We start from the raw sequence: 55,991 nt of genomic DNA on the forward strand, positions 1-55,991 counted from the left end.
TATCCTTCCCATCGGATTCCGCTGTTCGCGCGCAACGTGGTGTCGACCTCGCACCCGCTGGCGGCGCAGGCGGGCCTGCGCATCCTGCTCAAGGGCGGCAACGCGGTCGACGCCGCGATCGCGGCCGCGGCCACGATCGTGCTGACCGAGCCGGTGTCGTGCGGGCTGGGCGGCGACTGCTTCGCGCTGGTCTGGGATGGCAACAAGCTGCACGGCCTGAATTCCTCCGGCGTGGCCCCGGCCGCCTGGAACGTCGACTACTTCAAGCAGAAGTACGGCACGGGCCCCGATGGCTTTGCCAAGCAGCCCAAGCGCGGCTGGGATTCGGCGACGGTGCCGGGCGTGGTGGCCGGCTGGGCCGCCCTGCACGAGAAGCTCGGCAAGCTGCCGTTCGACCAACTGTTCGACCCGGCGATCGAAATCGCCGAGCGCGGCTACACCGTGCCGCCGGTGGTGGCGCACAAGTGGGCCGCCGCCGCGTCCGAGCTCAAGGACCAGCCCGGCTACGCCGCCGCCTTCATGCCCGAGGGCCGCGCACCGGCCGTGGGCGAGCATTTCCGCTTCCCCGACGCGGCCAACACGCTGCGCCGCATCGCCGCCAGCAAGGGCCGCGACTTCTACGAAGGCGAGCTGGCCGAGCGCATTGCCGCCTTCAGCAAGGAGTGCGGCGGTGCCATGACGCTCGACGACCTGCGCAACTACAAGCCGGAATGGGTCGAGCCGATCAGCAAGTCCTATCGCGGCTACGAGCTCAACGAGATCCCGCCGAACGGCCAGGGCATCGCCGCCCTGATCGCGCTGGGCATCTGCGAGCGTTTCGATCTGGCCAACATGCCGGTGGACTCGGTGCAATCGCAGCACGTGCAGATCGAGGCGATGAAGCTCGCCTTCTCCGACCTGTATCGCTACGTGGCCGATCCGCGCAGCATGGAAGTCACGCCCGAGCAGATGCTGTCCGACGCCTACCTCGACAGCCGCGCCAAGCTGATCCGTCTGGATGGCGCGACGCATTTCGAGGCTGGCCGTCCGCATGCCGGTGGCACGGTCTACCTGACCGCCGCCGACGAAAACGGCATGATGATCTCGTTCATCCAGTCCAACTACATGGGCTTCGGCTCCGGCGTGGTCGTGCCGGGCACCGGTATCAGCATGCAGAACCGCGGCGTGGGCTTCTCCATGAACCCCGCGTCGGCCAATGTGGTGGAACCCGGCAAGCGCCCCTTCCACACCATCATTCCGGGCTTCCTCACCCGTGGCGGCAAGCCCGTGATGAGCTTCGGCGTGATGGGCGGCGACATGCAGCCCCAGGGTCACCTGCAGACGGTTATCCGCATGCTCGATTACCACCAGTCGCCCCAGGCCGCCTGCTGCGCGCCGCGCTGGAAGGTCAACCGCGATTTCACGCTTGACGTCGAGTCGTCCATGAATCAGTCTGTCGTCCAGGGTCTGAAGGACCTGGGCCATGCCCTGAAGTCGGTCGACGATCCCTATATGGATTTCGGCGCCGGCCAGTTCATCTGGCGCCTCGACGAAAGCGACAACGAACGTGGCTATGTGGCGGCCAGCGACAGCCGCCGCGACGGCCAGGCCGTCGGCTTCTGACGGCGCGCGGCGCGGCCCCGGCCGCGCCGCCACACTCTCTCCACGCAATCAGTCAACGACATCCAAGGGGAAACGGATAATGAAACTGAAGCAACGATTTGGTCTCGCGCTCGGCGGCGCGCTGCTGGCGATGATCGGCGGCACCGTGGCGGCGCAGGATCTGCGCATCGGCCTGCAAGAAGATCCCGACGTACTGGACCCGCACCGCGCGCGCACCTACGTGGGCCGCATCGTGTTCACCTCGTTGTGCGACAAGCTCGTCGACATCGACCAGAAGCTGCATTTCGTGCCGCAGCTGGCCACCTCGTGGAGCTGGTCCGAAGACAACAAGGTCCTGACCTTCAAGCTGCGCACCGACGCCGCCTTCCACGACGGCAGCAAGTTCGACGCCGCCTCGGCCAAGGCCAACCTCGAACGCGCCATGAACCTGCAGGACAGCATGCGCAAGGGCGAGCTGGCATCGGTCGAGAAGATCGACGCGCCGGCGGCCGACACGCTGGTCCTCACGCTCAAGCGGCCCGATGCCACGCTGCTCGCGCAGCTGTCCGACCGCGCTGGCATGATGCTCTCGCCCAAGACCTTCGAAGGCGACTCGGCCAACGTCGGCCGCAAGCCGGTCTGCTCGGGCCCGTACAAGTTCGTCGAGCGGGTGCAGAACGATCGCATCGTGCTCGAGAAGTTCGACCAGTACTACGACGCCAAGGATTACGCCTTCAAGCGGCTGGTCTTCCTGCCGATCCCCGACACCACCGTGCGCCTGCAGAACCTGCGCGCCGGCGGCCTCGACATCCTCGAGCGCCTGAATCCCTCCGACGCGCCGCAGGTCAAGGACGACAAGAGCGTGCAGTTCGCGCCCGTGGCCGGCCTGGGCTTCCAGGAAATGTTCTTCAATCTGAACAACGGCAAGCGCGCCGACAACGCCTTCAAGGATGTGCGCGTGCGCCGCGCCCTGGAGCTGTCGATCGACCGCGACGTGATCAATCAGGTCGTCGGCGGCGGCATCTTCGATGCGGCCAGCCAGCCGTTCCCGCCCGCCAGCCCCTACCACAGCGACAAGTTCCCGGTGCCCAAGCGTGACGTGGCCAAGGCGCGCGCGCTGCTCAAGGAAGCCGGCCTGAACGAAGTGCGCGGCGAGTTTGCCTTCGGCAACAACACCACCACGTCGGCCATCGCCGAGATGATCCAGGCCATGGCGGCCGAAGCGGGCTTCAAGCTCAACCTGCGTCCGACCGAGTACGCGGCGCTGCTGAACGAAGCCTCCGCCGGCAACTTCGAGATCATTCTGCGCGGCTGGTCCGGCCGCGTCGATCCCGATGGCAACATCTATCAGTTCGTCACGTGCAAGGGCGCGCTCAACGACGGCCGCTACTGCAACGCCGAGGTCGACAAGCTGCTCGCCGACGCGCGCACGGTGCCCGATGAAGCGAAGCGCAAGGCCATTTACGACCAGGCGCAGACCATCCTGCACAACGACGCGCACAACATCTACCTGTACTACCAACCCTGGCCCTTCGTGCTGGCCAAGAACGTGCGCGGCTTCGCGCCGTACCCCGACGGCATGATCCGCCTGAAGGGCGTCACGCTGGCCCAGAAGTAAGAGCCTGATCGCCCGGACGCGCCGCTGCCTGCGGGGCGCCCGGGCGTGTTTCGTTGTTTTATGGTTTTACGCCCATGTTGAAACTGATCCTGCGCCGCATGGTGGTCGCGATCCCGACACTGATCCTGGTGTCGATGATCGTGTTCATGCTGCAAAAAATTCTGCCCGGCGACCCGGTGCTGACACTGGCCGGCGAAGAGCGCGACCCGGCCGTGCTCGACTATCTGCGCGACAAATACCGGCTCAACGATCCCTTGCCCATGCAGTATGTGGCCTGGGTCTCGCAGGTGATGCAGGGCGACCTGGGCAAGTCGATCCGTACCGATGTGCCCGTGACCTCGCTGATCGCCCAGAAGCTGCCCGTGACGCTGCAACTGGCCGCCATGGCCATGTTCTTTGCGGTGCTGGTCGGGATTCCGCTGGGCATCATCGCCGCGGTGCGCAAGGGCACCTCGGTCGAGATGGGTGCCAACGTCGCGGCGCTCTCAGGCATGTCGATACCGAATTTCTGGCTGGGCATCATCCTCATCATGGTGGTGTCGGTGCAATGGAAGCTGCTGCCTGCCTCGGGCTATGTGCCGCCGTCCGAGGATCTCTGGCTCTCGTTCAAGACCATGCTGATGCCGTCGCTCGTGCTGTCGACGGCGATCGCGGCGTATCTGATGCGGCACACGCGCTCGGCCATGCTCGAGGCGCTGTCGGCCGACTATGTGCGCACCGCGCGCGCCAAGGGCGTGTCGGCGCGCAAGGTGGTGCTGCGCCACGCGCTGCGCAATGCGCTGATGCCCATCGTGACGCTGGTCACGCTGCTGTTCGGCGAGCTGCTCGCCGGCGCGGTGCTGACCGAGCAGGTGTTCACGATTCCGGGCTTCGGCAAGCTGATCGTCGATGCGGTGTTCAACCGTGACTACGCGGTGGTGCAGGGCGTGGTGCTCTGCGTGGCCGTGGGCTTCATCGTGATGAACCTGATCGCCGACGTTCTCTACATTCTCGTCAATCCCCGCCTGAGGCACCAATGAGCGCAACGACCGCAACGGCGCCCGCCGTGCCGCCCCGCGCCGGCAACCGCGCGTGGAACAAATTCAAACGCAACAAGGTGGCCCTCGTCGGCGCCTTCATCGTGCTGTTCTTCGTGATGCTGGCGATCTTCGCCCCGCTGCTCGCGAGCCACGATCCCTTCCAGACCAGCTTCATGACCATCCGCAAGGCGCCTTCGTCGGCGTTCTGGCTGGGCACCGACGAGCTGGGCCGAGACATCTATAGCCGCATGATCTACGGCGCCCGGGCGTCGCTGATGGCCGGCATGGTCTCGGTGCTGATCGCGCTGGTGGTCGGCGTGCCGTTCGGGCTGGCCGCCGGCTACTTCGGCGGCTGGACCGACAGCGTGATCTCGCGCGCCACCGAAGCGCTGCTCGCGATTCCGTTCCTGATCCTGGCGATCGCGCTGGCCGCCTTCCTGGGCCCCAGCCTGATCAACGCGATGATCGCGATCGGCGTGTCCGCCGCGCCGAAGTTCATCCGGATCACACGCGGCCAGGTGCTGGCGGTGCGCAACGAAGATTACGTGCAGAGCGCGCGGGCCCTCGGGGCCTCCGACCTGCGCATCATCGGCCGCCACATCTTCCCGAACGTGATGCCGCCGCTCATCGTGCAGGCCACCATCACGATCGCCACGGCCATCATCGCCGAGGCCAGCCTGTCGTTCCTGGGCCTGGGTCTGCAGCCGCCGAACCCGTCCTGGGGTTCGATGCTGAACACGGCGAAAAACTTCATGACGCAGGCGCCCTGGATGTCGATCTTCCCCGGATCGGCGATCTTCCTGGCGGTGCTGGGTTTCAACCTGCTCGGCGACGGGCTGCGCGACGCGCTCGATCCGCGCCAAGAGAAATGAATACGATGGCAAGCATGGATTCTCAACGCGTGGTGCAGGTCCAGGACCTCACCGTGCGGTTCAATACGCCCACGCGCACGGTCGAGGCCGTGCGCAATGTGTCGTTCCACGTCGATCGCGGCGAGACGCTCGCCATCGTCGGCGAGTCGGGTTCGGGCAAGTCGGTCACCTCGCTCGCGCTGATGCGCCTCGTCGAATACGGCGGCGGCCGCATCGCCTCCGGCGACATGCTGCTGCGCCGGCGCAGCGGCGAAGTGCTGGATCTGGCGCGCGCCGAAGAGCGCACGCTCGAACGCGTGCGCGGCGCCGATGTCGCCATGATCTTCCAGGAGCCGATGACCTCGCTCAACCCGAGCTTCACGGCCGGCAACCAGATCGCCGAGGCGCTGCAGCTGCACCAGGGCCTGGACGCCGCCGCGGCGCGCGCCGAGACGTTGCGCATGCTGGAGCGCGTGCGCATCCCCGAAGCGAAGGCCATCCTCGACCGCTACCCGCACCAGTTGTCGGGCGGCATGCGCCAGCGCGTGATGATCGCGATGGCGCTCTCGTGCAAGCCCCAGCTCCTGATCGCCGACGAGCCGACCACCGCGCTGGACGTCACGATCCAGGCTCAGATCCTGCAGCTGATCCGTCAGCTCCAGGAAGAGATGGACATGGGCGTGATCTTCATCACCCACGACATGGGGGTGGTGGCCGAGGTCGCCGACCGCGTGCTCGTGATGTATCGCGGCGACAAGGTCGAAGAGGGCACGTCCGACGACGTGTTCGCCGAGCCGCGTCATGCCTATACCCGCGCGCTGCTGTCGGCGGTGCCGCGCCTGGGCGCGATGCACGGTACCAATCAGCCCGCGCCGTTCCCGCTGCTGCGGGTGGACGGCGTGACCGAAGCGCAATCCGACGCCGAACCGCTCGATACCGTGCGCCGGGAGGCGGGCCCGGTGCTGAAGGTGCGCGACCTCATCACCCGCTTCGACATCCACGGCGGCATTTTTGGCGGCGTGCAGAAGCGCGTGCATGCGGTCGAGAAGGTCAGTTTCGATCTGTACCCCGGCGAGACGCTCTCGCTGGTGGGCGAGTCCGGCTGCGGCAAGACCACCACCGGGCGGTCGCTGCTGCAACTCGTGAAGAGCCAGGGCGGCAGCATCGAGTTCGATGGCCAGAACATCGGCGCGCTGCGCGGCGCGGCCATGCAATCGCTGCGTCGCCACATCCAGTTTATTTTCCAGGATCCCTTCGCCTCGCTCGATCCGCGCATGACGGTGGGCGATTCGATCATGGAGCCGCTCCTGATCCACAAGGCGGCGAGCGGCAAGGCGGCCCAGGAGCGCGTGCGCTGGCTCATGGACAAGTGCGGGCTGCTGCCGGAGATGATCGATCGCTATCCGCACGAATTCTCGGGCGGCCAGCGCCAGCGCATCTGCATCGCGCGAGCCCTGGCGCTCAACCCCAAGGTCGTGATCGCCGACGAGTCGGTCTCGGCACTGGACGTGTCGATCCAGGCGCAGATCGTGAATCTGCTGCTCGACCTGCAGCGCGAGTTGGGCGTGTCGTTCCTGTTCATCTCGCACGACATGGCGGTGGTCGAACGCGTCAGCCATCGCGTCGCGGTGATGTATCTGGGGCAGATCGTGGAGATCGGCCCGCGCCGCGCGATCTTCGAGAACCCCCAGCATCCTTACACCAAGAAGCTCATGGCCGCGGTGCCGATCGCCGACCCGCAGCGCCGCCATCGTCAGCGTTCGCTGCTGGTCGACGAGATTCCGAGCCCGGTGCGCAAGGTGGGCGACGAGCCGCGCGTGGAGCCGCTGGTGCAGGTGGGCGAGGGCCATTACGTGGCACGGCACTCGGTGGGGGTCTACTAGGGGACATATCACGCGGCTGCCCCGAGCGGGCGCCGCGCGCGCCCGGGCCAGCCCGGACGATGTTCTGATACGGCGGCGCCTCGGCACCGCCGTTTTGATTGGGCCTGAGCGCATGCCGAGGCGCGGCGGCCGGGGTGGGGCAGGGGCGCCACACATCCGCCGCGCGGGCTTGGTACACTACCGGGTTTCGCATGCGCGTTCCCGGCGGCTTTTCCGCGGGTCTGGCGCGCTGCCGCAGCCTCCTTCATACACCGTGATCTCCACAGCCAATCTCACTATCCAGTTCGGTCCCAAGCCCCTCTTCGAAAACGTCAGCGTCAAGTTCGGAGAAGGCAACCGGTACGGGCTGATCGGCGCCAACGGCTCCGGCAAGTCGACGTTCATGAAGATCATCGGCGGTGACCTGGAGTCGAGTGGGGGCAACGTGTCGCTGGAGCCCGGCGTGCGCCTGGGCAAGCTGCGCCAGGACCAGTTCGCGTTCGAAGACAAGCGCGTGCTCGACGTGGTGATGATGGGCCACACCGAAATGTGGAACGCGATGTCAGAGCGCGACGCAATCTACGCCAACCCCGAAGCCACCGACGACGACTACATGCGCGCGGCCGACCTCGAAGCGAAGTTCGCCGAGTTCGACGGCTACACGGCCGAAGCGCGCGCCGGCGAGCTGCTGCTGGGCCTGGAAATCGCGGTCGACCAGCACAACCTGCTGATGAACGAAATCGCGCCGGGCTGGAAGCTGCGCGTGCTGCTGGCGCAGGCGCTGTTCTCGAATCCCGATGTGCTGTTGCTCGACGAACCGACCAACAACCTCGACATCAACACGATCCGCTGGCTCGAAAACGTGCTCAACAGCTACCAGAGCACGATGATCATCATCAGCCACGATCGTCACTTCCTGAACCAGGTCTGCACCCACATGGCCGACCTGGATTACCGCGAGATCCGGATCTATCCGGGCAACTACGACGACTACATGCTGGCCTCCACCCAGGCCCGCACCCGCGTCTCGGCCGATAACGCCAAGGCCAAGGAACGCATCGCCGAACTCCAGGACTTCGTGCGCCGCTTCGCGGCCAACAAGTCCAAGTCGCGTCAGGCCACCTCGCGCCTGAAGCAGATCGACCGCATCAAGGCCGACCAGGTCGAGGTCAAGCCCTCGTCGCGCCAGAATCCCTACATCCGCTTCGAGCAGAACAAGGTCATGCACCGCCTGGCCGTCACGGTCGAGCGCCTGTCCAAGTCGTACGACCAGCCGGTTATCCGCGACTTCTCGGCCATGGTCGACGCCGGCGAGAAGATCGCCATCATCGGCGCCAACGGCGTCGGCAAGACCACGCTGCTGCGCCTGCTGGCCAATGATCTGGCGCCCGACTCGGGCAGTGTCAAGTGGTCGGAAAACGCCGATCTGGGTTACATGGCCCAGGACGTCTCCGATCAGTTCCAGCAGACCGACATCAACCTGTTCGACTGGATGGCCGAGCATCGCCAGCCGGGCGACGACGACCAGGCGATCCGTTCGGCGCTGGGCCGTCTGCTGTTCGGCAACGACGATCTGCCCAAGGCGCCCAAGGTGCTGTCCGGCGGCGAAAAGAACCGCATGACCTTCGGCCGCCTGATGCTGGGCCGCCACAACGTCCTGCTGCTCGACGAGCCCACCAACCACCTGGACATGGAATCGATCGAATCGCTGCAGTTTGCCCTCGAGAAGTACGAAGGCACGCTGATCTTCGTGTCGCACGACCGCGAATTCGTGTCGGGCCTGGCCACCCGCATCATCGAGATCCTGCCGTCCGGCGAGCTGATCGATTACCGCGGCAACTACGAAGACTACCTCTCCTCGCGCGGCATCGACGGCTGATCCGTCGCCGCGCCGGCCTGGCCCCAGCGCCCGGCCCGATGAAGCCCGCCCGGCCCCGCCGTGGCGGGCTTTATTACTTATGGGTCTTAAAAAAGAAGATATTTATAGTTTGGGTTCATATAACAGATTGTTAGATTAGGGTCTTCACAAACCCTGGCGCCCCGTGCGCCGGCCGCGCGCGACCCGCGCCCTTTGCCCTATGAACCTGACTTTCGACCACGTGCACAAACAGTTCGGCTCCCTCCAGGTCGTGGACGGCTTTTCCAGCGAGTTCAAGACCGGCGAGCTGGTCGCGCTGGTGGGCCCCTCGGGCTGCGGCAAGTCGACGCTGCTGCACCTGGCCGCCGGCCTCGAGAAGGCGACGGACGGCCGCGTGCTGGCCGATGGTCAGCCCGTCACCGGACCGCACCCCAGCCGCACGCTGGTGTTTCAGGAGCACGCGCTCTATCCCTGGCTCACGCTGCGCGACAACGTGGCCCTGGCGCTGGAATTCCAGAATGTGCCGAAGAAGGCGGCGCGCGAACGCGCCGACGGCTGGCTGGCCCGCGTCGGCCTGGATGGTTTCGAAGCCTATTACCCGCATCAGGTGTCCGGCGGCATGCGCCAGCGCGCCGCGCTGGCCCGCGCCTTCATCGCGCAGCCCAAGACCATGCTGATGGACGAGCCCTTCGGCGCGCTGGACGCGCTGACGCGCCTGTCGCTGCAGGACGTGCTGCGCCAGCTCATCGAGCAGGAAAAGCCCACCGTGCTGCTGGTGACGCACGATGTCGACGAGGCCCTGTTCCTGGCCGACCGCATCGTGGTGTTCAGCCCGCGGCCCGCGCGCGTGCTGAAGGAGTTCAACCTGCGCCATCGCGCCAAGACGCACGATCTGGCCGATCTGGCCGGCGAGAAGCGCGAGATCCTGCGCCTGCTCGGCATCACCGTCGATGCCCACGCCCAGGCCGCCCCGCAGGTCCTGGCCGCCTGAGCGTTCTCCCCACTTTCATCGCGCCGCCCTCGCGCGGCGTCATGCCCCTTATTGCCCGATCCTTACCGGAGTTCCGAAGATGAAACTGAAGCAATGGCTTTCCCTGCCGCTCGCCGCGGCCCTGCTGGCCGCCGCGCCCGTGATGGCCGCCGAGAAGTTCCGCGTGGGCTATCTGCGCGTGATGGACGACGCGCAGGCGATCGTGGCGCAGGAAGGCGGGTTCTACAAGAACGCCGGTCTGGATACGGAGCTGATCGAATTCAAGTCGGGCACCGACCTCATCAAGGCCATCGTGGGCGGCCAGCTCGACATCGGCGTGCTCGGCTTCACCAATGCCGTGGCCTGGGCCTCGAAGGGCGCCGACCTCAAAGTGGTGGGCGGCGCGCAGCAGGGCTATCACTCGCTGCTGGTGCGCGACGATGCCGGCATCAAGGACATCGCCGGCCTGAAGGGCAAGACGCTGGCCTCGCAGGCCGAGGGCAGCACGGCCGACGTGGTGCTCAAGGGCGTGGTGCTCAAAGAAGGCGGCCTGAAGGCGGACGACGTCAATGTGATGGGCGTGAGCCCGGCCGTGGCGGTGCAGTCGCTGGTGGGCAAGCGCGTCGACGCGGCGTTCCTGTTCGAGCCCTATGACCGCATCGCGCAGCTGATCGCGCCGGTCAAGCAGATCTACGAAGTGGGCGAGGCCTGGCCGTTCCCGTGCATGGTCGTGATCACCTCGGGCGAAACGCTGACCAAGCGCAAGGACGACGTCTGGAAGGCGCTCGACGCGCAGAAGTCGGCCATCGACCTGCTGCAGCAAAAGCCCGCCGAGGCCTCCAAGCTGATCGCCTCGTACTTCATCGCCGAGCCCACGCTCAAGACGCTCAAGCGTGGCGACCTGCCGCGCGAGACCGTGATCACCGAAGCCATCACGACGCAGGTGTTCACGCCCAAGCTCACCGACAAGGACACCAAGCGCATGCAGGAGATCGCCGACATCCTGCAAGCTCAGGGTTCGCTCAAAACGCGTGACGGCAAGCCGTACGACGTCAGCTCGATCGTCGACCTGTCCTGGCAAGAGGCGCGCAAGCTTTGAGTTCCGCTACCCGAGTCACCGGCACGCGCAAGTACCTCGCGGGGGTACTTGGCGTGCTTTTCATTCTTCTGCTGTGGCAGTCGGCCGCCTGGGTGCTGCCCGACTTCCTGATGCCGGGCGTGCCCAGCGTGCTCGCCCGCCTTGCCGAAGACATCGGCAACCCGGCCTTCCATCAGGCGCTGATGGGGACGCTCACGCGTCTGGGCGCGGGCTACGGGCTGGCGCTGCTCGCGGGGATCGGCTTCGGCCTGGTCGCCGCGTTGCTGTTCTTTTTCCGTGAAGTGCTGCGCAGCGCCATCGTCATTCTGCAGTCGATTCCGTCGATCGCCTGGGTGCCGTTGTTCCTCATCGTGATGGGCTTCGGCAATACCCCGATCATCGTGGTGGTGGCGCTGTCGGCCTTCTTCCCGGCCGCGCTGTCCGTGATGAACGCGACCGAATCCGTGCAGCGCGTGCACGTGTCGGCCGCGCGTGTGATGGGCGCCACGCCCTGGGGGCTGGTCAAGCGGGTCTACCTGCCGGCCGTGATGCCCGAGCTCATCACGGGTGCCCAGCTTGCCTTCGGCAATGCGTGGCGCGCGCTGATCTCGGCGGAAATGCTGATCGGTTTCGGCAAGGGCCTGGGCCGCTCGCTGGCCTATTCGGGCGAGATCGCCGACATGACCGGCGTGATGACCAACATCCTGGTCATCGCGGTGCTGGCCGCGCTGATCGATCAGTTCGTGCTCGAGAAGCTCAAGCACCGGCTCCTGCGCTACCAATACGTCTGAGGCTCATCATGCGGCGCGCCTCCCGATTCCTGCTGCCCGTGCTGGTGAGCGCCTGCGCGGCGGTCGCCACGCTCGCGCTCGCCGACGGGGCCACCGCCACCGCCGCCGACGGCGACCCGTGGCAGGCGGCGCGCGCGCGCGGCGAGCTGCGGGTGGGCGTGGCGTATGTCACGCCCGTGCCGGCCGCGGGCGCCAAGATCCGCACCGCCGAGCGCCTCGACGGCCCGGTCGCCACGCGCCTGGGCGAGCGGTTGGGGCTGCCCGTGCAATGGGTGCAGGTCGATCCGGCGGCGGCCGCGCAGGCGCTCGCGCAAGGCCGCGTCGACGTGGTGCTGGTCAGCCGGCCCGCGCAGGCGCAGGGCAAGGCCGCCGGGACCGACGCGGCGGCGTCGTGGGTGGCCACGGGCTATGCGCCGCGGCCCAAGGCCGTGATCCGCAGCGACACCCCGTTGCGGCAGTGGGAAGACGTGCGCGGCAAGATTGTGTGCATGACGAGCGCGGCCACCGCCGCGCAGCGCCTCGCCGGGCAGCACGGCGCGACCCTGCAGATCCACAAGGTGCCGTCCGATGCCCTGGTCGCCGTGCGCGAGGGCAGCTGCGACGTGGGCGTGCTCGACGACACGGTCTGGGCGCCGCTGATGGCGTATCCCGAATGGCGCAAATTTTCCGCGACGCTGACGGCCGCGGGGCCGCGCCAGGAGCTGGGCTGGTACGCCCCTCCCGCACAGGCCGCGTGGCTGAAGGGCGAGATGCAGCGCTGGACGCGCGACGGCGCCTGGAAAGCCATGACCGACAAATGGGCCCGCGACGTCGCGTTCGACGTCTATCTGGATCAGGAAGTGCCGGACTGCCACGGCTGATGCCCGTGGGCGTCGAGCGCGCGGCGGCCTGTGCCGTCGCGGTCTTGGCGCCGCACCCGTTCCGCGCACCGGCCCGAGCCTTGCCTCGCCCCGCCTGATCGGATCGCGCTGCGGCCCACCCGCTACAATCGCGGCGTATGACGCACACGCTCACCGCCGCCTGCACGCACCAGGAAGACATCAAAAAAAGCCGCTTCGTGGCGCATGCCGCGCCCGTGGCGGACGTCGACGCGGCGATAGCTTTCTTCGCCGCGCACAGCGTGCCCGATGCCACCCACAACTGCTGGGCCTATCGCATCGGCCAGAGCTACCGGTACAACGACGATGGCGAGCCCGGTGGCACCGCGGGCCGGCCGATCCTGCAGGCCATCGACGGTCAGGATCTGGACCGCGTGGCGGTGCTGGTGATCCGCTGGTTCGGCGGCATCAAGCTGGGGGCGGGCGGGCTGGTGCGCGCCTATGGCGGCTGCGCGGCCAATTGCCTGCGGGCAGGCGTGCGCACCGAGATCGTGGCCCTGGCGCGCGTGCATTGCCGCGCCAGTTTTGCCGAGCTGCCGATCCTGCAGGCCAGGCTGGCGGAGGGCGGCGCGCAGGTCGTGAGCGAAGACTACGACGGCGAAGGCGCGCAACTCGTGCTGGAGCTGCCACGCGCGGCCCTGGAGGGGCTGGCCCAGACGGTGGCCAACATCACGCGTGGACGCTCGGGCTGGCGCGTCGAGGACGAGCACGTCCCCGACTGACGCCTGCCGGATCAGGCCTGCTCGCCTTCCTGGTCGCGGGCCTGTTCGATGTCGCGATGGACCTGCGCCATATCGACTTCCTTGACCTTGGCAAGCAGCTCATCGAGCTGACCGGCCGACAGCGCGCCCGGTTGCGAGAACAGCAGGACCTTTTCGCGGAACACCATCAGCGTGGGGATCGAACGGATACCCAGCGCGCCGGCGAGCTCCTGCTCGACGTCGGTGTTGACCTTGGCGAAGGTGACGTCGGCATGCTTGGTGGCGGCCTGCTCGAACACGGGCGCGAAGCCACGGCAGGGGCCACACCACGGTGCCCAGAAGTCGACGATCAGGGTGCCGTCGGGCGTGATGGCATCCTGGAAGGAATCTTTGGTGAGTTCAACGATACTCATAGTGTCGTCCTTGCCGTGTCGTGCACGGCTTTTCGGGCTGAGCCCTGGTTGCGTGATGCCTCGCGGCCATCACGATACTGAAATCCGATGGTCACGCCGCTTGCGCGGCCACCGCATCCTGCTTGAGATTGGCCACGATCTCGTACGAACGCAGCCGATGGGCGTGCTCGTAGAAGTCGGAGACGATCATCACTTCGTCGGCCTCGGTCTGCGCGATCAGCGCTTCGAGCTTGCGCTTCACCGTCTCCGGGCCGCCCACGATCGAGGCGCCGAGGCGTTGGGCCACGGCCGCGCGTTCCATCTCGTTCCAGTGGTTGTCGATGTCCTGGACCGGCGGCTGCAGCTGCAGGCGATTGCCCCGGATCAGCGACAGGAACTTGAGCTGCTGCGTGGACGACAGGAACTGCGCCTCTTCGTCGGTGGGGGCGGCGATCACCGGCACGCCGATCATGGCGTAGGGTTTGGCCAGCGTGGCCGAAGGCTTGAACAGATGGCGGTACAGCCGCATCGCGGCCATGCCTTCGGGCGAGAAGTGCCCGGCAAACGAGAACGGCAGGCCCAGTTCGGCCGCCAGCCGCGCCGAGAAATCGCTCGAGCCCAGCAGCCAGATCGGAATGTCCAGGCCCGCGCCGGGGATCGCGCGCACCGGTTGGCCGGGACGCTCGGGCGCGAAAAATCCGCGCAGCTCGTCGAGCAGTTGCGGAAACTCGAGGCCGCTGCGCGGTCCGCGGCGCAGCGCGTGCTGCGTGGCGCCGTCGCTGCCGGGCGCACGGCCCAGGCCCAGATCGATGCGGCCGGGGTAGAGCGTTTCGAGCGTGCCGAACTGCTCGGCGATGATGAGCGGCGCGTGGTTGGGCAACATGATGCCGCCGGAGCCCACGCGCAGCGTCTGCGTGTGGCTCGCCACCAGGCCGATCAGGACGGCGGTCGCGCTGCTCGCGATGCCGTTGATGTTGTGATGCTCGGCGAGCCAGTAACGGCGATAGCCCAGACGCTCCACATGACAGGCCAGGTCGACCGTGCTGCGGAAGGCGTCGGCCGCGGTCTTGCCCGCCACGATGGGGGCGAGGTCGAGGACCGAGAAGGGCACGCTGGCCAATGCGCTCATGAGGGACTCCAGTGTTCTACGCCGCGCGCCTGAGCGTGCAACTATGGGATTCGTCGAATGTATATGGGGAGTGTATCGGCGAATTCAATGCAGCCACCGAGCAACCTTACCCTTGGCCGGGTCGATAGTCATCCTGTATGGCCGTCATTGAGCGGCCTGCATGCGCGAGCATGTGGCGTGCCCGCGCCCGGGTCGCGGGGGCGGGATTTTCGGGGGGCGCAAAAGCAAACGGCCCGCCGGAAGGGCGGGCCGCGGATCGCGAGGCGCGTGCGCCCTTACTCCGGGAAGAAGGCGTAGCGGATCACGAACAGCACGGCCACGAGCCACGTGGCCGGGTGGATCTGGCGCCAGCGGCCGGTGGCGGCCTTGAGCACTACATAGCTGATGAAGCCGAACGCCAGCCCGTTGGCGATCGAGTAGGTGAACGGCATGATCAGCGCGGTCAGGGCGGCCGGCGTCGCTTCGGTGACGTCGTTCCAGTCGATGTCGATCAGCTCGCGCATCATCAGGCCGGCCACATAGAGCAGGGCAGGCGCGGTGGCGTAGGCGGGCACCGAGCCCGCGAGCGGCGAGATGAAGAGGGCCGCCAGGAACAGCACGGCCACGACGAGCGCGGTCAGGCCGGTGCGGCCGCCCGCCTGCACGCCCGAGGCGCTTTCGACGAATGCGGTCGTGCTGCTGGTGCCGAGCATCGAGCCCGCCACGATGGCGCTGCTGTCGGCGAACAGGGCGCGGCCGAGGCGATTGGGCTTGCCTTCCGGAATCAGGTTGGCGCGCTTGGCGACCCCCATCAGCGTGCCGGTGGCGTCGAACACCTCGACCAGCACGAACACCAGGATCACGTGCACGAAGCCCGTGTGCAGCGCGCCCATGATGTCGAGCTGCATGAAGGTCGGCGCCAGGCTGGGCGGGGCGGCGAACACGCCCTTGAACTCGTTGTAGCCCAGCAGCATCGACAGCACCGTCACGACCAGGATGCCGATCAGGATGGCGCCGCGCACGCGCATGGCGTCGAGCGCCGCGATGATGAAAAAGCCCAGCACCGCGAACAGCGGGCCCGGCTGGCGCAGATCGCCCAGCGTGACCTTGGTGGCCGGGTGGTCGACCACGATGCCGGCCGTGGAGAGGGCGATGATCGCGAGGAACAGCCCGATACCGGCGGCGATGGCACTGCGCAGGGAATGCGGAATGCCCTTGATCAGCCACGCGCGCACGCCGGTCACGGTGAGCAGCAGGAAGATCACGCCGGAGATGAAAACGGCGCCCAGCGCCTGCTCCCACGTGTAGCCCATCGTCTTGACCACGGTGAATGCGAAGAAGGCATTCAGACCCATGCCCGGCGCCATGCCGATCGGCCAGTTGGCCAGCAGCGCCATGATGAGCGAGCCGAGCGCCGCGGCCAGGCAGGTGGCCACGAACACGGCGTCGCGGTCCATGCCGGTGGAGGACAGGATGTCCGGATTGACGAAAATGATGTACGACATCGTGAGGAAGGTAGTGATACCCGCCACGACTTCGGTGCGCACACTGGTGGCGTGCGCCTTGAGTTGAAAGAGCTTCTCCAGCATTGCTAGGTCCCCGGATGGATGAGTCGGGCACGGCGGGCTTGGCCCGGCCGCGGCATGTCCCCGTTGTTACGCGTCATTCCGCGTTGGCGCGTATTTTCGCACCAGTTGTAAAATACCGGCCCATGATTATTCTCGGTTTTGAAAGCTCGTGCGACGAGACCGGCGTTGCCGCCGTCTGCACCGAGCGCGGGCTCCTGGCCCACGCCCTGCACAGCCAGGTCGCCATGCACGAAGAGTATGGCGGCGTGGTGCCCGAGCTCGCCTCGCGTGACCACATCCGCCGTGTCGTGCCGCTCACACGCGAGGTGCTGGCGCGTGCCGGCATCGCGCGCGCCGACATCGGCGCCGTGGCGTACACCGCGGGCCCGGGCTTGTCGGGTGCGTTGCTGGTGGGTGCGAGCGTGGCGCAGGCCTATGCGTGGTCGCAGGGGCTGCCCGCGATTCCCATCCATCACCTCGAAGGCCATCTGCTGTCGCCGCTGCTTGCCGAGCCGCGGCCCGAGTTTCCGTTCGTGGCGCTGCTGGTGTCGGGCGGCCACACCCAGCTGATGCGGGTCGACGGTGTCGGGCGCTACGAGCTCCTGGGCGAAACGCTCGACGACGCCGCGGGCGAGGCCTTCGACAAGTCGGCTAAGCTGCTGGGCCTGGGCTATCCCGGCGGGCCCGCGCTCTCGCGCATGGCCGAGCAGGGCGACGCGAGCCGCTTCGAGCTGCCCCGGCCCATGTTGCACAGCGGTGACCTGGACTTCAGCTTCAGCGGCCTCAAGACGGCCGTGCTGACGCGCGTGAAGGCGGCTCAGGCCGACGGCGCCATCGACGACCAGACCCGCGCCGATCTGTCGGCGGCCACGCAGGCCGCCATCGTCGACGTGCTGGCCGCCAAGGCCGTGCGCGCGCTCAAGCAGACCGGCCTGCGCCGGCTGGTGGTGGCGGGCGGTGTGGGCGCCAATCGTCTGTTGCGTGCGCAACTCGACCGCTCGCTCACCGGCATGAAGGCCACGGCATATTTCCCGCCGCTCGAGCTCTGCACCGACAACGGCGCCATGATCGCCTTCGCCGCCGCCGAGCGCGTGAAGGCCGGTCTGGTGGATCTGCGCGACACGAGCCATGCCTTCACGGTGCGGCCGCGCTGGGATCTGGCCGACATCTGCACGGCCTGAGCCGCGCCGCCTCAGGCGGCGGGCGCGGCTTCTCCATAGAGCAGGGCATGGAGGTCGAGCTCGCGCAGCAGCGCGGCCGTCGCATCGGCGAGCCGGGTGGCCGGCCGCTGGCGCGGCGTGGCCAGCACCAGCCGATTGCGGATCACCGGGGTATCGATGCGGCATACCGCCAGCGCCGGCCAGGCCAGGGCCGCGGAGCGCGGCAGGATGGCGCAGGCCTGGCCCTGCGCGGCCAGCTCCAGAATCGTCTGCACGGCATCGACTTCGGTCACGACGTTGAGCCGCACCCCGGCACGGCGGCACACCCCTTCCACCAGCGTGCGGATGGCATTGGGCAGACTGGGCAGGATCAGCGGATAGGCGGAGAGTTGCGCCACGCCCAAGTGGGCAGGCAGCGCCGGATAGGCGTGGGTCGCCGCCACCAGCACCAGCTCCTCGCGCAGCAAGGATTCCATGCTGATCTGCGGCGTGGCGGGCGGATCGTAGAGCAAGGCCAGATCGACCCGGCCACCGAGCACCCATTCCCGTACCTGCGCGGACAAGCCTTCGGCGACGGCGATCGAGGCCTGCGGAAAGGCCTGGCGAAAGCGCGCCACGAGCGGGGGCGTCAGCACGCGCGCGATGCGCGGCGGTAGCCCCACCACCACCTTGCCGGCCGGGGTATCGCCCAGCGTGCGCAGGTCTTCGCGGGCGCGCTCGGCCAGGTGCAGCAGGCCGCGCGCGTGGCCGAGCAGGCGTGTGCCTGCCTCCGTGGGCTCCACGCCCCGGCCATTGCGATAGAGCAGATGCTGGCCCAGCTCGAGCTCCAGCAGGCGCACCTGCCGGCTGAGCGTGGGCTGCGCCACGTCCAGCGCCTCGGCCGCGCGCGAAAAGCTGCGGCGCTCCGCCACCTCGACGAAATAGGCGATCTGCTTCAGGTCCATGGATTGCGCCAACAAGCTATAGAGAAAACAAATATCTGAAATAAAAGATATAGCATTGTTGGCGGCATCGCAATCCTCCACCATGGCGCTTTGCACGGAGTTTCGATGCCCGATTGCCCGCCGCCCCTCTCTCACCCGAGCGTGCCCGTCTCGCGCCTGCCCGCCGGCGCCTGCGACACGCACTGCCACGTATTCGGACCGGCGGAGCGCTTTCCGTATGCCGCGGGCCGCAGCTATACGCCGCCCGATGCGCCCTTCGAGAAGCTGGCCGCGCTGCATGCGCACCTGGGCCTCGAGCGTGCCGTGATCGTGCAGGCGGCCTGCCACGGCGCGGATCACGCGGCGCTGCTCGACGCGATCGCGCGTGCCGAGGGCCGCTATCGAGGCGTGGCCGTGCTGCGCGCCGATGCCACCGACGACGAGTTGCGGCGCCTGCATGCCGGCGGCGTGCGGGGCGCGCGCTTCAACTACGTGCCGCATCTGGGCACGCCGCCCACCGACGACGCGGTGCTGGCGCTGGCCGCGCGACTGGCACCCCTGGGCTGGCACCTGTGCCTGCATGTCGACGGCGCGGCGCTCACGGGCCTGCTGCCCCTGCTGCGCCGGCTGCCCGTGCCCTTCGTGGTGGATCACATGGGCCGCATCAAGGCGGCGCGCGGCCTGACCGATCCGGCGTTCACCGCGCTGTTCGGCCTGGCCGCGCAGCCCAACGCGTGGGTCAAGATTTCGGGCATCGATCGCATCGGCGCAGGAAAGCGGCCGTTTCACGAGGGCATCCCCTTCATGCGCGCGCTGGCCGAGGCCATGCCCGAGCGCACCCTGTGGGGTACCGACTGGCCTCATCCCAACGTACGCGGCGACATGCCCGACGACGGCGAGGTCGTGGATGCCCTGTTCGAGGCCGTGCCCGACGCGGGTCTGCGCCAAAGCATCCTGGTCGACAACCCGGCACGGCTCTATGGCTTCGACGCGCGCTGACCGGTCGCGCAGCCAGACCTACACATACTCATATCAATACGCAGAGGAGACATCATGAAAATCAAACACCTGCTCTCATCGGGGCTGTTGGCGGCTTCCGTCCTGGGTGGCTTCGCGCCGGCGGCGCATGCGGAGGCGCCCGTGCGCCTGATCGTGGCCTTCCCGCCGGGCGGGCCGGTCGACATGGTGGGCCGCGTGCTGGCCGAGCGGCTCGGCAAGGCGCTCGACCGCCAGGTGATCGTCGAGAACAAGGCGGGCGCCAATGGCAACATCGGTGCGGCGTTCGTGGCCAAGGCCCCGGCGGACGGCTCGGTGCTGTTCCTGACGAGCGTGGGCGCCGTCGCGATCAGCCCCGCGCTCTATAAAGAGTTGCCCTACAAGCCCGACCAGGATTTCGCACCGGTGTCGCTGGTGGTCAACAACGCCACCGTGTTCGTCGTGAATCCCGACAATCCGGCCAAGGACGCGGCCGATTTCGTGAAGCGGTCCCAGGCCGCGTCGCAACCGGTGGCGATCGGTTCGTCCGGCGTGGGCAGCATCCCGCATCTGACGCTCGAGATGTTCACCGATGCCAGCAAGGCCAAGGTCATGCATGTGCCCTACAAGGGCGCGGCGCCGGTCATCAACGACGTGATGGGCAATCAGGTCGCCGGCTTCTTCGGCGATGTGCCTGGCCTGATCGGGCACATCCAGGGCGGCAAGCTCAAGGCCCTGGGGCTGGCCGCGCCGCGCCGTCATCCCTTGCTGCCCGACGTGCCCACGCTGGCCGAGCAGGGCATCGCCGGCGTCGAGTCCAACAACTGGTACGGCCTGCTGGCGCCGGCGGGTACCCCGCCCGCCACGGTCGATAAACTCAATCAGGCCGTGCGCGCCGCGCTGTCCGACGAGGCGACGCGCAAGCGCTTGCAGGCCTTCGGCGCCGAGCCGGCGCCGTCGACCGCCGCCGAGCTGGCCACGCTGATGCAGGCCGACCGCGCCAAGTGGTCGAGCCTGATCGAACGCAAGCAGATCCGTCCGGAGTAAACGATGTCCGATTCCTCGCAATCCCGCCTGACGCCGGTGGCGCCGGGCAGCCGCCCCGAACTCGCGCCGCTCGAAGCGCGCATCCAGGCAGCGCGCGGCCGCATCTCGCCGCTGTATCAGGTGTTGCTCAACAGTGCCCCGATCTGCGAAGGCTGGGAGGCCATGCTGAGCGCGGTGCGCAACCGCAACTCGCTGCCGGCGCGGCTGCGCGAACTGGTGATCCTGCGCGTGGCGGTGCTCAACGGCGCGCCGTACGAGTTCGACGCGCACGTACCGCACGCCGAGACCGCGGGCGTGGCCCCGGCCACGATCGCGGCCCTGCGCGATCATCCCGCGCCCGGCGCGGTGCCCGGCCTGGCGCCGGGCGAGGCCGAGGCGCTGGCCTACACCGATGCCATGACGCGCGCCATCGAGGTGCCGGATGCCGTGTTCGACCCGCTGCGCGCACACTTTTCGGACCAGGGCCTGCTCGATCTGACGGCCACCGTGGCCGCCTACAACATGGTGTCGCGCCTGCTGGTGGCGCTGCGCGTGGGCCACTGAACGAGGACACGTCATGCAAACCCTGTTGTTGCGAGTCCCCGGCGTGGTGTTCGACGTCGACGCCGCGCGCGCGCTGCGCACCCGGCTGCAGGCCGCCAGCCCCGGCATGCAGGTCGAGATCTACGCCGCCGCCGAGGCCGACGCGCCCGAAACCTACGTCTATTGCACGCCGGCCTCGGCCGATAACGCCGCGCATGAATTCGCCGCCGTGCGCGCCCAGGCCACCGCGGACGGGCTGGCGGGCGACGCGCGGGTGCTGGACGCGCTCGCCGATCTCGAAGGCGCGAGCGCGGGGCAGGCGAGCGCCTGGCATTACGTGGTCGAAACCGACGTGCTGCCCGAGGCCGAAGACGATTTCAATGCCTGGTACGGCGAGGAGCACATGCCGGGTCTGGCCGCGGTGCCGGGATCGGTGCGGGCACGCCGGTGGCGCGCGCCGGAGGGTGGGCCTCGCTATCACGCCTGCTACGACCTCGTCAGCCGCGAGACCTTCGGCAGCCCGCCGTGGCTGGCCGTGCGCGCCACCGACTGGAGCTCGCGCGTGCGCCCCGCGTTTCGGGCGACCAAGCGCACCATGTTCCGGCGCGTGCCGGCCTGAACGCCGCGTCCAAAGCAAAACGCCGATGGCGCGTGCCATCGGCGTTTCGTTATGCGCGCAAGCTCGTGCGGCGGTTATTTCTTCTTCGAGCCGATCCGGCTTTCGGTGCCCTTGATCAGGCGCGAGATGTTGGCGGCGTGGCGATAGAAGAGCAGCGCGGTGATGACCACGATGGCGAGCGTGATGTGGGTATGGGCATACCAGGCCATGCCGCTGCCCAGCACGTAGAAGAGGGGGGCGCAGAACGCGGCCACCAGCGCCGACAGCGACGAGTAGCGGGAGATCACCGCCATCAGCAGCCAGGTGACCACCACGGCCAGGGCCAGCCAGCCGCTGATCGCGGCCAGCACGCCCAGCGCCGTCGCCACGCCCTTGCCGCCCTTGAAGCCCAGGAAGACCGGATACAGGTGGCCCAGAAACACGGCGATCGCCACCAGGGCGAAGATGCCCGGGGTGATGCCGGGCACCAGCACGCCGGCCAGCCACAGCGCGAACCAGCCCTTGGCCGCGTCGCCCAGCAGCGTGAGCGCGGCCGCCTTCTTGTTGCCGGTACGCAGCACATTGGTGGCGCCGGGGTTCTTCGATCCATAGCTGCGCGGATCCTGCAGCCCCATGAGCTTGCTGACGACCACGGCGAACGGAATGGACCCGATCAGGTAGGCCATCAGGATCAAGCCGGCGGCGATCGCCATGGAAGGAGGGGTGGTCAGCATGGTGGAAGGGACGTCCTTGTTGTTGTGTGAGTCTCCCCCGTTCGGCCTGGGGCCGGGCGCCGGGGGCAGGCGATTCTACCGCGATGACAGGCGGGCAGGCATCGGGCGCAACCCGCCCCGCGTCGTCCGCCATGTGGATGACGCGCCGCGCGTCTCCGGCGCGGCAAGTCTGACGGTACAATCCGTGCCTGTCGGATCGCGGCTGAGCGGTCCGGGTGTTTCGGAGGGGTGATGCGTATATTGGTTTCCAACGACGACGGCTACAACGCGCCGGGTCTGGAGGCGCTGGTCGAGGCCTTGTCCGGGCTGGGTGACATCACCGTCGTTGCGCCCGAAACCAATCACAGCGGCGCCTCCAATTCGCTCACGCTCAATCGCCCGCTGTCGGTGCGCACCGCCGCCAATGGCTTTGTCTATGTCAACGGCACGCCCTCCGATTGCGTGCACGTGGCGCTCACCGGCCTGATGGATGCCCGGCCCGACCTGGTCGTCTCGGGCATCAACAACGGCGCCAACATGGGCGACGACACGCTCTATTCCGGTACGGTCGCCGCCGCCACCGAAGGGTATCTGTTCGGCATTCCCGCGATCGCGTTTTCGCTGGTCGACAAGGGCTGGGAGCATATCGAGTCCGCCGCGCGCGCCGCGCGGCAGATCGTCGAGCGCCAGATCGCCGATCCGCTCGGCGCGCCGGTGCTGCTCAATGTGAATATCCCCAACCGCCGCTTCGAAGACCTGCACGGCGTGCGGGTCACGCGGCTGGGCAAGCGTCATCCTTCAGAGCCGGTCGTGCGCAGCACCACGCCCTACGGCGAACCGATCTACTGGATCGGCCCCGTGGGCCTGGCGCTCGACGCCACGCCCGGCACCGATTTCCATGCCGTGACCGAGGGGGCGGTGTCCGTCACCCCGTTGCGGCTCGACCTGACCCACACCGGGCAGCTCGACGAAGTTCGCACCTGGGCGGGGCCGTTATGCGCAAGCGTCTAGGTCCGCAAGAGTCGCCCACGCCCACGCGCCTGAGTTCCTCGTCGCGCTACGACGGCCGGGGCCTGGCGCCCGGCATCACGGCCACCAACAGCAACACCCGGATTTCCGCCGCCACGCTGCAGCGCCCGGCGCCCAGCGCGCCGGCCGCCGCCAGTGGCAACAACATGGGCCTGAACTCGGATCGCCTGCGGCAGGCCATGGTCGAGCGCCTGCGGGCGCAGGGCGTGTTCGACGAGCGGGTGCTCAACGCCATGGCCGCCGTGCCGCGTCATATCTTCGTCGACGAAGCGCTCGCCAGCCGGGCATACGAAGACGCGGCGCTGCCGATCGGGCATTCGCAAACCATCTCTCAGCCCTGGGTCGTGGCGCGCATGATCGCGGCCGTGTGCGAGGGCCGCACGCCCACCCGCGTGCTCGAGGTCGGCGCCGGCTGCGGCTACCAGGCGGCCGTGCTGTCGCAGTTCATCCGCGAGGTGCATGCGATCGAGCGCATCCGCGGGCTGTACGAGCTGGCGCGCACCAATCTGCGCGCCTTGCGCCTCACCACCCGGGTCCGCTTGATTTACGGCGACGGCATGCTGGGCGTCCCCGGCGTCGCGCCGTTCGATGCTATCGTTGTGGCTGCGGCCGGACTGGCCATTCCGCAGGCGCTGCTCACGCAGCTGGCGCCCGGCGGACGCCTGATCGCCCCCGAGGGCACCACCAGCCAAAGGCTGGTCCTGATCGAACGAACCGGCACCGCAAGCTGGAAACGCACCGAGCTCGAGGCGGTGCGTTTCGTGCCTCTGAAGGCCGGAATACAATCTTGAGCAAACAGGAGAATCGTATGCTCAACGGGCAGTTGCAACTGACCGAACCCCATCTGCGCGGCGCGCTTGTCGCGCGTCTGCGTCGTCCTGCCCTGATTGCCGGCGTGCTGAGCCTGGCGATCCTGGCGGGATGCGCCTCCAAGGGCACGCGTGCGCCGGTCGTCGACATGACCGGCGGCCAATCCTCCGGCGGCAGCCAGGCGAGCGGCGGCTCTTACGTCGTGAAGCCGGGCGACACGCTCTACAAGATTGCACGGGCGAACAACGTCGACATCGAGACCGTCAAGCGCCTGAACAACATCGCCGATCCCAACCAGATCCACGTGGGTCAGGTACTGCGCCTGTCGGGTACGGCCTCCGCGAGTACCGGTCCGAGCACCGCGCCGGTCGGCACCACCAAGACCGAACCGCGTCCGCTCGATCCCGCGCCCGGCACCGACACCGCCGGCACCACGCCGCCGCCCACCGAAACCGATCCCAACGCGCAGGCCTCGGCCACGCCGCCGCCCGTCGACACGCCCAAGCAGCCGCCCCGCGCGGCCGATGCCAGCGTGATCAGCTGGGGCTGGCCGGCCACCGGCCAGGTCATCCAGACCTTCAACAGCAACAGCAAGGGCATCGATTTCGCCGGCAATCCGGGCGATCCGGTGATCGCGGCGGCCGACGGCAAGGTCATGTACAGCGGCAACGGCGTGCGCGGCCTGGGCAACCTGATCATCATCAATCACCAGAACGGCTTCATCACGGCCTATGCGCACAACCGCGCGCTGCTGGTCAAGACCGGTCAGAACGTCAAGCGCGGCGTGAAGATCGCCGAGATCGGCCAGACCGATGCCACCTCGCCCCGGCTGCACTTCGAGATCCGCCGCCAGGGCACGCCGGTCGACCCGCTGCAATACCTGCCCGCGCGATGACCCCCACGCTGGTTTTCGACCTCGAAACCCTGCCCGACGTGCCCGGCCTGCGCCGGCTGCACGGCTGGGGCAGCGAGGTGAGCGATCTCGAGGTGGCCGAGCGCGCCTTCGCCGCCCGGCGCGAGGCCGTCGGCCACGACTTCCTGCCGCTGCACCTGCAGCGCGTGGCGGTGGTGGGCTGCGTGTTTCGCGACGACCAGGGCTTTCGCGTCAAGACGCTCGGCCAGCCCGATGATCCCGAAGAAGTGCTGCTCAGCCAGTTTTTCAAGACCATCGAGCGCTACACGCCGCGTCTGGTCAGCTGGAACGGCTCCGGCTTCGATCTCCCCGTGCTCCATTACCGCAGCCTGATCCATAAGATCCAGGCGCCGCGCTACTGGGACCTGGGCGACGAAGACCGCGACTTCAAGTTCAACAACTACATCAGCCGCTATCACAATCGCCACACCGATCTGATGGATGTGCTGGCCAAGTACAACGGCCGCGCCAATGCGCCGCTCGACGAGCTCGCCAAGCTGTGCGGCTTTCCGGGCAAGCTCGGCATGGACGGCAGCAAGGTCTGGCAGGCCTGGAACGAAGGGCAGGCCGACGCGGTGCGCGCCTATTGCGAAACCGACGTGGTCAATACCTGGCTGGTGTATTGCCGCTTCCGCTTCATGCGGGGCGAGATCGACCATATCGCCTACGACCAGGAAATCGCGCTGGTGCGCGACACCCTGGCCGCCAGCGATGCGCCGCACTGGCGCGAGTACCTCGCCGCCTGGGACGCGCCCTGAGCGCGTGAGGCGAGCGGGCCCGGCCGAGTGCCGGGTTGCGCCGCGGCCGGTGGCCCCTCGCCGGGCGCCCGGCCAGGGGCGCCCCTCGCCGGGGGCCCCCGACGTGCTGCTTCAGACGATCCGCCGCCCGGCGAGCAATCGACTGAAACACAACGGGCGCAAACGAAACTTCACTGAAATCGGGCCTGGCCAACAATGGTCTCGCGTTCCAATCACTCAGGAGTTTCCAACATGTCCCGTAATCGTTTCGCACTGCGCAGCACGCTGGCCGGCCTGGCCATGGTCATTTCCGCTGGCGCCGTCGTTGCGCCGGCCGTGGCTGCCCCGCAAGAAGGCAAGCCCGCCGCCGAAGCCCATCACAAGGGCCCGCGCCACCACGGTGAAATGCGCGACGGCGCATTCATCCCGGGCGTGGGACCGCTTTCCAAGGCTCAGATCGACGCGCTCAAGCTCGACGCCAAGCAGCAGGCGCTGTTCGACACCGCCAAGAAGTCGCAGGGCGAGCTCATGAAGCAGCGTTTCGAGGCCAAGCGCGCCGAGCATAAGCTGCTGCAGGAGCAGCTCGCCGCCGGCAAGCTCGACCCGCGTGCGCTGTCGGCCGCCAACGAGAAGGGCCGCGACCAGTTCGGTACCGAAGGCGGCAAGGTGCGCGATCAATGGCTGGCCCTCTGGGACAGCCTGAACGACGCGCAGCGCGCCCAGGTCACCGAAGTGGTGAAGGCCCGTGCCGCCAAGATGCAGGAGCGCATGGCCAAGGCCCCGCACCATCGCGGCGCGCCCGGTGCCCCTGGCGCTCCCGGCGCACCCGCCGCCACCAACTGATCCTCACCCTCTGGGTCTCGATGCCCCGGCGCAAGCCGGGGCATTTTTCATGGGCGCGCGCGCCGTGCCTCGCGATGCCTGTTTATGGCGCGGGCTGCGCCATGAAGGCGCATGCAGACGGGGGATTTGGCGGGCTTTTGCACCGCGCCGGTGCGCGCCGGGTCGTGCCGCGTTTGCCGGCTACCGTATGACGCAATTGTTAAAAGTTGGCATGGAAAGTGCTTGAGCCAGGATGGGCCGATCGGGGAGGGGAGCAGTGCCGCGATCGGCTGGACAGGCGTGATGCGCAGCCCACATCCGCCCTGGTAGCCATCCCATCAGGATCTCGCAAATGAAAAAGTCCTTTCTTGCCCTGCCGTTCGTTTTTGCCGCATGTGCCGCCACCGCGCAGGCCGAACCCACCGACCTCGGCGCCGGCTTCTCCCTCAGTGGCAACGCCGCCATCGTGAGCGACTACCGTTTCCGTGGCTACTCGCAGACGGACTTCCGGCCGGCCGTGCAGGTCGGCTTCGATCTGGCGCACAGTTCGGGCTTCTATCTCGGCAACTGGAACTCCAACGTCTCGAGTTTCGTGTTCACCGACGGCAATCTGGAAATGGACTTCTACGGCGGCTGGAAGGGCGACGTGGGCGGCGGCCTCGGGCTGGACGTCGGCGTGCTGCACTACTACTACCCGGGCTCGAGCTCGCCCAAAGGCGGCAACTACAACAACACCGATCTGTACGTGGGCCTGAGCTACGCCAACTACTCGTTGAAGTATTCCTACACGCCCAGCGACTTCTTCTCCGCGCCCGATACCAAAGGCACCTGGTATCTCGATGGCACGGCCACGTTCGACCTGGGCGACGGCTGGGGTCTGGTCGGCCACCTGGGCTACCAGAAGCTCAAGAAGCAGGTCGACATGGACGGCGATGGCATCGGCCACTACGTCGACTACAAGCTGGGTGTCACCAAGGACCTGAAGGGCTGGGTCGTGGGCCTGGCCGCCGTCGGCGCCACCAAGGACAACTGGCTGCCCACGAAGTATGGCCATCCCTCGGGCCGGCTGGGTGCGGTGTTCTCGGTGTCGCGCGCGTTCTGATCGCGGCGCGGCGGGCGGGGCGCCGCGTGCGCCCCGGTTCGCCGGCCCGCGCCGGGCTGCGCCCCACGCTTCGGCTGCGCCGCGCGCCTCGGTGTCGCCCGTGCTCCGCTCAGACCGGCACGGCGCGCCGCCGTGGCCCGTGGCCCGGTGCGCCCGCCGCGTGCGCGTCGTGCAGACACTCGATAAAACACCGGGCCGCCGGCGTGGGCGGCGAGTCGGCCCGCGTCAGGATGGCCACGCGCGCCGCCGGCAGCGCGTGCGCGAGCGGCACCATGCGCAGTCCGCGCGGCAGCAAACGATGCTCGAACAGATTGCGCACGAAGATGCCCAGCGCATCGCTCTCGGCGATGATGGCGAGCGCCACCGCGATCGACTGGCACGCGATGATGTCCTGCGGCGCGGGCAGTCCATGCGCCGCGAAGGCTTCCCGCAGCAGGTTGGCCGGCGCCTGGATGTTGCCCGGCAACAGCCACAGCGCGTGATGCAGCTCGCTCAGGTGCCGGGCTTCGCGTAAAGGATGACCGGCGCGCGCGCCGACCGCGAGCGGCAGCGCGAACAGCGTGCTGCGGGCGAAGCCGTCCTGGATTTCTCCGTCGTATTCCGTCTGCACCAGAAAGTCGTAATGGCCTGCCTCGAGCTGGTCGTGGCTATACGGCGGGGCGACCTCATTGAACGAGACCGCCACGCGCGGCATGCGGGCGCGGAACGCCGCCAGTGCCGCGGGCAGCACGGTGAGCGCGGCGGAGCTGATGGCGAGATTCAGCGTGCCGCCCGCGCCATCGCGCATCTGGGCGATTTCTTCCTGGGCCCGGCGCGCCTCCTGCAACATGAGCACCGCGCGCTTGTACAGCGCCTCGCCGTAGGGCGTGAGTTCGATGCCGCGGACGCTGCGCTGGACCAGTTCGGCGCCCACGCTGGCTTCGAGCTCCCGCAGGCTGCGCGTCGCCGCCGGCTGCGTGATGAACAGCGCGCGGGCCGCCGCGCGGATGCTGCCGTGTTCGGCGATGAGCACGAAGGCGCGTAGTTGGCGCAGATTCATGAGACGTGTCCTGGCTGGCCGGTGGGGCTATGCATAAAAGTATTCACTGAGACGAAAATACTGTCTTTTCCTTATTGTTTGCCATCCGTATATTCACCGCCATGGGAGAGGGGGACCTCGCCCGCCACAACACGGACATAGGGGAAAAGCATGTCTATCGCCATCGCCGCCGCGCCCGCGGCGCCGGGCCTGCATACGCCGGGCATGCGCCGGCGCGTGATCGCCGGCACCACCATCGGCAACGCGCTCGAGTTTTTCGACTTCACGGTGTTCACCTTCCTGATGCTGGTCATCGGGCCGTTGTTCTTTCCCGCGGCATCGAGCTATGGTCAGCTGTTGCTCACCACCGCCACTTTCGGCGTCGGCTTTCTGATGCGGCCGGTCGGCGGCATGCTGATCGGCTCGTATGCCGACCGCCATGGCCGCCGCGCCGCCCTGACGCTCACGCTCTGGTTGATGGGGATCGGCTGCGCGCTCATCGCCGTCGCGCCGACGCACGCGCAGATGGGCGTGGCCGGGCCGGTGCTGATGGTGATCGCGCGCCTGATTCAGGGCTTCGCGGCCGGCGGTGAGGTCGGCGCGTCCACGACGCTCCTGGTCGAACACGCGCCGGCGCACAAGCGCGGCTTTTATGCGAGCTGGCAGTTCGGCAGCCAGTCGCTCGGCGTGATGCTGGGGGCGCTGACGGTGGCGCTGCTGACGGCGTCGCTCACCGCAGAACAGATGCAATCCTGGGGCTGGCGCGTGCCGTTCGTGTTGGGCGTGCTCACGGTGCCGGTCGGCGCCTACATCCGTCGCCACCTCGAAGAAACGCTCGAGACGGCCGCCCCGGTGGGGCAGGCCCGGGCGGACGGCGCGGCGGCGCAACGCCAGCCGGCGCGTCAACCCGTGCGCCAGGTCTGGGCCGAGCACAAGCCCGCCATCGTCAAGGGCATCCTGCTCGTCATCGGCGGGATGGTCTGCGCGCAGATCATCGGCTTTTACATGCCGGCCTATGCCAGCAAGGCGCTCGGCCTGCCGCCCACGTCCACCTTGTTCGCCAGCGTGGTGCTCGGCGCCATCGGGTTCCTGATCGCGCCGCTGGTCGGCATGCTGGCCGATCGGGTCGGCCGCAAACGGGTCATCTTCTGGTCGCGGGCCGCGACCGTGGTGGCCCTGCTGCCGTGCTTTCACTGGCTGGTGGCGGCGCCCAGCTCGGCGCGCCTCATGACGGTGATCGCCTTGCTGGCGGTGCTGCTGGCACTGCAGATGACGCCCGCCATCACCATGCTGCCCGAGCTGTTTCCGAAGGCCGTGCGCACGACCGGCATGTCGGTGGTCTATGGCCTGGGCATCTCTGTGTTCGGCGGCTTTGCGCAGTTTTTCGTGACCTGGCTGCTGCAGGTCACCGGCAATCCCATGGCGCCCGCCTGGTACCTGATGGTCACGGTCACTTTGTCGACCGTGGTGCTCTTCTGGATCCAGGATCGGACCGGCCACGATATCGACGCCCAGGAGACGGCAGCATGACGCGCAGTTCCGACTACTTCCCCAAGAACTACCGGCAATCGCGCGAGCGGTTTCTGCAGGAGGCATCGCGCCTGGACGCGACGCTCACGTCCTATCCCATCGAGGCGCGTGGCCGCGAAGGCGAGGCGCTCGCCACCGATGTGGCGCTGCTCGGGCCGCGCGATGCCGAACGGCTGTTGATCGTGACGTCGGCCACGCATGGCGTGGAAGGCTTCTGCGGCGCGGGCTGCCAGATGGCGCTGATGGACGACGCGCCCATGCTCGAGCGCGCGCGCCGGGCCGGGGTGGCGTTGTTGCTGGTGCATGCGGTCAATCCGCACGGATTTTCCTGGCTGGCGCGTACCGACGAGGACAACGTCGACCTCAATCGCAATGCCCAGCCGTTCGGCGCCAAGCCGCTGCCCGAGAATCCGGCTTACGCCGGGCTGCATCCGCTGCTGCTGCCCGCCGAGTGGCCGCCCACCCAGGAAAATCGGCGCGCGCTGGACGCCTACGTGGCCGAGCACGGCCACGCGGCGTACGCGCAGGCGGTGTCGCGCGGTCAGTACACGCACGCCGACGGCCTGTTCTATGGCGGCGCGCGTCCGGCGGCGTCGTTGCAGAATCTGCGGCGCATACTCGAAATCCACGCCGCGCGTCACGCGCACGTGGGCTGGATCGATGTGCACACGGGCCTCGGGCCGCGCGGCCACGGCGAAAAAATCTACGCCGGCCGGCGCAGCGACACCGAAGTGGCGCGGGCGCGGCAGTGGTGGGGCGCCGACATCGCCGTGCCTTACCTGGGCAGCTCCGCCTCGGTCGACATCACCGGGCACCTCGCCTCGCTGATCTACCAGGCGTGTCCGGACGCCACGCCCACCCTGATGGCGCTGGAATACGGCACGGTGCCGTTCGGCGGCATCATCGAGGCGCTGCGGGGGCGCAATTGGCTGCGCGCGCATCCGGACGTGCCCGAGGCCCGGCGCGACGCCATCCTGCAGGCGACCCTCGACGCGTTCTATTGCAACGAGCCCGACTGGCACGGCAGCGTGCTGGGCCAGTGCCGCGTGGCGGTGCTGCAGGCGGTCCAGGGGCTGGAGAGCGCGGGCGCGGCATAGGGGGCCGGATCAGCGGCGCGCCGCGCGGGGGGCGGTCTTGCGCGCGTGGCGGGTGTCTTACAATGCCCGCCTGCTGCTGAACCTGGATGTGTGCGAGATGCTCGACGTATTGACTATCGAATCCCTGGACCTCGAAGCCCGGGGTATCGCGCGCCGTGACGGCAAGGTCGTGTTCGTGGAGGGTGCTTTGCCCGGCGAGCGCGTCACCTCGACCACGGTGCGCAAGAAGCCCTCTTATGAAATTGCCCGCGTCGACGAGGTGCTGCGCCCGTCGTCGCAGCGCGTCGTGCCGCGTTGCCCGCACTTCGGCGTCTGTGGCGGCTGTGCGATGCAGCACCTGGAGCCCTCGGCCCAGGTGGCGATCAAGCAGCGCGCGCTCGAAGACAGCTTCTGGCACGTGGGCAAGCTGCGTCCGGCGCGCATGCTGCCACCGCTGCAGGGGCCGACGTGGGGCTATCGCTATCGTGCGCGCCTGTCGGTGCGCAATGTGCCCAAGAAGGGCGGTGTCCTGGTCGGCTTCCATGAGCGCAAGAGCAGCTATGTGGCCGACATGCGCGAATGCCACGTGCTGCCGCCGCACGTGAGCGCGCTGCTGGTGCCGCTGCGCGAGATGATCGGATCCATGTCGCGGCCCGACCGCATGCCGCAGATCGAAGTGGCGCTGGGCGAGAATTCGACCGCGCTCACGCTGCGGCATCTCGAGCCGCTCACGGATAGCGACATCGCCATCCTGCGCAGGTTCGCCGCCGAGCACGACGTGCAATGGTGGCTGCAATCCAAGGGCCCCGAGACCGTGATGCCGCTGGAGCCGGCCGATGCCGAGCGCCTGGCCTACACCATGCCCGAGTTCGGTCTGCGCATGCCGTATCGCCCGACCGACTTCACGCAGGTCAATCACGCCATCAACCGCGCCATGGTGTCGCGAGCGCTGCAGCTGCTGGATGTGCAGCCCACCGACCGCGTGGCCGATCTGTTCTGTGGCCTGGGCAACTTCACGCTGCCGCTCGCCACGCAGGGACGCGAAGCCGTGGGCGTGGAAGGGAGCAAGCAGCTCACCGACCGCGCGCACGAGGCGGCCGCCCGCCATGGCCTGGCCGACCGCACCAGCTTCGCCACGCTCAATCTGTTCGAGGTCGACGTGTCATGGCTGCGCGGCCTGGGTTACTTCGATCGCATGCTGATCGATCCGCCGCGCGAAGGCGCGCACGCCGTGGCTCAGGCCCTGGCGCTGCTCGGGCCCGAAGAGCGTCCGCGCCGCATCGTGTACGTGTCCTGTGCGCCGAGCACGCTCGCGCGCGACGCCGCGATCATGGTGCACGAAGGCGGCTACAGCCTGAAGGCCGCGGGCGTCATCAACATGTTCCCGCACACCGGCCATGTGGAGTCGATCGCGGTGTTCGAATCGCTCGAACCCGAGGCCGTGCTGGCCGCGCAGGCGCAGGCCCGCGAAAAGGCAGAGCTGGCTGCGCTGGCCGAACAGGCCGCGCTGGCGGAAAAGGCCGAGAAGGCCGCTCTGGCGCAGGCCGAGGGCGAGGCCTCGCAGGTCTGAGCGTTCAGGCCGCAGGCTGCCCCAGATCCGCGAGGATGGGGCAGTCGGGCCGCGCATCGCCATGGCAGTGCCGCGCCAGATGCTTGAGGGTGTCGGCCATCGCATGGAGCTCCGCGGCCTTGCGCTCGAGCTCGGCGACATGCTCGAGCGCGATGCGCTTGACGTCCGCGCTGGCCCGGCTGCGATCGCGCCACAGCGCGAGCAGCTCGTGCATCTGTTCCACCGAGAATCCGAGATCACGCGCCCGCCGCACGAAGCGCAGCGTGTGCAGGTCGGCATCGGTGTAGACGCGATAGCCCGAAGCGGTGCGCGTGGCGGAACCAATCAGGCCGATGCTTTCGTAATACCGGATCATCTTGGCCGAGATGCCGCTGGCGGCCGCGGCTTGCCCGATATTCATCTGGTCGGTGGCAGGCATGTGAAGCTCCGGGGTCAGGCCGCGCGCGGCGGCGAGTAGGCTTTGAGACGCAGCGCATTGGCCAGCACGAACACGCTGGACGCCGCCATCGCGCCCGCCGCGAACATGGGCGAAAGCGAGATGCCGAACGCCGGATCCAGCACGCCGGCCGCCACGGGAATCAGCGCGGCGTTGTAGACGAAGGCCCAGAACAGGTTCTGGCGGATGTTGCGCAGGGTCGCGCGGCTGATGGCCAGCGCGTTCGAGACGCCCTGCAATCCGGGCGACATCAGCACCACATCGGCCGCCTCGATGGCCACGTCGGTGCCGCTGCCGATGGCGATGCCGACGTCCGCCGCGGCGAGCGCCGGCGCGTCGTTGATGCCGTCACCCACGAAGGCGATATTGCCGTGCGTCGCGCGCAGCGAGGCGATGGCCTCGACCTTGCCGTCGGGCAGCACCTCGGCACGCACGTCGTCGATGCCGAGCTGACGCGCCACGGCGCGGGCCGTGTGCGGGTTGTCGCCGGTGATCATGGCGGTACGGATGCCTTGCGCATGCAGCGCCGCGATGGCGGCCGCGGCCGAGGGCTTGATCGGATCGGCGATCGCGACCAGCGCGGCCAGGCGGCCGTCGACGGCCACATACACCGGGGTTTTGCCGGCCTCGCCCCATTGCGCGATGCGGGTCTCGAAGCCGTCGTGCGCCACCCCCGACTGCTGCATCAGGCGCGCGGCGCCCGCCAGGATGGCGTGGCCGTCCACCGTCGCACGGACGCCCGCGCCGGTGATGGCCTCGAACGCGCTGGCTTGCGCCAGCGTCATGCCGCGCTCTTCGGCGGCGCGCACGATGGCGTGGGCGATGGGATGCTCGGAGCGCGCCTGCACGGCCGCGAGCCAGGCCAGCACCTGATCCGCGTCGACACCCGGCGCCGCTTCGATGTCGGTCAGCGTGGGCTTGCCCTCGGTCAGCGTACCGGTCTTGTCGAAGGCCACGACGCGCACGTCACGCAGCGATTGCAGCGCGTCGCCCTGACGGAACAGCACACCCATCTCGGCCGCGCGGCCCGTGCCGACCATGATGGACGTGGGCGTGGCCAGCCCCATCGCGCAAGGGCAGGCGATGATCAGCACCGCCACGGCGTGCACCAGCGCGTAGGTGAGCGCGGGCGAGGGCCCCCACACCAGCCAGGCCAGGAAGGTGAGCAGCGCGAGGCCCATCACCACCGGAACGAAGACGCCGGTGACGCGGTCCACCAGGGCCTGGATCGGCAGGCGGGCATTCTGCGCGTTCTCGACCATGCGGATGATGCGGGCGAGCACCGTATCTGCGCCGGTGTGCGTGACACGCAGCGTGAAGCTGCCCGACGTATTCAGCGTGCCGCCCGTGGCGGCCATGCCCGCTTCCTTGGCGACGGGCACGGGTTCGCCCGTGAGCATGGATTCGTCGACGTAGGAGCTGCCCTCGATGATCTCGCCATCCACCGGCACCTGCTCGCCCGGACGCACCAGCACCAGGTCGCCCGCGCGTACCGACGCGATGTCCACGTCCTGCGTCTTTCCGTCGCGCAGCACGCGCGCGGTGCGCGCCTGCAGGCCGATCAGACGCTGGATCGCGGCGCCGGTGCGGCCCTTGGCGCGGGCCTCGAGCATGCGGCCGAGCAGGATCAGCGTCACGATCACCGCGGCCGCTTCGTAATACACGTTTTGTGCGCGCGCCGGCAGCCAGTCCGGCGCGAAGGTCGCCACCACCGAGTAAGCCCAGGCGGCCGACGCTCCCAGCGCCACCAGCGAGTTCATGTCGGGCGCGCGGCGCCACAGGGCCAGCGCGCCCTTCACGAAGAAGGGGCGGCCCGGCCACGCGAGCACCAGCGTGGTCAGCGCGAACTGCAGCAGCCAGCTGTTGCGCTGGCCGACGTGGTCGAGAATCCAATGGTGCAACGGCGGGATCAGGTGACCGCCCATTTCGATCAGAAACACCGGCAGGGTCAGCGCCAGCGAAACGATGAACGCGCGCCGCAGCGCGGCGGCGTGCGCGTCGCGCTGTTCGGCCTGGCGGGCGGCGTGATCGTCGTCGGCCTGTATCGGATGGGCCTCATAGCCGGCCTGCACAATCGCCGCCACGAGGGCGTCCGGGGTGACCGCCGCGCCGGCCTCGACCTGCGCGCGTTCGGTCGCGAGGTTGACCTGCGCCTGCGTGACGCCCGGCACGCCGCTGAGCGCGTTCTGGACACGCTTGACGCAGGACGCGCAGCTCATGCCTTCAATGGCGAATTCGAGTTGACGAGGGGTGGCGGTAGTCATGGAGCGAGGAGGGTGGATGTCGATGAAGCCAGTATGAACCTTCCCATTATGGCAAGGTCAAGCGTCGCAGAATCCGGCATCCGACGCCTTGCGCGGCGCAGAGGGTCCGCTTGACCTTACCACGATGGGAAGGTCTAACATGGGTCATACCGTCATGCGCCGTGCGTGGTTTTCGCTTGCGGCGCGCCCTTTTTTCAAGGAGTTTTCCATGGTTACCTTCGTCGTCCCCGATATGACCTGCGGCCATTGCGTCAAGACCATCACGCAGGCCGTTCAACAGGCCGCGCCCGATGCCACGCTGGAGTTCGACCTGCCCGCGCATCATGTGAAGGCGGCGCCCGACGCGCTCGCCGCGCAGGTCGAGGCCGCGATCCGCTCGGCGGGGTATGATCCCAAACAAATCTAACGAATTCTCCTGGGTGATAGCTTCAGGCTAACGATTGCTTAAAATAATTGAATTAGCCTGAACGATAGCTATTAGTTAAAGTTCTATTTACGGTGGCGCGACGCCACAGACACCCAGGAGAATTTCGAATGCTGCAAAACCGTGAAGGCCAACGCGTACCCAATGTTGTTTTTCCCGTTCGCGAAGGCAACACGTGGAAAAAGCTGACGTCCGACGAGCTGTTCAAGAACAAGACCGTGGTCGTGTTCTCGCTGCCGGGCGCCTTTACCCCCACCTGCTCCTCGACCCATCTGCCGCGCTACAACGAGCTGGCTCCGGCCTTCCGTGCCGCCGGCGTCGACACCATCGTCTGCGTGTCGGTCAATGACACCTTCGTCATGAACGAGTGGGCCAAGGACCAGGAATCCGAGAACATCACGCTGCTGCCCGACGGCAACACGGAGTTCACCGCCGGCATGGGCATGCTGGTCGACAAGAGCGATCTGGGCTTCGGCAAGCGCAGCTGGCGCTATTCGATGCTCGTGAAGGATGGCGTGGTCGAAAAGATGTTCATCGAGCCCGAGAAAGAAGGCGATCCGTTCGAAGTGTCGGACGCCGACACGATGCTCGCCTACATCGCGCCGAACGCGAAGAAGCCCGACCAGGTCGTCGTGTTTTCCAAGCCGGGCTGCCCGTTCTGCGTCGAAGCCAAGTCGCTGCTGGATGCCAAGGGCTATGACGCCATCGAGATCCCGCTCGAGCACAAGGTGCGCGGCCGCGTGATCGGCGCCGTGTCGGGCAAGGCGACCGCGCCCCAGGTGTTCATCAACGGCAACCTGATCGGCGGCCTCGAGGATCTCAAGGCGCACTTCGCCTGAGCCAGGTCCGCGCGGGCGGCGAGCCCGTCCGCGCGGCGCTTTTACCGCACTCATCAAGACGAACCCCGGCGCGGCGGCCTGCGGCCGCCCGCGTCGCGGCATGGTTCGCGCCCTTCACCCACAGGATAATCATGAAAACGCTGCATACCGACATCGCCGTGATCGGCGCCGGCACCGCGGGCCTGGCGGCCTATCGCGCGGCCCGCGCCGCCGGCAAGCGCGCCGTGCTCATCGAAGGCGGCCCCTATGGCACCACCTGCGCCCGCGTGGGCTGCATGCCGTCCAAGCTGCTGATCGCGGCCGCCGAGGCAGCGCATGCGGCCGCGCATACCGACGCGTTCGGCGTGCGGGTGGAAGGTCCGGTCAGCGTCGACGGCGCCGCCGTGATGGACCGGGTCAAGCGCGAACGGGATCGTTTCGTGGGCTTCGTGCTCGAAGGCGTGGAAAACATCCCCGCGCAGGACAAGCTGCATGGGTATGCGCGTTTCGTGAGCGACACGGTGCTGCGCGTCGACGATCACACCGAAGTGCAGGCGGCCAGCGTCGTGATCGCCACGGGCTCGCGCCCGGCGGTGCCCGCGCCGTTCCAGGCCCTGGGCGACCGGCTCGTCGTGAACGACGACGTGTTCGCCTGGGACACGCTGCCGCGCCGCGTGGCGGTGTTCGGTCCGGGCGTGATCGGTCTCGAACTGGGGCAGGCCCTGTCGCGCCTCGGCGTGACCGTGCGTGTCTTCGGCGTGAGCGGCAGTCTGGGCGGGATCACCGATCCCAAGGTGCGTGACAGCGCCCGCAAGGTGTTCCAGCAGGAGTTCTATCTCGATCCCGACGCCCGGGTACTCGAAACCACCCGGGTGGGCGACGAGGTCGAGGTGCGCTACGTGGGGCTCGACAACAGCGAGCGCACCGAGCGCTTCGACTACGCGCTGGTCGCCACCGGCCGCCGCGCCAACGTGGATGGCCTGGGGCTGGAGCACACCTCGCTCAAGCTGGATGCGCGTGGGGTCCCGGTGTACGACCGCGGCACCATGCAGGCGGGCGCCAGCGCCATCTTCATTGCCGGCGACGCCAATGCCGACGCGCCCTTGCTGCACGAGGCGGCCGACGAAGGCCGCATCGCCGGCGACAACGCGGCGCGCTTTCCGGAAGTGCGCCCGGGTCAGCGGCGCGCGCCGCTGGGCGTGGTGTTCTCCGACCCGCAGATTGCCCTGATCGGCACGCCGTTCGCGCGGCTGCCCGCCGGCACCACGGTGACGGGCGAGGTCGACTTCGGCGACCAGGGCCGCTCACGCGTCATGCTGAAGAACCGCGGCATGTTGCGGGTCTACGCCGATATCGAGTCGGGCCGCTTCCTGGGTGCCGAGATGGTCGGTCCGAGCGCGGAGCACATCGGGCATCTGCTGGCCTGGGCCGTGCAGCAGGAGATGACGGTGGCGCGCATGCTCGAGATGCCGTTCTACCACCCGGTGATCGAAGAAGGCCTGCGTACGGCGCTGCGCGACGCGGCGGCCCGGTTGGCCGCGGCCCAGGCCCGCCTGCAGGAGGCCGAGGCCGAGCGCAAGGTCGCCTGAAGCATCGTTGCGCGCCAAAGCGAATCGCCCGGCCGATGGCCGGGCGATTTGCATGGCGGGTGCCGTGGCGCGCTGCGGGGGGCTCCGCGCGCCGTGGCGCGCTCAGGGATTCTCGCGGTACTGCAGCGTGAAGGTGGCGCGATCGTCCTGGGCGAGCTCGCGCGCCAGGAACGGCATGACCGGCTTGAGCGCGGCATCGAGCGTCCAGGGCGGATTGACCAGGAACATGCCGCTGCCGTGCAGGCCGAAGCCGTCGCCGGCCGGCCGCTTGACCGACAGCGTGGCGTGCAGCCAGCTCTTGACCGGCAGGCGCTCGAGCTGGCGCGTCATCTCGGTCACCTCGCGCCGCTGCACCAGCGGATACCAGACGGCGTAGGTGCCGGTGGCGAAGCGCTTGACGCCTTCCTTCACGGCCGTCAGGGTACGGCGATAGTCCTGTTTATCCTCGTACGACGGGTCGATCAGCACGGCGCCGCGGCGGGTGGGCGGCGGCAGCATGGCCTTCAGGCCCTCGAAGCCATCGGTGCCGTAAATCGTGGTCTGGCGCTGGATCTGGCGATCGCGCTGGTCCAGGTTGCGCGCGAGCACGCCCGATTCGGTGGGGTGCATCTCGAACAGCCGCAGGCGGTCACGGTCGCGCAGGGCATCCATGGTGAGCCAGGGCGAACCGGGGTAGTGGCGCAGTCGGCCGTCCGGGTTGTAGTCACGGATGCGCTCGACATAATCGGCCAGCAACGGCGGCAGATCATCGCGGTCCCAGAGCCGGGCCACGCCGTCGGCGAACTCGGCGTTTTTGTTGGCCCAGTCGCTGTCCAGCGCATACAGGCCCGCGCCGGCGTGGGTGTCGATCACCCAGTAGGGTGCGTCCTTGCGATTGAAGTAATCCAGCACGTGGACGAGGATGGCGTGCTTGAGCACGTCGGCGTGGTTGCCGGCGTGAAAGGCGTGGCGATAGCTGAACACGGCGGTGCCTCAGGCGGCGGGCCGGATCTGATCCAGCACGTCGGTGAAAATGCCGTCGATTCCCCAATCGAGCAGCTGGCGCGCGCGCGCCGGGTCGTTCACGGTCCAGGCCGCGATGCGGAAGCCGGCGGCATGCACGGCGTCGATCAACTCGGGGGTGGCATCCTTGTGGTTGATGTTGAGCGCCACGCACTCGTACTTGCGCAGGCGCGCCTCCCAATCGGCGGGCACGGCCTCGACCAGCAGGGCACGCGGCAGCTTCGGCGCCACCTGCCGGGCGACGGCCAGCGACGCCTCGGCAAATGAAGACAGCAGCGGCGCGACGTCGGCGCCCTCCCAATACTGGCTGCACAGCCGCGCCACGATGGCGCCGGTCTCGACCTCGCGGCCCGGGCAGGGCTTGATCTCGACATTGCAGGCGATGCCATTGGCGCGGGTGTAGCGTGCGACGGCGGCAAAACTCGGGATCGGCTCGCCTGCGTAGTCGGCCGAGTGCCAGCTGCCGGCGTCCAGCAGCGAGAGCTGCGTGTAGCTCAGGCCGGCGGCCGGGCCACGGCCGTCGCTGGTGCGGTCGACCGTGTCGTCATGCATCACGATGGCGACGTTGTCGGCCGAGAGTTTCACGTCGAACTCGAACATCGTGAAGCCTTGCGCCGCGCCCACGCGCATGGCGGCCAGCGTGTTCTCGGGAGCCAGGCGGCCACCGCCACGGTGCGCGATATAGGGGGAGTAGGGCCAGGCCGGCAGGGACGGGCGCAGGGAGGTCATGAACGACAGCCTCGGGATAGAAAAGTCAGCGGAATTCGTAACGCCGCGGCAGGGGCGGGCGCCGGGTACGCAAGCATACTCCGAACCCGCAGTTTATCCGGGGGCGGATGCTCTGGGCAGACGCCCCGGAGGTGGTAAACTCCGGCGGCTAACCGGTACGCAATCCTGCGGCAGGCCGGTTGATGGATTCGGGCGAAACGTTCGCCCTTTTTTATGCGTTTTCTTGGGGCCGGTCGCGGGGCTGCCCCAGAGCTTAGGCAACAGGGGTTCCATGTTTGAGACTATTCGCAACCATCGGCGTTGGCTGCAGTTCATCCTGCTGATTCTGATCGTGCCTTCGTTCGGGCTGGTTGGTATGTCCGGCTACGACAGCTTTGTGAGCCGGGATCCCGAGCTCGCCACGGTGGCAGGGCAAGCGATCACCCGCCCCGAGTTCGACGCGGCTCACCGCAACCAGCTCGAGCAATTCCGCCAGCGCATGGGCGCGCAGTTCGACCCGGCCGTGGTCGACACGCCGGCCATGCGCCAGCAACTGCTCGAGCAGCTGATCGACCAGCGCCTGCTGGCTCAGGTCGCGATCGACAACCGCTTCTCGGTGTCCGACGCCACGCTGCGCAACACCATTGCCGCGATCCCGCAGGTCCAGGACGAAGGCCGCTTCTCGCCCGAGCGCTACCGCCAGGTGCTGGCCGCGCAGGGCATGTCGCCCACCTCGTTCGAAAACGGCCTGCGCCGTGATCTGGCCGTGGCCCGCGTGCTCGAGCCCGTCGGCACCACCGCGCGCCTGCCCGGCGAAGTGGTGGGCAGCCTGCAGCAGGCCCTGTCGCAACAGCGCACGCTGCAACTGCGCGTCTTCACCGCCGAAGACTTCCGCTCCAAGGTCACCGTCACGCCGGAAGACATCCAGACCTGGTACGACGCCAATCAGGAATCGCTGCGCGTGCCCGAGCAGGTGCAGGCCCAGTACCTCGTGCTCGACGAAGCCGCCGCCACGCAGGGCGTGCAGGTCAGCGACGCCGACGTCACCGCCTACTACGAGCAAAACAAAAACCGCTTCGGCACGCCCGAACAGCGTCGCGCCAGCCACATCCTGATCCAGGTGCCCTCGGGCGCCAACGAGCAGACCCGCAAGGATGCGGAAGCCAAGGCCAAGACCATCGCCGCCGAAGCGGCCGCCAACCCCGCCGGCTTCGCCGAGCTCGCCAAGAAAGAGTCGCAGGATGCCGGCTCGGCCGCCACGGGTGGCGACCTGGGCTGGATTTCCGGCAACGCGGTGCCCGCCGAGCTCATCAAGGCCGTCGCCGGCCTGGCCAAGGATCAGGTGTCGGACGTGGTGCGCAGCCCCTACGGCTACCACATCCTCAAGCTGACCGACCTCAAGGAAGGTCAGGCCAAGCCGCTGGCCGAGGTGCGTGAGCAGATCACCACGGAAATCCGCCGCCAGATCGCCGCGACCCGCTTTGCCGAGATGGCCACCAAGATGAACACGCTAGTCTACGACACGCGCGACAATCTGCAGCCCACCGCCGACGCGCTCGGCCTGAAGCTGCGCAGCGCCGCCGGCATCACCCGCACGGGCCTGCTGTCGGCCGAACAGGCCGGCCCGGGCGCCGCCGCGACCAGCGCCGATGCGCAGCTGCTCGACAACCCGCGCGTGCGTCAGGTGCTGTTCTCGCCCGAGGTTCTGCGCGACAAGCTCAACTCCGGCGTGATCACGCTCTCGCCCGACACCATGGTCGCCGTGCGCGTGGCCCAGGTCACGCCGTCGCAGATTCCGCCGCTCGACAAGGTGCGCGACGCGATCCGTGCCCGTCTGACCGACGAGCGTGCCGCCGCTGCCGCCAAGGAAGCCGGCGAGGCCGCCCTGAAGGCCGCGCAGGCCGCCCCGCAGACGGTTCCCGAAGGTTTCGGCGAGGCCATGACCGTGTCGCGTCAGGCGCCGCTGAATCTGCCGCGCCCGGTGCTCGATCTGGTCATGCGCCAGCCCGCCGGTTCGCTGCCCGCTTATGGCGGCGCCGCCGTGGGCGTGGACTACGTCGTGGTGCGGGTCGAGAAGATCGAGCCGGGCACCGCGCCCGAGCAGGATCGCGACATGCTGGCGCGCCAGCTGAGCGGTGCCTGGGGCGAAGCCGAAGACCAGGCCGTGCTCAAGATGCTGCGCGAGGCCTACAAGGTGCAGACCCTGCCGGGCGCCAACGACGCCATCAAGGGCGAAGCCACCGCCGAAGGTTGAGTGCGGCGAGTCGGGGCCGCACGGCCCCGGCCCTGGCCCGTTCCCGCCAGCCAAAAAAATGCCGGCCCCGACGAGGGGCCGGCTTTTTTTTGACCGCGCTGGCTTCGGCGCGGCTCGGGCGCGCGCCCGGTGGCACCGACGCCGCAAACTCCGGATCAGCCCTTCGACGCCTTGAGCAAGGGCTCGAGCTCGGGCCAGACGTTCTCGAGCAACGCCGGCTGCGCGGCCTCGTTGGGATGAATGCCGTCGGCCTGGAACATGGCGCGGTCGGTGGCCATGCCATCCATGAAGAAGGGCACCAGGCGGGTCTGTTCGTCCTGGGCCACGCGCGAGAAGAGCTGCCCGAAGCGCTGGGCGTAGTCGCGCCCGTAGTTGGGCGGGATCTGCATGCCCAGGATCAGCACTTGCGCGCCGGCCTTCTGCGAGGCCGTCGTCATGGTGCGCAGGTTTTTCTCGGTCATGTCGAGCGGCAGGCCGCGCAGCGCGTCGTTGGCGCCCAGCTCGAGCACGACGATGCCGGGCTTGTGCTCGCGCAACAGCGCGGGCAGGCGCGCCACGCCGCCACTGGTGGTGTCGCCGCTGATGCTGGCATTGACGACGCGGTAGTTGGGGTATTGTTCGGATAGCCGCTGTATCAGCAGCGGGACCCAGCCGGTGCCACGCTTGATGCCATATTCGGCCGACAGACTGTCACCGACCACGACGATGGTGTTTGGGGAACTGGCGGGCTGGGCCTGGGTCTGAGCCAGGGTGGCCGGCACGGCCGCCGCCGTCATGACTGTCGCAACGAGTACACGGAAAAATAGGCGCATGGATAGCAAGAACTCGATCGAAGTGAAGGGGTTGGGCAAAGTGGTCGCTGACGCGGGCGGCGAGCTGGCCATCCTCGATGGCATCGATTTTACGGTGCAGGCCGGTGCCGCCCTTGCCATCACCGGCAGCTCCGGCTCCGGCAAGTCCACCTTGTTGGGACTGCTGGCGGGCCTGGATGTTCCCTCGGCCGGCAGTGTGCAGCTGGCCGGGCAGGATTTGTTCGCGCTCGACGAAGACGGCCGCGCGCGCCTGCGTGCCAATCATGTGGGCTTCGTGTTTCAGTCGTTCCAGCTGCTGCCCAACCTCACCGCCCTCGAAAACGTGATGCTGCCGCTGGAGCTCTCGGGCGAGCCCGCGCGGGGCGCGGCACAGGCCATGCTCGAACGCGTGGGCCTGGGCGCTCGTCTGCACCACTACCCGCGCACGCTGTCCGGCGGAGAGCAGCAGCGGGTCTCGCTGGCGCGGGCGTTCGTGGTGCAGCCCGATCTGCTGTTCGCCGACGAGCCCACCGGCAGCCTGGACGCCGCCACGGGCGCGACCGTGATCGACCTGATGTTCGACCTGCATCGTGAGCACGGCACCACGCTGGTGCTGGTGACCCACGATCAGGATCTGGCGGCCCGCTGCGGCCAGCAGCTGGTGCTGGCAGGCGGCCGGCTGGCCGCCTGAGGGTGTGTGCGGTCCGGGCTGGCGCTCAGGCCCGGGCGGTGGCGCGTGCCTGGGCCCGGCGGCCGCGGCGCCATTCGAGCACGCCGATCACGATGCCGCTGGCGCAGATGATGCCGATGCCGAGCCAGGTGAGGCCGTCCGGGAAGTGATCCCAGAATAGCCAGCCCACGGCGGTGGCGCTCACGATTTGCAGATAAACGAATGGCGCGAGCATCGATGCCGCGGCATTGCGATAGGCGCCGATCTGCAGCAAGTGTCCGAGGGCACCCCAGAAGCCCGTGGAGATCAGCAGCACCCAGTTGCCGAAGCTCAGCTCGCGCAGCACGGGCAGGGCCGCCGGCAGCGTGACCGGCAGGGCCAGCGTGAGGCACAGCGTGCCGACCGCGCCGCTCCAGATCAGGGTGGTGTAGGGATCGTCGGTCGCGACGCGCCGGGTGGCGATGAACTGCGCCGCGAAACAGCAGGCGGTGAGCAGGCCGAACATCACACCCACCGGATGCAGCCCGCCGCCGGGGCGGATGATGATGAGCACACCGACGAACGCCACGCCACAGGCCACCCAGCGCGAGATGCGCGGGGGCTCCTTGAGCACCCAGGGCGCGATCGACAGCACGATCAGCGGGGCGAGGAAGTTGATCGCCGTGGCTTCGGCCTGCGGCAGATAGGTGAGGGTGGTGAAGAACACCAGGGTGGCGAGGAACATCGCGCCGCCCCGCAGCAACTGATCGCGCGGACGCTTGGCGCGCACGATGCGCCAGCCGCGCGTGGGCACGACCAGCCCGAGCACCAGCACCAGATGCACCACGTAACGCACCCAGCACAGAATGAAGAGCGGCACGCCGGCCGCCATCACCCATTTGCCGCTGGCATCGAGCCCGGACAGAACCCACATCGACATCACCAGCAACCCGATGCCCAGCAGGGTGCGGGTGGGCGCGGCAGTGGGGGTGGCCGTGCCGGGCGTCGCTACGCCGGGCGTCGCGACGCCTTGTGGCTTGGCCAGGCCGGTCTGGGCCGGGGGCATGCGTGTCTCCTCGGTGGGACGAGATATTGGAAGCTTAGGCCGTGCAAGGCGATCATGATACGCTCATCGCCTTCGGATGAGCTCATGATAGACCTGCGACAGATCGAGACCTTCTTCTGGGTGGCCACCCTCGGCAGCTTCCGCGCCGCCTCCGAGAAGCTCAACACCACTCAGCCTGCGATCTCGCAGCGCATCGCTTCGCTCGAAGAAGACCTCGGCGTGCGCCTGTTCGAGCGCGATGCGCGCGGCGTCACGCTCACCGGCAAGGGCCACGAGCTCCTGTCACACGCCGAGCGCATGCTGCAGGTGCGCAGCGACATGCTCGAGGCCGCTCGCGCCCAGAACGTCATGAGTGGCCGCGTCCGCATTGGCGTGGCCGAGACCATCGTGCAGACCTGGCTGCCCGAGCTGCTCGAAGCCGTGCATGCCGCGCACCCCGCGCTGGTGCTCGAGATCGAAGTCGACACCTCCAATGTGTTGCGCGCGCAACTGATCGGACGTCAGATCGACGTGGCCTTTCTGATGGGGCCCATTCTCGAAGACCGCATGGAGAATCTGCCGCTCTGCACCTATCCGCTGGCATGGGTCGCCAGTCCGTCGCTCGACCTCGGGCCCGGGCCGCTCACGCTCGAATGCATGGGCCGTCATCCCATCATCACCTATCCTTCGGCGAGCGAGCCGTATCGCATGGTGCGCGATATGTTGATGCGCGCCGGCGTCAAGGCGCCGCGCATGTACGGCAGCGCCTCGCTGTCGATGGTGGTGCGCATGGCCGCCGACGGCATGGGATCGAGCGTGATCGCGCCGATCTTTCTCGACAAGGAGCTCGCGCGTGGCGAGCTCTGCGTGCTCGACGTGCAGGCCGACCCCTTGCCCGGCCTGTCGTTCACCGCCACCTGGATGCAAGGGCCCGACAGCCACGCCGCGCGCGCGGTGGCGCAGATGGCGCAGGCCGTCGCGGCGCGTCATGGCGGCTCGGTGGACCCCGCGGCCACCTAGGGATTTCCCGTGGGCGGCGCGCGCAGGCGCGTCGCGCCCGGTCCGTCCCGCGATTCCCCTCTTATCGCCGAAACCCGCGCCAGCATTGGCGCTGCGGGCATTTGGCCGGCCGGGATCGAGCCACCCTTAAGAGGAATTTATACCTCCTCCTCCAAACTAATGATTGGCTCTGGCGCGGGGGCTGCGGTGCAATGGCCCCGCCAACTGGCCGGTCGTGTGCCGGTGGGGCAGGGGAAGCCAGCATCGCGCACGCGCGGCGCTCCCTCCAAGCAAGATCAATCCACGGCGCCACGGGCAGCGGGGCCCGGCGCCCATTCGAAATCCCGCTTGCAAGGAGAAGTTCACATGAAGCACATTCTGATCGCGGCCGCGCTGGCCATCGGCGCCGCAGGCGCCGCCCAGGCGCAGGATCTGCCCAAGACCCAGCTCAAGGTCGTGGGTGGTCTGTCGAACCTGACGGCCTACAACGACTACGAAAAGCCGTTCTGGACCAAGACCATTCCCGAACAATCGAAGGGGCAGGTGACCGCGGACATCAAGGGCTTCAATGAAATGGGCCTCAAGGGTCCTGAGCTGATGCGCCTGATGTCGCAAGGCGTGATCGAGTTCGGTACCGCCACGCTCTCGTACTTCGCCAGCGACAACCCCATCAACGAAGCCATCGACCTGGCCGGCCTCGCGCCCGACGTCAAGACCGCGCGCGAAGTCACCGACGCGTTCGAGCCGGTCTACGCCCGTCTGTATGGCGAAGGCGCCAACGTCAAGCTGCTCGGCATCTCGACCTACCCGGCACAGGTGCTGTTCTGCAACGCCACCATCAACGGCCTGGCCGACATCAAGGGCAAGAAGGTTCGCACCAGCAGCCGCACGACGGCCGAGTTCGTCGAAGCGCTGGGCGGCACCAGCGTGACCATGGCCTTCGGCGAAGTGGTGCCGGCACTGCAGAACAAGGTGGTGGACTGCGCCATCACCGGCTCGCTGTCGGGTTACTCGGCCAAGTGGTACGAAGTGTCGACCCACCTGTACGCGCTGCCCATCAACTGGAACCAGCAGATCCACGCCGTGAACCAGAAGGCCTGGGACAAGCTGGATCCCAAGGTGCGCACGTTCCTGCAGGCCCAGGTCAAGGGCCTGGTCGACCAGATCTGGGAAGCGGCCGCGCGCCAGACCCAGGAAGGCTATGACTGCAACACCGGCGCCGCCGCCTGCACGCAAGCCGTCAAGGGCAAGATGGTCCTGGTGCAACCCACCGATGCCGACCGCGCGCTGCTCAAGAAGGTCCTGAACGACGCCGTGCTGCCCAAGTGGGCCGCCCGTTGCTCGGCGCAATGCGTCAAGGACTTCAACGAGACGATCGGCACCAAGATCGGCCTGCAAGCCAAGAAGTAATCCGCTTGATCCAAGGTGGATGCGCGCCGGTGCGAATCGGTGCGCGCGTCGCCCGCTGGGCCGCGCCGCGGCATGCGGGCGACGTTCTACCCGGAGGACATCATGAATCAGAAAGAAAAATTCGCCTTGCTCGGCGCGCTGCTGCGGCGCGCCGAAGGGCTCTCTCGCGTGGCGGTATGGGTGGGCGGCGCGCTCACCATCGCCAGTGTCCTGCTCATCTCGTTCGACGTGCTGGCACGCAAGTTCGCCGGCATCACGATGGGCGGCGCGGACGAGCTGTCGAGCTACGCGTTCGCCATCAGCACGTCGTGGGCGTTGGCCTTCGCCACGCTGCAACGCGCCAACGTGCGTGTGGATGTGGTCTACCAGTATCTGCCGGTGCGCGTGTCCGCGCTGCTGGACTGGATTTCGCTGGTGGCGTTGGCCGTGTTCATGGTCGCGCTGTCGTACTACGCCTTCGACGTCGTGCATACATCCTGGCTGCAGAAAGCCACCGCCAATACGCCGCTCGCCACCCCGTTGTGGCTGCCGCAGGGGCTGTGGCTGCTGGGTCTGTTCTGGATGTGCATCACCGTCGCCTTGATGCTGCTGCGCGCCAGCGCCGCGCTCGTCACCGGCGACATCGAACTGGTGAAGCAAATCTGCGGCGTGCGTTCGGCGCAGGAAGAGGCCGAGGAAGAAGCGGCCGCCGGTGAGCGTATGGTCAAGGGAGGCCAGGCATGATCTCGACCACACTTATTCTGCTTTTGGTGCTGATCGGGATCTCCATTCCCGTCGGCGCCGCCCTGGGCGTGCTCGGGCTGATCCTCGACCCGATGTTCTCCATGCTGCCGCTCACGCGCGCCATGGGCGAGCTGGCGTGGAGCACCAACAACGAGTTCCTCCTCGTGGCGATTCCGTTGTTCATCATGCTCGGAGAGGTGCTGCTGCGCGCTGGCTTCGCCGAGAAGATGTACAGCGCAATGGCACTGTGGCTGTCGTGGCTGCCGGGCGGTCTCATGCATGCCAACATCGGTGCATCGACGCTGTTCTCGGCCACCTCCGGCTCGTCGGTCGCGACCGCCGCCACGGTGGGTACCGTCGCCATCCCGCAAATCAAGAAGTACGGCTACAACGAGCCCCTCTTCCTGGGCAGTCTGGCCGCGGGCGGCACGCTCGGTATCCTAATCCCGCCCTCGATCAACCTCGTGATCTATGGCGTCCTGACGAACTCGTCGGTGCCCAAGCTGTATCTGGCCGGCATCATCCCGGGTTTCCTGATGGCGGCGCTGTTCATGCTGACCGTGGTGGTGGCCTGCATGTTCAAGCCGTCGTGGGGCGGCAAGAAGATCCAGGCCAGCTGGGGCGAGCGTATCGCGAGCCTGATTCACCTCGGCCCGCCGCTGGGCATCTTCCTGCTGGTCGTGGGTTCGATCTACGCCGGCCTGGCGACGCCGACCGAAGCCGCCGCGCTGGGCGTGCTGGGCGCGCTGATCCTGGCCGCCTGGTTCCGCCGTCTGACCTGGACCATGCTGCGCGAGGCCATCGAAGGCACGATGCGTTCGACCGCCATGATCATGCTGATCGTGCTGGCCGCGGGCTTCCTGAACTTCGTGTTGTCCGCGACCGGCGTGACCGATGCGCTGACGCAATCGATCACGAATCTCGGCCTGTCGCCCGCCATGATGCTGCTCATCATCATCGTGTTCTATCTGGTGCTGGGTTGCTTCATGGAAACGCTGTCGATGATGATCACCACGATCCCCATCGTGGCGCCCATCATGATCGGCCTGGGCTACGACCCGATCTGGCTCGGCATTCTCATCATCGTGCTGGTCGAGGCCGCGCTGATCACCCCGCCCGTGGGTCTGAACCTGTTCGTCGTGCAGAGCCTGCGCAAGAGCGGTTCCATGACGGCGGTGATCAACGGCGCGCTGCCGTTCGTGGCCGCAATGTTCGTGATGCTGGCGTTGCTGGCGCTCTTCCCGGGCCTGGCGCTCTGGTTGCCGCAAGTCTTCAGTTGATCGTCACGGGGCGCCGCCTGCGCGGCGCCCCGTCTTCCGGCGCCGCGCGAGCGGCGCTTCGTTTTCCCCGGACACGGCGCATGCGGTGTCCGTTCCAGATACCCCGGGCGCGCCCGTCGGCGCGCCGCTCACGTTGTGCAGGTGCTATATGAAAGCGAGTTTCCAAGTCCAGGGCGCCGATGCCCGCACCATCGACATCGATTTCGACCAACTCGTGGTGGCTGGCTGGGCCGGCCGTGACCGCGACGCCATCGAACACCACATCGAAGAGCTGGCCGCGCTGGGCGTGCCGCGTCCCAGCACCGTCCCGCTCTACTACCGCATTGCCGAAAACCAGCTGACCCAGGCCGCGCAGGTCCAGGCGCTGGGCGAAGAATCGTCGGGCGAAGCCGAAACCTTCGTGTTCAAGTTCGGCGGCGAGCTGTATGTCAGCCTGGCCTCCGACCACACCGACCGCAAGCTCGAAGCCGTGAGCGTGGCCTTCTCGAAGCAGACCTGCGTGAAGCCCGTGGCCCGCGAGGCCTGGCGTCATGCCGAGGTGGCCGGCCACTGGGACGAGCTGGTGCTGCGCGCCTACATCGTCGAAGGCGGCAAGGAAGTGCTGTATCAGGACGGCACCCTGGCCAGCCTGCAGAATCCGCTCGACCTGATCCGTGGCTATGCCGGCGAGGCCGGCCTGGCCGAGGGCACGGGCATGACCTGCGGCACCGTGGCCGCGATCGGCGGTATCCGCCCGTCCACGACCTTCATCATGGAGTTGCATGACCCGCGTCTGGGCCGTACGCTTCGCCATCGCTATGATGTGACGACGCTGCCCGTCGTGGCCTGATCCGGACAGCCTCTGTCGCGTTTCCGATACCGATCATCCAGCTTGCCGCGCGAGCGGCTACCGCCACCATGTATCCCACGCTCACCGACTCCCAGCGCGCCCTGCAAGACGGGCGCACCACCTCCGCCGAACTGACCGAGGCCGCGCTCGCGCGGGCCGCCGATCCGGCCGGCGAGGGCGCCCGCGTCTTCACGCAGCTTTACGCCGAACAGGCGCGTGCCGCCGCCCGTGCCAGCGACACGCTGCGCGCGGCCGGCCTGGCCCGTTCGCCGATCGAGGGCCTGCCCATTTCGATCAAGGACCTGTTCGACGTGACCGGCGGCACCACGCTGGCCGGCTCGGTGGCGCGCGAGGGCGCGCCCGCCGCCACCCGCGACGCGGTCGTGGTGGAACGCCTGCGCGCCGCCGGTGCGGTGCTGGTGGGCCGCACCAACATGAGCGAGTTCGCCTACTCGGGCCTGGGTCTGAATCCGCATTACGGCACGCCGCGCAATCCCTGGGATCGCGCCACGGGCCGCATCTCGGGCGGATCCTCGTCCGGCGCCGCGATCTCGGTGACCGACGGCATGGCCCTGGCCGGTATCGGCTCGGACACTGGCGGTTCGGTGCGCATCCCCTCGGCGCTGTGCGGCCTCACGGGCTTCAAGCCCAGCGCCCAGCGTGTCTCGATGGAAGGCGTGCTGCCGCTGTCGGTCAATCTGGACTCGATCGGTCCGCTGGCCGCCAGCGTGCGCGACTGCGCGATCCTCGACGCCATCCTGGCCGGCGAAGATCCCGCCGACGTCCCGCAGGCCGCCCGTCTGCGTGGTCTGCGCCTGGCCCTGCCCGTGACGATCGTGCTCGACGGCATGGACGATCACGTCAAGGCCACCTTCGATGCCGCCGTCACGCGCCTGGTCGCGGCCGGCGTGCAGATCGACGAGATCGAGGTGCCCGAGTTCGCGAAACTGGCCGAGATCAACAGCAAGGGCGGTTTCACCGCTTCCGAAGCCTGGGCCTGGCATCGCGAGCTGCTCGAGCGCGCTGGCGACAAGTACGATCCGCGCGTGCGTACCCGCATCCTGCGCGGCAAGGAGATGTCGGCGGCCGACTTCATCGACCTGCTGGAAGCGCGCAAGCGCTGGATCGCGGGCGTGTCGGCGCGCATGGCCGGCTACGATGCGCTGCTGATGCCCACGGTGCCGGTGGTCGCACCCGAGATTGCGCCGCTCGAGGCCAACGACGAGCAGTTCGGCAGCACCAACCTGCTGATCCTGCGCAATCCCACCTTCATCAACTTCCTGGATGGCTGCTCGCTGTCGCTGCCGTGCCATGCGCCCGGCACCGCGCCCGTGGGCCTGATGGTCTCCGCGCTCAACGGCGCCGACCGCCGCGTGCTCGAGATCGGGCTGGCCATCGAGGCGCTGCTGGCCGCTCAGGGCTGAGCCCGGGGCGCGACCCACGCGCGCGTCATACACGAAGCCCGCCGGAAGCGATTCCGGCGGGCTTTTTGTCGGGTGCGGTATGAGGCCGGGAGCGGGTGTCAGCCCAGGAAGGCGCGCAGTTGCGCGACCAGGAACTCCGGCGCCTCTTCGGGCACATAGTGGCCGCAGGGCGCGATCACGCCGGTCACGTCGTCGGCCACACGGCTCAGCATGGTCTCCATCATGCCGCCCAGCGCCGCCTCGCCGCCCATGGCCAGGACCGGCATCGTGAGCCGCGCACGCGCGTGGGCGCGGTTCTGCTCCATGTCCTGGAACAGCGCGCGGTAGTAGCTCGCGCCCGCGCGCCAGCCGCCCAGCCCGCCGTAGCAGCGTGCGTATTCGTCCAGCGCGTGCGGCTCGATCCATTGCACCCCGGCGCTCTTGGACTGAAACAACCAGCCGAGGAACTCGCGCTCACGGCCGGTCAGCAGCGCTTCGGCGAGATCGGGCATGGCGAAGAAGTAGAAATGCCAGTTCTTGCTGATGCGCTGCGGTTCGAAGGCATAGGCCTCCGGCGGCGTGAGGCCGGGTATCGTGGCGTCGATGAGCGCGAGCTTGTTCAGGGTATGGCCGTGGCGGCTGGCGTAGGCGTAGCCGATCCACACGCCCACGTCGTGACCCACGTAGTGAAAACGGTCCCAGCCCAGGGATTGCGTGAACGCGTGCAGGCGGTCCGCCGCGGCGTCGGTGTCGTAGCCGCCCGGCGGCCGGTCGGAGTCGCCCAGGCCGGGCGGGTCGATCGCCACCACGGTGTAATGCCGCGCCAGCGCGCGCATGGTCTTGCGCCAGGCATACCAGGTCTGCGGCCAGCCGGGCACCAGCAGCACCGGTTCGCCCTGGCCGCCGATCACGTAGTGCAGCCGCTGGCCCGGCTCACCCTGCATGCGATGTTCGAAGTGCGGGCCGGGCTCGTTCAGCCGGCGGCTCGCCCGGTGGGCGCCGCCGTCGTCGCGCGCGCCGGCCAGGGCGGCGCTCAGCGCATCGGTGAGCAGGTCGGTGGCGGCGTAAGTCATGGATGCATCCAGGTCGTCATATCGCCTTCGATGCTAGCGGCAGGCGCGCGAGAGATCATCGGCGCTGGCGTAATATCACTCATCACTGTCCGTGATGAATGGAGCCGGCATGGACCTCGATCTACGAACCCTGCGCATCTTCGTGAAGGTGGCGGAACTGCGCAGCTTCGTGCGCGCCGCGGAGGCGCTGGCCATCACGCAAGCCGGCGCGAGCAATGCGCTCAAGCGGCTGGAGGCGCAGCTGGGCACGGCGCTGTTGTTGCGCACCACGCGCAGCGTGAGCCTCACGCTCGATGGCGAGGCCTTCTATCACCGCTGCCGGCAGGTGCTGGCCGACCTCGAAGAGGCCACGCAGGTGCTCACGCGCGCGCGGCGCAAGCCGGCGGGCCTGCTGCGGTTGAGCCTGCCATCCTCGTTCGGCCGGCACTGCGTGGTGCCGGCGCTGGGCGAGTTCCAGGCCCGGTATCCCAAGGTCGAGGTGGATGTGGGCATCACCGATCGCGAGGTGGATCTGGTGCAAGAGGGCGTGGACGTGGCCGTGCGCTTCGGGCCCTTGCAAGACTCGAGCCTGATCGCGCGGCCGCTGCGCCGGGTGCGGCGGCGGCTGGTGGCCGCGCCGGCCTATGTCGCGAAGCACGGCACGCCCGTCACGCTCGACGATCTGGCCGCGCACAATGGCCTCGCGCTCACCTATCACGAGACCGGCCGGCCGCGCCGCTGGCGCTTTCAGATCAACGGCGAGCCTTGCGCGCACGCGCCGGTCGGCACGATGCGCATGAACGACAGCCACGCGCTCCTCGCGGCCGTGCGCGCCGGATTCGGCATTGCCCAGATTCACGACTATTACGTGCAGGACGACCTTGCCGAGGGGCGCCTGGTTTCGCTGCTGGACAGCATCGAGCCGGTGCCGGACGAGCTCTTCATCGTGTACCCGAAGTCGCGGCATCTGTCGCCGCGCGTACGGGTGTTCGTCGACTTTCTGGTGACGGCGCTGCGCTGATAGGGGCGCGGGGCAAGCGTGCGCGCGCCCGAACCTATTCGGCCGTGCAACGAAAAAGCCCCCTGACCGTTGCGGTGCAGGGGGCTCGTGTTCAGCCGAAGGCGAAGCAGCGGCTCAGAGCGTCATCTTCGTGGGCAGCCAGGTGGCGATGCCCGGGATGAAGTAGAGCAGCAGCACCGCCACGATCATCAGGAAGAACATCGGCAGGGACACCTTCGCGACGTACGGCAGCTCGCGGCCCGTCATGCCCGAGAGCACGAACAGGTTGAAGCCCACCGGCGGGGTGATCTGTGCCATCTCGACCACGAACACGATGAAGATGCCGAACCAGATCAGGTCGATACCGGCACTCTGCACGGTGGGCAGCAGCACGCCCATGGTCAGCACCACGATGGAGATGCCATCGAGGAAGCAGCCGAGGATGATGAAGAACACCATCAGCGCCATGATCAGGCCGAATTGCGACAGACCGAGCCCGCCGATCCATTCCGCGAGCGCGCGCGGCAGGCCGATATAGCCCATCGCCAGCGTGAGGAATTGCGCTCCCGCCAGGATCAGCGCGATCATGCAGTACAACCGGGTCGCGCCCAGCAGCGACTGCATGAAGGTGCTGCGCGAGAGCGAGCCCTGCAGGCCGGACAGCAGCAATGCGCCGACCACGCCCACCCCGGCCGCCTCGGTGGCGGTGGCCACGCCGGTGTAGATCGAGCCGAGCACGGCGCCGATCAGCAACATGACCGGGATCAGATGGCGCGATTGCTTGAGCTTCTGGCCCAGGGTCATGCCGGGATCGGCGGCGGGCACTTGCTCCGGATTGCGCAGGCCCCACCAGGCGATGTAGCCCATGAAGAGCAGCGCCAGCACAATGCCCGGCACGATGCCGGCGATGAAGAGCCGCGCGATCGACACGTCGGCCGCCACCCCATAGACGATCATGATGATCGAGGGCGGGATGAGCAGGCCCAGCGTGCCGGCGCCCGACAGGGTGCCGAGGATCTTGGACTCGGGATAACCGCGGCGCGTGAGCTCCGGGATGGTCATCTTGCCCACCGTGGCCACGGTGGCCGCCGACGACCCCGACACGGCCGCGAAGATGGCGCAGCCGATGACGTTGGTGTGCAGCAGACGACCGGGCAGGCGGTTGAGCCAGGGCGCGAGGCCGCGGAACAGGTCTTCGGAGAGCCGGGTGCGGAACAGGATCTCGCCCATCCACAGGAACAGCGGCAGGGCGGTGAGGGTCCAGGACGACGAGGCGCCCCAGATCGTGACGGCCATGGCATCGCCCGCGGGGCGGCTGGAGAAGAGCTCCATGCCGATCCAGGCGGTGCCGGCCAGGGTCAGCCCGACCCACACGCCGCAACCGAGCAGCGCGAAGATCGAGACGACCAGCATCGTGATGACGAAAATTTCACTCATAGGTCTGCTGCGAAGTGGGGGCGGCGTGACCGCGGATGCGGCGGACCAGTTCATCGACGAGCGCAATGAAGAACAGCACCGTGCCGATGGCCATGCTCAGTTGCGGGATCCAGAGGGGCGTGGCGTCGTTGGAGGTGGACACGTCGTTGAACGTGTGCGAATCCAGCGTGAGCTTCACGCTGAAGAACGCAAAGGCCGCCGCGAGCAGCACGCCGGCCGCCAGCGCGAAAATGTCGAGGCCGCGGCTGGCGCCCGGTTTGAGCGAATTGAGCAGCAGTGTGACGCGGATGTGTTCGCCATGCTTGAACGTGCTGGCCAGGGACAGGAAGCCCGCGGCGGCCATGAAATAGCCGGCGTAGGCGTCCGTGCCCGGGATGTTCCATTCGAACTGGCGGGCCAGGATGGCCGCCAGTACCGACACCAGCACACCGATGGTGCAAAAGCCGGCCAGCAGGCCGGCGGCACCGTACAGCGTATCGAGAAAGCGGCGCATGTTTACTGCTTCTTGTAGGCCGCGATGATTTGTTCACCTTCGGAGCCGGCCTTCTTGAGCCAGTCGTCGAGCATGCGCTTGCCCACATCGGTCAGGCCCTGCTTGAGCTCGGCGGTGGGCTGGATGATTTCCATGCCGTTGGCCTTGAGCTGCTCCTTGTACCACTCGTTTTTCTCGCGCGAGATCTTCCAGCCGCGTTCTTCTGCCTGAGCGCCAGCCTTCTTCAAGGCTGCCTGCGTTGCCGGATCGAGGGCATCGAAAGCCTTCTTGTTGACCAGGATGGCATTCTTGGGCAGCCAGGCCTGGGTGTCGTAGAACTTCTTGATGTACTCGAAGGTCTTGGTGTCGTAGCCGGTCGAGCCCGACGACATGTACGAGTCGATCACGCCGGTGGCCATGGCTTGCGAGAGCTCGGCCTGTTGCACGGTGACCGGCTGGGCGCCCACGAGCTCGGCGATCTTGGCGGTCACCGGGCTGTACGCGCGCCACTTCAGACCCTTCATGTCGCTGGTCTGCTTGATGTCGCGGTTGGCGAAGATGCCCTGGGGCGGCCAGGCCACCGCGT

General features: G+C 68.0%; 53 protein-coding genes (2 of these 53 running past the window's edge). 37 read left to right on the forward strand and 16 right to left on the reverse strand.

The features are described 5' to 3' along the window. The 11 genes from ggt to CAL25_RS07415 all read left to right on the forward strand — a co-directional run. Positions 1–1,602, forward strand: partial view of a gamma-glutamyltransferase gene (ggt, locus tag CAL25_RS07365; RefSeq protein ID WP_094799285.1) — the 3' portion only. The gene continues 27 nt to the left of window position 1, outside the view; 1,602 of the gene's 1,629 nt are visible here — the last part of the coding sequence; the start codon falls outside the window, past its left edge; its stop codon occupies positions 1,600–1,602. Positions 1,603–1,681: 79 nt separating this feature from the next. Continuing rightward, positions 1,682–3,199: an ABC transporter substrate-binding protein gene (locus tag CAL25_RS07370; protein WP_094799286.1), complete on the forward strand. Its 1,518-nt coding sequence runs from the start codon at positions 1,682–1,684 to the stop codon at positions 3,197–3,199. Between the two features lie 74 nt (positions 3,200–3,273). Further along, positions 3,274–4,218, forward strand: a complete 945-nt coding sequence (locus CAL25_RS07375) for an ABC transporter permease (RefSeq protein ID WP_094799287.1) — start codon at positions 3,274–3,276, stop codon at positions 4,216–4,218. Further along, positions 4,215–5,090 (forward strand): ABC transporter permease, encoded by an 876-nt coding sequence (locus tag CAL25_RS07380; RefSeq protein WP_094799288.1) that lies wholly within the window; start codon positions 4,215–4,217, stop codon positions 5,088–5,090. Before CAL25_RS07375 ends, CAL25_RS07380 begins: the two co-directional genes overlap by 4 nt. A 14-nt stretch (positions 5,091–5,104) precedes the next feature. Next, positions 5,105–6,952 carry a dipeptide ABC transporter ATP-binding protein gene (locus CAL25_RS07385; RefSeq protein WP_249278984.1) on the forward strand — a complete coding sequence of 616 codons (1,848 nt, stop codon included), beginning with the start codon at positions 5,105–5,107 and terminating at the stop codon, positions 6,950–6,952. Between the two features lie 253 nt (positions 6,953–7,205). Further along, the gene (locus CAL25_RS07390; protein WP_170948420.1) at positions 7,206–8,810 is read left to right on the forward strand and encodes an ABC-F family ATPase; all 1,605 of its coding nucleotides are present in this window, start codon (positions 7,206–7,208) and stop codon (positions 8,808–8,810) included. A 199-nt stretch (positions 8,811–9,009) separates the two neighbouring features. After that, positions 9,010–9,780 (forward strand): ABC transporter ATP-binding protein, encoded by a 771-nt coding sequence (locus tag CAL25_RS07395; RefSeq protein ID WP_094799290.1) that lies wholly within the window; start codon positions 9,010–9,012, stop codon positions 9,778–9,780. A 79-nt stretch (positions 9,781–9,859) separates the two neighbouring features. After that, positions 9,860–10,858, forward strand: a complete 999-nt coding sequence (locus tag CAL25_RS07400) for an ABC transporter substrate-binding protein (protein ID WP_094799291.1) — start codon at positions 9,860–9,862, stop codon at positions 10,856–10,858. Then, positions 10,855–11,628, forward strand: coding sequence for an ABC transporter permease (locus CAL25_RS07405; protein WP_094799292.1), 774 nt, complete (start codon positions 10,855–10,857; stop codon positions 11,626–11,628). Before CAL25_RS07400 ends, CAL25_RS07405 begins: the two co-directional genes overlap by 4 nt. An 8-nt stretch (positions 11,629–11,636) precedes the next feature. Further along, positions 11,637–12,488: a substrate-binding periplasmic protein gene (locus CAL25_RS07410; RefSeq protein WP_094799293.1), complete on the forward strand. Its 852-nt coding sequence runs from the start codon at positions 11,637–11,639 to the stop codon at positions 12,486–12,488. 137 nt (positions 12,489–12,625) lie between these two features. Continuing rightward, a complete protein-coding gene (locus CAL25_RS07415) occupies positions 12,626–13,228 on the forward strand; it encodes an IMPACT family protein (protein ID WP_094799294.1) in 603 nt (200 codons plus the stop codon). Between the two features lie 11 nt (positions 13,229–13,239). Here the strand turns inward: CAL25_RS07415 and CAL25_RS07420 are convergent, their stop codons facing one another. The 3 genes from CAL25_RS07420 to CAL25_RS07430 form a co-directional block, all read right to left on the reverse strand. Then, complete coding sequence (locus CAL25_RS07420) at positions 13,240–13,620, reverse strand: thioredoxin family protein (protein WP_094799295.1); 381 nt, start codon at positions 13,618–13,620, stop codon at positions 13,240–13,242. Positions 13,621–13,711: 91 nt separating this feature from the next. Then, complete coding sequence (locus CAL25_RS07425) at positions 13,712–14,728, reverse strand: LLM class flavin-dependent oxidoreductase (protein WP_094799296.1); 1,017 nt, start codon at positions 14,726–14,728, stop codon at positions 13,712–13,714. 275 nt (positions 14,729–15,003) lie between these two features. Beyond that, complete coding sequence (locus CAL25_RS07430) at positions 15,004–16,296, reverse strand: NCS2 family permease (RefSeq protein ID WP_094799297.1); 1,293 nt, start codon at positions 16,294–16,296, stop codon at positions 15,004–15,006. 122 nt (positions 16,297–16,418) lie between these two features. Between CAL25_RS07430 and tsaD the strand changes: the two genes are divergently transcribed. After that, complete coding sequence (gene tsaD / locus CAL25_RS07435) at positions 16,419–17,456, forward strand: tRNA (adenosine(37)-N6)-threonylcarbamoyltransferase complex transferase subunit TsaD (RefSeq protein WP_094799298.1); 1,038 nt, start codon at positions 16,419–16,421, stop codon at positions 17,454–17,456. Positions 17,457–17,467: 11 nt separating this feature from the next. Here tsaD and CAL25_RS07440 read toward each other — a convergent pair whose 3' ends face one another. Then, a complete protein-coding gene (locus tag CAL25_RS07440; RefSeq protein ID WP_170948421.1) occupies positions 17,468–18,379 on the reverse strand; it encodes a LysR family transcriptional regulator in 912 nt (303 codons plus the stop codon). A 105-nt stretch (positions 18,380–18,484) separates the two neighbouring features. Between CAL25_RS07440 and CAL25_RS07445 the strand changes: the two genes are divergently transcribed. From CAL25_RS07445 to CAL25_RS07460, 4 genes are read left to right on the forward strand one after another with little or no spacing between them, the layout of a single operon-like run. After that, on the forward strand, positions 18,485–19,357 hold the full coding sequence (locus CAL25_RS07445) for an amidohydrolase family protein (protein ID WP_094799300.1): 873 nt from the start codon (positions 18,485–18,487) through the stop codon (positions 19,355–19,357). Positions 19,358–19,411: 54 nt separating this feature from the next. Continuing rightward, on the forward strand, positions 19,412–20,380 hold the full coding sequence (locus CAL25_RS07450) for a Bug family tripartite tricarboxylate transporter substrate binding protein (protein WP_094799301.1): 969 nt from the start codon (positions 19,412–19,414) through the stop codon (positions 20,378–20,380). Positions 20,381–20,383: 3 nt separating this feature from the next. Next, the gene (locus CAL25_RS07455) at positions 20,384–20,923 is read left to right on the forward strand and encodes a carboxymuconolactone decarboxylase family protein (RefSeq protein WP_094799302.1); all 540 of its coding nucleotides are present in this window, start codon (positions 20,384–20,386) and stop codon (positions 20,921–20,923) included. 13 nt (positions 20,924–20,936) lie between these two features. Then, positions 20,937–21,521 (forward strand): DUF4286 family protein, encoded by a 585-nt coding sequence (locus tag CAL25_RS07460; protein WP_094799303.1) that lies wholly within the window; start codon positions 20,937–20,939, stop codon positions 21,519–21,521. Between the two features lie 74 nt (positions 21,522–21,595). Here CAL25_RS07460 and plsY read toward each other — a convergent pair whose 3' ends face one another. Further along, on the reverse strand, positions 21,596–22,234 hold the full coding sequence (gene plsY, locus CAL25_RS07465; protein WP_094799304.1) for a glycerol-3-phosphate 1-O-acyltransferase PlsY: 639 nt from the start codon (positions 22,232–22,234) through the stop codon (positions 21,596–21,598). Positions 22,235–22,465: 231 nt separating this feature from the next. Here plsY and surE point away from each other — a divergent pair, with 231 nt between their 5' ends. From surE to CAL25_RS07495, 6 genes are all read left to right on the forward strand, one after another. After that, entirely contained in the window at positions 22,466–23,224 is a 759-nt protein-coding gene (gene surE / locus CAL25_RS07470) for a 5'/3'-nucleotidase SurE (RefSeq protein WP_094799305.1), read from the forward strand. Next, a complete protein-coding gene (locus CAL25_RS07475) occupies positions 23,209–24,033 on the forward strand; it encodes a protein-L-isoaspartate(D-aspartate) O-methyltransferase (RefSeq protein ID WP_170948422.1) in 825 nt (274 codons plus the stop codon). The genes surE and CAL25_RS07475 overlap by 16 nt, the downstream gene beginning before the upstream one ends. Positions 24,034–24,050: 17 nt before the next feature. Next, on the forward strand, positions 24,051–24,947 hold the full coding sequence (locus CAL25_RS07480) for a peptidoglycan DD-metalloendopeptidase family protein (protein ID WP_094799306.1): 897 nt from the start codon (positions 24,051–24,053) through the stop codon (positions 24,945–24,947). Continuing rightward, positions 24,944–25,723: a 3'-5' exonuclease gene (locus tag CAL25_RS07485; protein WP_094799307.1), complete on the forward strand. Its 780-nt coding sequence runs from the start codon at positions 24,944–24,946 to the stop codon at positions 25,721–25,723. Before CAL25_RS07480 ends, CAL25_RS07485 begins: the two co-directional genes overlap by 4 nt. 231 nt (positions 25,724–25,954) lie before the next feature. Next, positions 25,955–26,545, forward strand: a complete 591-nt coding sequence (locus tag CAL25_RS07490) for a hypothetical protein (RefSeq protein ID WP_094799308.1) — start codon at positions 25,955–25,957, stop codon at positions 26,543–26,545. Positions 26,546–26,876: 331 nt separating this feature from the next. Next, positions 26,877–27,626: a TorF family putative porin gene (locus CAL25_RS07495; protein WP_094799309.1), complete on the forward strand. Its 750-nt coding sequence runs from the start codon at positions 26,877–26,879 to the stop codon at positions 27,624–27,626. 109 nt (positions 27,627–27,735) lie between these two features. On the opposite strand, the gene CAL25_RS07500 is transcribed toward CAL25_RS07495, so the two are convergent. Beyond that, a complete protein-coding gene (locus CAL25_RS07500; RefSeq protein WP_094799310.1) occupies positions 27,736–28,665 on the reverse strand; it encodes a LysR substrate-binding domain-containing protein in 930 nt (309 codons plus the stop codon). Positions 28,666–28,815: 150 nt separating this feature from the next. Between CAL25_RS07500 and CAL25_RS07505 the strand changes: the two genes are divergently transcribed. The 3 genes from CAL25_RS07505 to rlmD all read left to right on the forward strand — a co-directional run bounded on the left by CAL25_RS07505 (position 28,816) and on the right by rlmD (position 32,820). Next, entirely contained in the window at positions 28,816–30,174 is a 1,359-nt protein-coding gene (locus CAL25_RS07505; RefSeq protein ID WP_094799311.1) for an MFS transporter, read from the forward strand. Next, complete coding sequence (locus CAL25_RS07510) at positions 30,171–31,271, forward strand: M14 family metallopeptidase (protein WP_094799312.1); 1,101 nt, start codon at positions 30,171–30,173, stop codon at positions 31,269–31,271. The genes CAL25_RS07505 and CAL25_RS07510 overlap by 4 nt, the downstream gene beginning before the upstream one ends. A 97-nt stretch (positions 31,272–31,368) precedes the next feature. Continuing rightward, positions 31,369–32,820, forward strand: coding sequence for a 23S rRNA (uracil(1939)-C(5))-methyltransferase RlmD (gene rlmD, locus CAL25_RS07515; RefSeq protein ID WP_094799483.1), 1,452 nt, complete (start codon positions 31,369–31,371; stop codon positions 32,818–32,820). A gap of 4 nt (positions 32,821–32,824) precedes the next feature. Here rlmD and cueR read toward each other — a convergent pair whose 3' ends face one another. Together cueR and CAL25_RS07525 are read right to left on the reverse strand one after the other, a co-directional pair. Continuing rightward, positions 32,825–33,220 (reverse strand): Cu(I)-responsive transcriptional regulator, encoded by a 396-nt coding sequence (gene cueR / locus CAL25_RS07520; RefSeq protein WP_094799482.1) that lies wholly within the window; start codon positions 33,218–33,220, stop codon positions 32,825–32,827. A 32-nt stretch (positions 33,221–33,252) separates the two neighbouring features. Continuing rightward, positions 33,253–35,520 (reverse strand): heavy metal translocating P-type ATPase, encoded by a 2,268-nt coding sequence (locus CAL25_RS07525; RefSeq protein ID WP_094799313.1) that lies wholly within the window; start codon positions 35,518–35,520, stop codon positions 33,253–33,255. A gap of 208 nt (positions 35,521–35,728) precedes the next feature. Here CAL25_RS07525 and CAL25_RS07530 point away from each other — a divergent pair, with 208 nt between their 5' ends. The 3 genes from CAL25_RS07530 to CAL25_RS07540 all read left to right on the forward strand — a co-directional run bounded on the left by CAL25_RS07530 (position 35,729) and on the right by CAL25_RS07540 (position 38,351). Beyond that, positions 35,729–35,926, forward strand: coding sequence for a heavy-metal-associated domain-containing protein (locus CAL25_RS07530; protein WP_094799314.1), 198 nt, complete (start codon positions 35,729–35,731; stop codon positions 35,924–35,926). 128 nt (positions 35,927–36,054) lie between these two features. Next, positions 36,055–36,783: a glutathione peroxidase gene (locus CAL25_RS07535; protein WP_094799315.1), complete on the forward strand. Its 729-nt coding sequence runs from the start codon at positions 36,055–36,057 to the stop codon at positions 36,781–36,783. Positions 36,784–36,914: 131 nt separating this feature from the next. After that, a complete protein-coding gene (locus tag CAL25_RS07540; protein WP_094799316.1) occupies positions 36,915–38,351 on the forward strand; it encodes a dihydrolipoyl dehydrogenase in 1,437 nt (478 codons plus the stop codon). Between the two features lie 102 nt (positions 38,352–38,453). Here the strand turns inward: CAL25_RS07540 and CAL25_RS07545 are convergent, their stop codons facing one another. Next, on the reverse strand, positions 38,454–39,314 hold the full coding sequence (locus CAL25_RS07545) for a 23S rRNA (adenine(2030)-N(6))-methyltransferase RlmJ (protein WP_094799317.1): 861 nt from the start codon (positions 39,312–39,314) through the stop codon (positions 38,454–38,456). Between the two features lie 9 nt (positions 39,315–39,323). Next, the gene (ugpQ, locus tag CAL25_RS07550) at positions 39,324–40,073 is read right to left on the reverse strand and encodes a glycerophosphodiester phosphodiesterase (RefSeq protein WP_094799484.1); all 750 of its coding nucleotides are present in this window, start codon (positions 40,071–40,073) and stop codon (positions 39,324–39,326) included. Positions 40,074–40,353: 280 nt separating this feature from the next. Here ugpQ and CAL25_RS07555 point away from each other — a divergent pair, with 280 nt between their 5' ends. Next, positions 40,354–42,315, forward strand: a complete 1,962-nt coding sequence (locus CAL25_RS07555) for a SurA N-terminal domain-containing protein (protein WP_094799318.1) — start codon at positions 40,354–40,356, stop codon at positions 42,313–42,315. Between the two features lie 155 nt (positions 42,316–42,470). On the opposite strand, the gene CAL25_RS07560 is transcribed toward CAL25_RS07555, so the two are convergent. Further along, the gene (locus CAL25_RS07560) at positions 42,471–43,127 is read right to left on the reverse strand and encodes an arylesterase (RefSeq protein ID WP_170948423.1); all 657 of its coding nucleotides are present in this window, start codon (positions 43,125–43,127) and stop codon (positions 42,471–42,473) included. Here CAL25_RS07560 and CAL25_RS07565 point away from each other — a divergent pair. Next, on the forward strand, positions 43,126–43,797 hold the full coding sequence (locus CAL25_RS07565) for an ABC transporter ATP-binding protein (protein WP_170948424.1): 672 nt from the start codon (positions 43,126–43,128) through the stop codon (positions 43,795–43,797). The two genes, CAL25_RS07560 and CAL25_RS07565, sit on opposite strands and share 2 nt — an antisense overlap. A 25-nt stretch (positions 43,798–43,822) precedes the next feature. Here the strand turns inward: CAL25_RS07565 and CAL25_RS07570 are convergent, their stop codons facing one another. Continuing rightward, the gene (locus tag CAL25_RS07570) at positions 43,823–44,821 is read right to left on the reverse strand and encodes a DMT family transporter (protein ID WP_094799320.1); all 999 of its coding nucleotides are present in this window, start codon (positions 44,819–44,821) and stop codon (positions 43,823–43,825) included. Positions 44,822–44,905: 84 nt separating this feature from the next. On the opposite strand from CAL25_RS07570, the gene CAL25_RS07575 reads away from it, so the two are divergent. From CAL25_RS07575 to CAL25_RS07600, 6 genes are all read left to right on the forward strand, one after another. After that, entirely contained in the window at positions 44,906–45,820 is a 915-nt protein-coding gene (locus tag CAL25_RS07575; protein ID WP_094799321.1) for a LysR family transcriptional regulator, read from the forward strand. Between the two features lie 345 nt (positions 45,821–46,165). After that, entirely contained in the window at positions 46,166–47,209 is a 1,044-nt protein-coding gene (locus CAL25_RS07580) for a TRAP transporter substrate-binding protein (RefSeq protein WP_094799322.1), read from the forward strand. 102 nt (positions 47,210–47,311) lie between these two features. Next, positions 47,312–47,932 (forward strand): TRAP transporter small permease subunit, encoded by a 621-nt coding sequence (locus tag CAL25_RS07585; protein ID WP_094799486.1) that lies wholly within the window; start codon positions 47,312–47,314, stop codon positions 47,930–47,932. Next, complete coding sequence (locus CAL25_RS07590; protein WP_094799323.1) at positions 47,929–49,212, forward strand: TRAP transporter large permease; 1,284 nt, start codon at positions 47,929–47,931, stop codon at positions 49,210–49,212. The genes CAL25_RS07585 and CAL25_RS07590 overlap by 4 nt, the downstream gene beginning before the upstream one ends. A 148-nt stretch (positions 49,213–49,360) precedes the next feature. Further along, positions 49,361–50,041, forward strand: a complete 681-nt coding sequence (locus CAL25_RS07595) for a DUF2848 domain-containing protein (RefSeq protein WP_094799324.1) — start codon at positions 49,361–49,363, stop codon at positions 50,039–50,041. Between the two features lie 68 nt (positions 50,042–50,109). Then, positions 50,110–51,465 carry an amidase gene (locus CAL25_RS07600; protein ID WP_094799325.1) on the forward strand — a complete coding sequence of 452 codons (1,356 nt, stop codon included), beginning with the start codon at positions 50,110–50,112 and terminating at the stop codon, positions 51,463–51,465. Positions 51,466–51,563: 98 nt separating this feature from the next. On the opposite strand, the gene CAL25_RS07605 is transcribed toward CAL25_RS07600, so the two are convergent. Continuing rightward, positions 51,564–52,517 carry an alpha/beta fold hydrolase gene (locus CAL25_RS07605; RefSeq protein ID WP_094799326.1) on the reverse strand — a complete coding sequence of 318 codons (954 nt, stop codon included), beginning with the start codon at positions 52,515–52,517 and terminating at the stop codon, positions 51,564–51,566. A gap of 109 nt (positions 52,518–52,626) precedes the next feature. Here CAL25_RS07605 and CAL25_RS07610 point away from each other — a divergent pair, with 109 nt between their 5' ends. Then, positions 52,627–53,517, forward strand: a complete 891-nt coding sequence (locus CAL25_RS07610; RefSeq protein ID WP_170948425.1) for a LysR family transcriptional regulator — start codon at positions 52,627–52,629, stop codon at positions 53,515–53,517. A gap of 114 nt (positions 53,518–53,631) precedes the next feature. Here CAL25_RS07610 and CAL25_RS07615 read toward each other — a convergent pair whose 3' ends face one another. The 3 genes in view from CAL25_RS07615 to CAL25_RS07625 are tightly spaced (at most 2 nt apart) and all read right to left on the reverse strand, a layout consistent with a single transcriptional unit that may run on beyond the window. Beyond that, on the reverse strand, positions 53,632–54,933 hold the full coding sequence (locus CAL25_RS07615; RefSeq protein ID WP_094799328.1) for a TRAP transporter large permease: 1,302 nt from the start codon (positions 54,931–54,933) through the stop codon (positions 53,632–53,634). Next, positions 54,926–55,426, reverse strand: a complete 501-nt coding sequence (locus tag CAL25_RS07620; protein WP_094799329.1) for a TRAP transporter small permease — start codon at positions 55,424–55,426, stop codon at positions 54,926–54,928. The genes CAL25_RS07615 and CAL25_RS07620 overlap by 8 nt, the downstream gene beginning before the upstream one ends. Before the next feature lie 2 nt (positions 55,427–55,428). Then, on the reverse strand, positions 55,429–55,991 hold the 3' portion of the coding sequence (locus tag CAL25_RS07625; RefSeq protein ID WP_094799330.1) for a TRAP transporter substrate-binding protein. It continues 412 nt past the right edge of the window; only the last 563 of its 975 coding nucleotides appear in the window; its start codon lies beyond the right edge, outside the window — the gene reads right to left on this strand; it ends in the stop codon at positions 55,429–55,431.

It is taken from the genome of Bordetella genomosp. 5 (assembly GCF_002261315.1).
Lineage (GTDB): Bacteria > Pseudomonadota > Gammaproteobacteria > Burkholderiales > Burkholderiaceae_B > Bordetella.

Coding starts and splice junctions, on each gene's coding strand:
- CAL25_RS07370 (WP_094799286.1), top strand. CDS start 1,682: ATGAAACTGAAGCAACGATTTGGTCTCGCGCTCGGCGGCGCGCTGCTG.
- CAL25_RS07375 (WP_094799287.1), top strand. CDS start 3,274: ATGTTGAAACTGATCCTGCGCCGCATGGTGGTCGCGATCCCGACACTG.
- CAL25_RS07380 (WP_094799288.1), top strand. CDS start 4,215: ATGAGCGCAACGACCGCAACGGCGCCCGCCGTGCCGCCCCGCGCCGGC.
- CAL25_RS07385 (WP_249278984.1), top strand. CDS start 5,105: ATGGATTCTCAACGCGTGGTGCAGGTCCAGGACCTCACCGTGCGGTTC.
- CAL25_RS07395 (WP_094799290.1), top strand. CDS start 9,010: ATGAACCTGACTTTCGACCACGTGCACAAACAGTTCGGCTCCCTCCAG.
- CAL25_RS07400 (WP_094799291.1), top strand. CDS start 9,860: ATGAAACTGAAGCAATGGCTTTCCCTGCCGCTCGCCGCGGCCCTGCTG.
- CAL25_RS07410 (WP_094799293.1), top strand. CDS start 11,637: ATGCGGCGCGCCTCCCGATTCCTGCTGCCCGTGCTGGTGAGCGCCTGC.
- CAL25_RS07415 (WP_094799294.1), top strand. CDS start 12,626: ATGACGCACACGCTCACCGCCGCCTGCACGCACCAGGAAGACATCAAA.
- CAL25_RS07420 (WP_094799295.1), bottom strand. CDS start 13,620: ATGAGTATCGTTGAACTCACCAAAGATTCCTTCCAGGATGCCATCACG.
- CAL25_RS07425 (WP_094799296.1), bottom strand. CDS start 14,728: ATGAGCGCATTGGCCAGCGTGCCCTTCTCGGTCCTCGACCTCGCCCCC.
- CAL25_RS07430 (WP_094799297.1), bottom strand. CDS start 16,296: ATGCTGGAGAAGCTCTTTCAACTCAAGGCGCACGCCACCAGTGTGCGC.
- tsaD (WP_094799298.1), top strand. CDS start 16,419: ATGATTATTCTCGGTTTTGAAAGCTCGTGCGACGAGACCGGCGTTGCC.
- CAL25_RS07440 (WP_170948421.1), bottom strand. CDS start 18,379: ATGGACCTGAAGCAGATCGCCTATTTCGTCGAGGTGGCGGAGCGCCGC.
- CAL25_RS07445 (WP_094799300.1), top strand. CDS start 18,485: ATGCCCGATTGCCCGCCGCCCCTCTCTCACCCGAGCGTGCCCGTCTCG.
- CAL25_RS07450 (WP_094799301.1), top strand. CDS start 19,412: ATGAAAATCAAACACCTGCTCTCATCGGGGCTGTTGGCGGCTTCCGTC.
- CAL25_RS07455 (WP_094799302.1), top strand. CDS start 20,384: ATGTCCGATTCCTCGCAATCCCGCCTGACGCCGGTGGCGCCGGGCAGC.
- CAL25_RS07460 (WP_094799303.1), top strand. CDS start 20,937: ATGCAAACCCTGTTGTTGCGAGTCCCCGGCGTGGTGTTCGACGTCGAC.
- plsY (WP_094799304.1), bottom strand. CDS start 22,234: ATGCTGACCACCCCTCCTTCCATGGCGATCGCCGCCGGCTTGATCCTG.
- surE (WP_094799305.1), top strand. CDS start 22,466: ATGCGTATATTGGTTTCCAACGACGACGGCTACAACGCGCCGGGTCTG.
- CAL25_RS07475 (WP_170948422.1), top strand. CDS start 23,209: ATGCGCAAGCGTCTAGGTCCGCAAGAGTCGCCCACGCCCACGCGCCTG.
- CAL25_RS07480 (WP_094799306.1), top strand. CDS start 24,051: ATGCTCAACGGGCAGTTGCAACTGACCGAACCCCATCTGCGCGGCGCG.
- CAL25_RS07485 (WP_094799307.1), top strand. CDS start 24,944: ATGACCCCCACGCTGGTTTTCGACCTCGAAACCCTGCCCGACGTGCCC.
- CAL25_RS07490 (WP_094799308.1), top strand. CDS start 25,955: ATGTCCCGTAATCGTTTCGCACTGCGCAGCACGCTGGCCGGCCTGGCC.
- CAL25_RS07495 (WP_094799309.1), top strand. CDS start 26,877: ATGAAAAAGTCCTTTCTTGCCCTGCCGTTCGTTTTTGCCGCATGTGCC.
- CAL25_RS07500 (WP_094799310.1), bottom strand. CDS start 28,665: ATGAATCTGCGCCAACTACGCGCCTTCGTGCTCATCGCCGAACACGGC.
- CAL25_RS07505 (WP_094799311.1), top strand. CDS start 28,816: ATGTCTATCGCCATCGCCGCCGCGCCCGCGGCGCCGGGCCTGCATACG.
- CAL25_RS07510 (WP_094799312.1), top strand. CDS start 30,171: ATGACGCGCAGTTCCGACTACTTCCCCAAGAACTACCGGCAATCGCGC.
- rlmD (WP_094799483.1), top strand. CDS start 31,369: ATGCTCGACGTATTGACTATCGAATCCCTGGACCTCGAAGCCCGGGGT.
- cueR (WP_094799482.1), bottom strand. CDS start 33,220: ATGAATATCGGGCAAGCCGCGGCCGCCAGCGGCATCTCGGCCAAGATG.
- CAL25_RS07525 (WP_094799313.1), bottom strand. CDS start 35,520: ATGACTACCGCCACCCCTCGTCAACTCGAATTCGCCATTGAAGGCATG.
- CAL25_RS07530 (WP_094799314.1), top strand. CDS start 35,729: ATGGTTACCTTCGTCGTCCCCGATATGACCTGCGGCCATTGCGTCAAG.
- CAL25_RS07535 (WP_094799315.1), top strand. CDS start 36,055: ATGCTGCAAAACCGTGAAGGCCAACGCGTACCCAATGTTGTTTTTCCC.
- CAL25_RS07540 (WP_094799316.1), top strand. CDS start 36,915: ATGAAAACGCTGCATACCGACATCGCCGTGATCGGCGCCGGCACCGCG.
- CAL25_RS07555 (WP_094799318.1), top strand. CDS start 40,354: ATGTTTGAGACTATTCGCAACCATCGGCGTTGGCTGCAGTTCATCCTG.
- CAL25_RS07565 (WP_170948424.1), top strand. CDS start 43,126: ATGGATAGCAAGAACTCGATCGAAGTGAAGGGGTTGGGCAAAGTGGTC.
- CAL25_RS07560 (WP_170948423.1), bottom strand. CDS start 43,127: ATGCGCCTATTTTTCCGTGTACTCGTTGCGACAGTCATGACGGCGGCG.
- CAL25_RS07570 (WP_094799320.1), bottom strand. CDS start 44,821: ATGCCCCCGGCCCAGACCGGCCTGGCCAAGCCACAAGGCGTCGCGACG.
- CAL25_RS07575 (WP_094799321.1), top strand. CDS start 44,906: ATGATAGACCTGCGACAGATCGAGACCTTCTTCTGGGTGGCCACCCTC.
- CAL25_RS07580 (WP_094799322.1), top strand. CDS start 46,166: ATGAAGCACATTCTGATCGCGGCCGCGCTGGCCATCGGCGCCGCAGGC.
- CAL25_RS07585 (WP_094799486.1), top strand. CDS start 47,312: ATGAATCAGAAAGAAAAATTCGCCTTGCTCGGCGCGCTGCTGCGGCGC.
- CAL25_RS07590 (WP_094799323.1), top strand. CDS start 47,929: ATGATCTCGACCACACTTATTCTGCTTTTGGTGCTGATCGGGATCTCC.
- CAL25_RS07595 (WP_094799324.1), top strand. CDS start 49,361: ATGAAAGCGAGTTTCCAAGTCCAGGGCGCCGATGCCCGCACCATCGAC.
- CAL25_RS07600 (WP_094799325.1), top strand. CDS start 50,110: ATGTATCCCACGCTCACCGACTCCCAGCGCGCCCTGCAAGACGGGCGC.
- CAL25_RS07605 (WP_094799326.1), bottom strand. CDS start 52,517: ATGACTTACGCCGCCACCGACCTGCTCACCGATGCGCTGAGCGCCGCC.
- CAL25_RS07610 (WP_170948425.1), top strand. CDS start 52,627: ATGGACCTCGATCTACGAACCCTGCGCATCTTCGTGAAGGTGGCGGAA.
- CAL25_RS07615 (WP_094799328.1), bottom strand. CDS start 54,933: ATGAGTGAAATTTTCGTCATCACGATGCTGGTCGTCTCGATCTTCGCG.
- CAL25_RS07620 (WP_094799329.1), bottom strand. CDS start 55,426: ATGCGCCGCTTTCTCGATACGCTGTACGGTGCCGCCGGCCTGCTGGCC.